Genomic DNA, 56,858 nt, shown 5'->3' with positions numbered 1-56,858 from the left:
GGCACGCGGGGAGGGCATCAAGTGATCGCCGCTCTCCTGACCCAGGCCCCGACCGGGGCCGCCGCGGGCGTTTCCGTCGGCGAGGCCATCGCGTTCTGGATCCTCGGCCCGCTCTGCCTGCTCGGCGCGCTCGGCATGATCTTCTCCCGCAACGCCGTGCACTCGGCGTTGTGGCTGGTCCTGACGATGCTGAGCCTGGGCGCGCTGTACATGATCCAGTCGGCGCCGTTCCTGGGCTTCACGCAGATCATCGTCTACACCGGCGCGATCATGATGCTGTTCCTGTTCGTGCTGATGCTGGTCGGCCGCGAAAGCTCCGACTCCGTCGTCGAGGTCCTGCGCGGCCAGCGGCTCGCCGCCACCGTGCTCGGCATCGGGATGGCGGCGCTGCTGGCCACCGGCATCTACCGGGCGATGGAGAACGTCACCCCGGCCACGCCGCTCGACTCGGCGACGCCGGCCGGCGGCGGTCCGAAGGGCCTCGGCAAGCTGATCTTCACCGACTACCTGTTCCCGTTCGAGCTGACGTCGGCGCTGCTCATCACCGCCGCCATCGGCGCGATGGTGCTGGCCTTCACCGACCGGCACGCCAAGGGCGGGAAGCGCACCCAGAAGGAACTGGTCGTCGCCCGCTTCCGCGGCGAGCACGACCGGCCCTCGCCGCTGCCCGGCCCGGGTGTCTTCGCCACCGCCAACTCGGTGGCCACGCCGGCCCTGCTGCCGGACGGCTCGGTCGCCCCGGAGTCGCTCTCGGCGATCATCGAGTCCACCTCGGCGATCGAGCTGGCGAAGGAACGCAAGCTGGTCGCGGACGACGTCGAGCACCCGGACGCGCACGCGCTGGTCGGCACCGACTCTTCGAAAACCGAGGGGGAGAAGGAATGACCCCGACGTACTACCTGCTGCTGTCGGCGCTGCTGTTCGCGCTCGGCGCGGTCGGCGTGCTGGTGCGGCGCAACGCGATCGTCGTGTTCATGTGCATCGAGCTGATGCTCAACGCGGTGAACCTGTCGCTGGTCACGTTCGCCCGGATCAACGGCGGGCTCGACGGCCAGATCATGGCGTTCTTCGTCATGGTCGTCGCGGCCGCCGAGGTCGTGGTCGGCCTGGCGATCATCATGGCCATCTTCCGCACCCGGCGCTCGGCCTCGGTCGACGACACCAACCTGCTGAAGTACTAGGAGACACCGAGTGACCGCATCATCGTGGCTGCTGGTGGCCCTCCCTGGCCTCGGCGCCCTCATCCTGCTGCTGGCGGGCAAGCGGGCGAAGGCCTGGGGGCATCTGCTCGGCTGTGCCACCGTCACCCTCGCCTTCGTCTACGGGCTGATCCTGTTCTTCACGGCCGACACGTCGTCCACTGTGGACACCAAGGTGTACTCGTGGATCCCGGTCGGCCAGCTGCAGGTGGACTTCGGGCTGCGGATCGACGCGCTGTCGCTGACGTTCGTGCTGCTCATCACCGGCGTCGGCATGCTGATCCACTACTACTCGATCGGCTACATGGCCGACGACGAGGGCCGGTACCGCTTCTTCGCCTACCTCAACCTCTTCGTCGCCTCGATGCTGGTCCTCGTGCTGGGCAACAGCTTCGTGACGCTCTACCTGGGCTGGGAGGGCGTGGGTCTCGCGTCCTACCTGCTCATCGGCTGGTACCAGGGCCGCCCGTCCGCCGCGACCGCGGCGAAGAAGGCGTTCCTGATGAACCGCGTCGGTGACGTCGGGCTGGCGCTGGCGATCTTCATCATGTTCAAGTACGCGGGCTCGACCGGCTACGCCGAGGTCTTCAAGGCGGTCGGCGACGGCAAGTTCTCCACGGGCGCGATCACCGCGATGGCGATCCTGCTCCTGCTGGGTGCCTGCGGTAAGTCCGGCCAGTTCCCGCTGCAGGCGTGGCTCCCGGACGCGATGGAGGGCCCGACCCCCGTGTCGGCCCTCATCCACGCGGCGACGATGGTGACCGCGGGCGTCTACCTGGTGGCCCGCTCGAAGGACATCTTCAACGCCACCGAAGACGGCCGCCTGATCGTCACGCTGGTCGGCACGGTCACCCTGCTGCTCGGGTGCATCATCGGCTGCGCGTACGACGACATCAAGAAGGTCCTCGCGTACTCGACGGTCAGCCAGATCGGCTACATGATGCTCGCCGTCGGCCTCGGGCCGATCGCGTACGCGCTGGGCATCATGCACCTGGTCGCGCACGGCTTCTTCAAGGCCGGGCTGTTCCTCGGGGCCGGGTCGGTCATGCACGGCATGAACGACGAGGTCGACATGCGGAAGTTCGGCGGCCTGCGCAAGAAGATGCCGATCACCTTCATCACCTTCGGCCTCGGGTACCTGGCCCTGATCGGCATCCCGCCGCTGTCGGGCTTCTTCACCAAGGACGCGATCATCGAAGCGGCGTTCGGCCAGGGCGGCTGGCGCGGCTGGGTGATGGGCGGCGCGGCGCTGCTGGGCGCCGGGCTCACCGCGTTCTACATGACCCGCCTGATGGTGATGACGTTCTTCGGCAAGGAGCGCTGGAAGGACATCAAGTCCACCGACGGCCGCGACTTCCACCCGCACGAGTCCACGGCGATCATGTGGGTCCCGATGGCGGTGCTGGCGGTCGGCTCGGTCGGCGCCGGCGCGTTCTTCGCACTCGGTGACCGCTTCGCCCACTGGCTGACCCCGTCGGTCGGCGAGCTGGAGGAAGCGCACCACTCGCCGTTGAGCGCGGGCGTGATCTCCATCGCCGCGATCGTGTTCTCCGTGCTCGGCGTGGTGCTCGCGTACCTGATCTTCCGCCGCGACATCCCGGTCGAACAGCCGCAGCGCGTCTCCTTCGTCACCCGCGCCGCGCGCAAGGACCTGTACGGCAACGCCCTCAACGAGACGCTGGTCGCCCGCCCGGGCACCTGGCTCGCGCGGGCGCTGGTGTTCGTCGACAACCGCGGCGTCGACGGCGCGGTCAACGGCCTCGCCGCCTCCCTCGGCGGCGGCTCCGGCCGGCTGAGGCGGCTCCAGACCGGGTTCGTCCGGTCCTACGCGCTGTCGATGCTGGGCGGCACGTTCCTGCTTCTGGCGGCTCTCCTGCTGGTGAGGTTCTCCTGATGACCTGGTTGCTCATCCTCATCCTGGTGCCGCTGGCCGGTTCCCTGGTGCTGGCGTTCCTCAAGGGGAACGACCGCGCCGCGGTGCTGGCCGCGCTCGGGTTCTCGATCCTCGAGTTCCTGCTGGTGATCCCGTTCTGGCTCAGCTACAACGCGTCCGGGCCTCGGCTGCAGATGACGTCGAGCTTCGACTGGATCCCCAGCTTCGGCGTGCACATCGCGTTCGGCACCGACGGCATCGCGCTGATCATGATCGCGGTCATCGCGCTGCTGGTGCCGATCGTCGTCGGCGGGCTCGGCGCGGTGGACAAGCTCCCCGCCGGGCGCAGCGCGGGCGGGTTCCTCTCGCTGATCCTGCTGCAGGAAGCGCTCACGATCGGCGTGTTCGCCGCGACCGACGTCTTCCTGTTCTACGTGCTGTTCGAGATCATGCTGATCCCGATGTACTTCCTCATCGGCGGCTACGGCGGCGCGAACCGGCAGTACGCGGCGGTGAAGTTCTTCCTCTACTCGTTCCTCGGCGGCCTGATCATGCTGGCGTCGGCGATCGGGGCGTACTCGCTGGCGTCGGACAAGCTCGGCAAGGGCACGTTCGACTGGGCCACGCTGGTCACGGTGGTGCGCGACGCGCCGCTGTCCACGCAGATCTGGCTGTTCCTCGGGTTCTTCCTGGCCTTCGCGATCAAGGCGCCGCTGGTGCCGTTCCACACCTGGCTGCCGGACGCGGCGGGGGAGGCGCCGATCGGCGTCGCCGTCCTGCTGGTCGGCGTGCTGGACAAGGTCGGCACGTTCGGGTTCCTGCGCTACTGCCTGCCGATGTTCCCGGACGCGAGCAAGACCCTGGCCCCGCTGGTGCTGGTGCTCTCGGTGGTCGGCGTCCTTTACGGCTCGATCCTGGCCGCGGGGCAGCGGGACATGAAGCGGTTCATCGCGTACGTGTCCATCGCGCACTTCGGCTTCATCTCGTTGGGCATCTTCGCGTTCAACGAGCAGGCGATGGTCGGCTCGGCGACGTACATGCTCAACCACAGCCTCGCGACCGGCATGCTGATCGTGGTGATCGGCCTGGTGATCGCGCGCGGCGGGTCGTCCCGCATTTCCGACTACGGCGGCATGGCGAAGGTGACGCCGCTGCTCGCGGGCCTGTTCCTCCTCGCCGGTCTGTCCACGTTGTCCCTGCCGGGCACCAACTCCTTCGTCTCGGAGTTCCTGGTGCTCATCGGGTCCTATGTGGACCAGCCGGTCTACACGATCCTCGCGACGGTCGGCATGGTCCTGGCCGCGGCGTACGTCCTGTGGCTCTACCAGCGGGTGTTCCAGGGCCCGGTCCGCGGTGACGCTCTCGTGGGTGTCGGCGGGGGCCCGGGCACGGCCATCGCGCCGGAGCTGGGTGCGAAGAAGGCCATCCGCGACCTGGGTGGCCGGGAGATCGCGATCCTCGCCCCGCTGGTCGTGCTGATCATCTTCCTCGGCTTCTACCCGAAGCCGGTGCTCGACACAGTCACCCCGACGGTGCAGCAGACGCTGTCCGCGGTCCAGGGAGGCAAGTAACCGTGCTCGACATCCTCCTGACCCAGGCACCGCAGCCGGTGCAGGTGCCGTCGGTCGACTACCCGGCCGTGCTGCCGGTGCTGATCGTCTTCGGCGCGGCGTGCCTGAGCGTGCTGGTCGAGGCGTTCTTCCCGAAGGGCTCGCGGTTCCGCTCGCAGGTGGTCCTGAGCCTGGTCGCGATCGTCGGCGCGGGCGTCGCGCTGATCGTGTACGCGACCGGGTCCGCCCCGGCGGGCGGCGTCACGACGTTCAGCCGCGCGATCTCGATCGACCGCCCGGCGCTGTTCCTCTGGGGCACGCTCCTGGCGCTGGCCCTCGGCGCGGTGCTGCTGATCTCGGACCGCGTGGTCGAGCCGGGCGGCGCGCTGGTCGCGCAGGCCGGCATCCGCCCGGGCACGGTCCAGGACCGCGCCCAGACGGCGACGGTGATGCAGACCGAGGTGTTCCCGCTGACGCTGTTCGCCCTCGGCGGCATGATGGCGTTCTGCGCGGCGAACGACCTGCTGACGATGTTCATCGCGCTGGAAGTGCTGTCGCTGCCGCTGTACCTGATGTGCGGCCTCGCGCGCCGCCGCCGGCTGCTGTCCCAGGAAGCGGCGGTCAAGTACTTCCTGCTGGGCGCGTTCTCCTCGGCGTTCTTCCTGTACGGCCTGGCGCTGCTGTACGGCTACGCGAACTCGGTGAAGCTGGGCGACATCGCCGCGGCGGCAGCGGGTTCGGACCGCTCGGACACGCTCCTGTTCGCGGGCATCGGCCTGCTGGTCGTCGGCCTGCTGTTCAAGGGCTCGGTCGGCCCGTTCCACACGTGGACCCCGGACGTCTACCAGGGCGCCCCGACCCCGGTCACGGCGTTCATGGCGGCGTGCACGAAGGTCGCGGCCTTCGGCGGCATCCTGCGGGTGCTGTCGGTGGCGTTCTCGCCGACGTCGTGGGAGTGGCGCGGGGTCCTGTGGGGCGTAGCGATCATCTCGATGGTGATCGGCGCGGTGCTCGGCCTCACGCAGACGGACGTCAAGCGCATGATCGCGTACTCGTCGATCGCCCACGCGGGCTTCCTGCTCATCGGCGCGATCGCGATGACCCGCGACGGCCTGTCCAGCACGCTGTTCTACCTGCTGGCGTACGGCTTCACGACGCTGGCGGCGTTCGGCGTGATCAGCCTGGTCCGCGACTCCTCGGGCGAGGCAACGCACCTCTCGGCGTGGGCCGGCCTGGCGAAGCGCTCCCCGTTGCTGGCGGCGGTGTTCACGTTCTTGCTGCTGGCCCTGGCCGGCATCCCGCTGACGTCGGGCTTCGTGGGCAAGTTCGTGGTGTTCTCGGCGGCGCTGTCCGACGGCATGGCCCCGCTGGTGGTGGTGGCCCTGGTGTTCAGCGCGGTGGCGGCGTTCTTCTACCTCCGCGTGATCGTCCTGATGTACTTCTCCGAGCCGGCCGCCGACGGCCCCTCGGTAACGGTCCCGGGCTTCGGCACGGGAACGGCGATCTTCCTGGGCACGGCGGTGACGCTGGTGCTGGGCCTGGTCCCGGCGTTCGCGCTGGGGTGGGCCGGTTCGGGCGGCTTCGCGCTCTGAGTTTCATCTGCCGAAGGCCACCACCAGAACCTCTGGTGGTGGCCTTCGTTCTGCGCCCTGGACGGGTTGTGTTCGGCCGGCTTTCCCTTACCCAAGCCGCAGGCTCGTGGTTTTGCCGAGGGATTGCGGGCCGAACGCCGGGCGTGCAAGCTCGCCATGGTCGAGGTGGCGGGCAAACTGGGGTGGTCCGAGGCAACGTTGAGCCGCATGGAAACCGGCCTGCGCAACGCTTCGAGCGAAGAAGTCGCCGCATTGCTGGCGGTCTACCAGGTGACCGGCGCCCGGCGGGCCAAACTGCTCGAGATGTCACGCGAGGCCGAGGTTCTTGCGCGGTACGAAGCCGAAGCGGTCCGGATCGTCGAGTCCGCGGTCACCTCGATCCCCGTGCTCCTGCAGACGTCGGGATACGCCGGCTCGTTGCCGGCCGTGCCGAACCTCAGGCCGGAGCGCCAGTCGGTGCTCGACCGCAAGTCCGGTCCGACGCTGCTGGCCTATGTCGACGAGGTAGCGCTCCACCGCGTGGCCGGCGGCCCCCGGCTGATGGCGCACCAACTGAGGCAGCTGGCCGCGATGACGGAGCGCGCGCAGGTCGAGGTGCGCGTCGTACCGTTCGGCGCCGGCCGCCATCCTGCGGGCTTCGAGCTGCTCGACTTCGCCGACGCCGGCCCGCTGGTGTACGTCGAGCAGCCCGGATCCGGACTGGTTCTCGACCAGGCTGCCCATGTCGAGCCCTACGTTCGTGCTGTGGCCACGCTGGACTCGGTCGCGCTCGACCCGATGCGGTCGCGGCGGCTGATCGAGCAGCTCGCCGCCCGGTACGAGTCAGTGGTCGAGGCTCGCCCGCAGGGCGGCGACTTTCCGGGCCAGCAAGCCCGGCTCGCCGGGCAGCACGGTGATGTACCGGTTGTCCGGTGAGCCCGTGAGCGTCATGGCGATGCGCCCGGAGTCGACGTCGAGGTAGCTGACCGAATCCCGGGTCATCGTCCGTGGTCCGCCCGGGCTGCGCATCGCCGCGTAGAACTGGCCGACACCGTAGTGGGGCTGACCGAAGATCTTGTCGAGCTGCCGGGCGTCGCGGCTTCGTGTCGGACCGTTGTCGTAGATGTCGTCGACTTCTTCTTCCCGCCGGAATTCTTCCTGGGTTATCGAAAACGGCGTAAAGCGGGCCGGCGCGTACTGCGGCAGGTGGGCGATCAACGCGTCGACCGGGCTGCTGTCCGGCGAAACGGTCTTGAGCCAGACACGGTCGCCCTGGCACCGCGCGGCGACCGCGGACCGCCCCTGGACGGCGACCAGGACACCGCACTGTTCGTCCATGTCACGGGCATAGGCGAAGTATTCGGTCGCCGGGCGGTCGAGCAGCTGCAGGATCTCCTCGAATTCGGACGTGAACCCGTCCCCCTGGGTGAATCCGTACTCGCTCAGCTCCTCGAACGCCGCACGATTCACCCGGCTCGCCAAGGACGGCGGAACGTACCGCAACCCACCGGCGAAAACCTGGTGCGGCTCACCGCATCCTGCTTGCCGCATCGCGGTCAGCAGGGTGTCCAGCGAAATTTCAACTTGGTTGCGCACCACGCGTTTCCTCCCCTTTGGTGTGGTGCTAGCGCGGCGAGCGCTTTTCGCCGATCACGGGTGGCATCGGCTTTTCGATGTCGCCGCCGAAGATGCCCTCCGGATCGGGATTGCGGAGATAGGCCGCGGCCTTCTTCTCCTTGTCCTCCTCTTTCTTGCCCTGCCCGCCGACGGCGCCCATGGGCATCCCATTGGCACCCCGTCCACCGGCGGCGCCGACCGCACCGGGCCGCCCACCGGCAACGCGCTCGCCGGGCACGCCCCGCCCCGAGCCGGGGCCCGCTCCCACCCCGCGTCCGCCTGGCTCGCTCACCACGCCGCTGCCGGTGCCGCGGTAACCGCCGCTGCCCGAGCCGGGACCGAACCCGCTTCCCGGCCCGAACTCACTTCCGGGCCCGTACGGACCGGACCCACCCGGTCCGAGCGAGTTGATCGGCTGCCCGGTCGGCCCGAACTGGTACCCACCGCCGGCCGCGGGCGGCATGGCGGGGTTGGGGACGTAGCTGTTCGCGTGCGTGCCGTCCGAGGCAGCCGGAGCGACGGTGCCCGGCGGGCGGGCGCCGATCTGGTCCTGGTTCTGCCCAGACTGGTTGTGCCCGGTCTGGTTGCTCCCGGTTCGGTTCTGCGCGGTCTGGTCCTGCCCGGTCTGGTTTTGCCCGGTCTGCGTGCCGGGCCGGAACTGAGTCTGGTCCGGGACAACTTGCTGACGAGTCTGCTGCCGGTCTCGCGCTCGCCACTCGGTATCGGTGGTCCTGCCCGTGGGCGGCGGCGTCCCGGTATCCATCGTGATCGGCGCGCCGGAGTCGGTCAGCTGGGCGTACTGGGCGGGCATCTGCGTGCCGTTGGCGGTGCTGGCGGAGTGGTAGACGCGGAAGACGTCGATGTTGGCCTGGCTGTCAGCCTGCCACCCCGCAACCTTGGTCTGGTACGACTTGCCATCGCCCGTGAACGTGTCGAGAACGTCCTTGGCGGTGATTTCGGGAGGCTGAGCCGAGACCGGCTTCACGGAGTTCTTCGCGGTCCCGAAAGCACCGATCTGGGCTTCGACCGCGGTTTGCGCGTTCCGAAGGTGAATGGCGTCGTCCATCGCGGCCTGCATGAGCGGCGCCGTCGCGTCCGCAGCGGCGTTTCCGGCGCCGCCTTGCCAGCCGCTCATGGTCTTGGCCCGGAGGGCGTTGATCCGCTCGGCCCGCTCGACCATCCGCCGAGTCAGCTGGCTAGCGCCGTCCTGAGCGTCGAGAAGGTATCGAGTTCCCTCGCCGCCGGTAACCTGCTCGAAGATTTGTGCGGCAGTCAGTGGTCCTTCGGTAACCATTATTTTCCGTTCCGCAAATTTTCAAGCACCTTGCCAGCCACTTCGCGTGCGGCGGCACACGGATCTTTCTTCCCGATGTTGGCTTCTGACTGTGCGATGTTGATGTCGACAGTCTGTGTATCGCTGGTTCCCATCGCCACCGTGCAGCGCCCCTTGGTGGACTGATCGCCCTCTCCGTCATAAGCAACCAGTGGGTAACCGTCGACCGGTTCCAGCGGTTTGAAAAAGGGGTAGGTTGTTCCCCGGGCGCGATAGACGCTGGTGAGACCGAGCTTGTCCACATTGGTGAAGGTCACGTGTACGCCTGCTTGGGAGATATTGGGCGTATTCCAGATGCAACTTGGACCGGCCGGACTGGTCGGCTCCGGCTTGGGGGTGATGTTCGAACCGAGCAGATCGTTGATCTGGTTGGGTGTGAGCGAGTCACAGGGCGTCTGCTGGAAGTGTGTGACATCAATCGGGGTCTCGACCTTCGGGACGCCTGGCCCAGGGACCTGGTCCGTTGAACTGGGCGGCGATGCTTGGCCGGGCGTGTTGGCCGACGCAGAGGGCGAGCCGTCGTTCTTCTGCGTGCATGCAGTGAGGACCAGCAACGATGCGCTGATCAGAAGAATTGTGCGGCGCATCAGAGGCTGCCCCCGGTTCGATGGATCTCGGAAGTGTGCTCGTCTTCGGTCTTGGCGTACTGCCCCAGGGCCGCTTCGAACTTCTTCGCCATCGACCTGCAGTACTCCTCACGTGCGGTGAGAGTTGCGAGCAGGGCTTGGCCGGAACCTCGGACCTCTTCGGCATTGCCGCCGCTGGCGTATTCAAGGCCGGGGCCTTTGGCGCGAGCGATCGCGTTTGCTTCGTCGCGGTCGGCCTTGAACTCGTTGGCCATGTCGTTCCAGTCCTTCGCGAGCTGCTCCAGCGTCGCCCGGTCGTACTTGAAGCCCGGGCCGCCCGCACCCACCCCCGCAGTCCCCCCGTACGTCCCCGCATGCGGGGTGACCGGCGTCAGCGGTGCCCGCCGCGTGTTCGGGTCGTAGACCGGTGGCTGGCCGTCAGGCATCGTCTTGCACCCCTGTCGGCTCGAACCGACCGGGTGTGACAGGGCTGAGGCGCCCCGAAGCCGTCGTCGTCACTGTTGCTCTCCCCTTGGCTGCACGGTGCTCCACCCCGGGCACCCTGCGTAGTTCGACGTGTCGGAGATTACCAGGGTTCCCGCCGGTCAGTTCCCCCTTGCAAGAAGATCCGTTCCTCCCGGAATGACGAGCGGGAACGTAGTGACATTACGTGATAATCAGTTCGGTTGAATTCGCCCGGAAGGGAAGCCGTTTGCTGGCCGACAGGGAAATCGGTGTGCACACTCTGTGTAATGAGTTCCCTGCGACAGCTCGCCACCGCCCTCGTGGCATGTCTGTTGGTTTCCTCGGGCTGTGCCGGCGAGACCTCGGAGGCGACGCGTCACGCGCCGTCCCCGGTGCCGTGGCATCCGAAGCGATCTCGGCCGGCGGATCGGGACGAAAAGGTGGTCGATGCCGCACTCGCGGCCCTGGACCTGTGCACGCTGATCGACCTCGGTGTCTACGACCGCCGGAAGGCGCCGGGTAGTGCGCCGGTCGCGCGGCAAGCCAGGGTCTTCGACGGTCGGCGCCAGTGTGAACTCGTGCGCGACGACTTCGCGTTGATCACTGTTCGTGACGAGCCTCCGGAGACCGCTTCGCTTCGAAACGATGGTGCGATCGTCGATCTGTCGGGCGTGAAGGGCTACCAGACGGAGCGTCGCGTCCAGGGGCACGTCGTCGGTTGCAGCGTGCTCGCCCCGGTCAGCTTCGTCCGCGCGGTGCGGTTCGAAATAGCCTATGGTGCGCGGGAAGACAACGCTCATTGTGAAATCGTGAGCGAATTCGCCACCGCGGGTGCCCGCTCACTCCCGAAAGACCTCGTTTACCCGCCCGGCGGTCAGGATTCCGGGCGGGTCGGGGCTTGCGCGAACGTGGTCGTCAACACCGATGGACACGATTGCGACCCCGCCGTCGACGTCGAGGTGCCGGTCGGCGGGGTGGACGCCCTGCTCGATGCGGGGGCGCGCGATCCGAACGTCGAATGCGCGGTGTTCCGGGAAGCCGTCGCGACGGCCTTCGGGAGCGCGTTCGAACCCGTGGCGACGCCCGAGGCCTGCTGGTTCGTCGAGCCGCAGCATCGTCTCCGGATCGAAGCCGGTGCGACGGCTTCGGGTGACCATCCCGCATTTTCGGTTCTGATCCGAACCTCTGGACAGACCGGCAGATCGTCACCCTTGGCAAGAAGCCGGCCGTGGTCTTCCGCAATCTGGCCGGGAACGAGTACTCCGTTTACGCGTCCCCTACGGCGACCTCGGGCGTAGGGGGCAGGTGCGGCTTCGGATCAGCGCCGAGCGGGAGCGCGGCATCGACACCGATGGTCAGCCGGTTTTGCCGGCCGAGGTCGTGCTGAAGGCAAAGGCTGTTGTCGCGTCAGTTCTGGAGCACTGGTTCGGACCGCGGCGCTGACCCAGCCGCGAGCACGACATCGAAGGTGCCACGGCCGTCCTCTCGGCTGGTCCCCGGCCGTGGCACCCCCGCCGTCAAGGTGTCGGTGAACAGGAAGTGTGTCCCAGTACCACCTGACCGCTGATTCCCGACGCCGGCAGGAAATCGATGCGCAGCATCGTCAGCCCGATGCTCCCGTCGCCCGGCAGGTTCTGGATGTTGAACACCGCGTTCGCCAAAACCGTTCCGTTCGACTTCTTGATCGGGGACACGTACCCCACCGGCACCGGGCTCGGCGGGTTCGGGATGCCCGACATGCCGCCGAACGACCAGTTCGCGCTCGTCTGGGTCTGGGTGGCCGCGCACTTCACCGTGAACGTCGACAGCTTGACCCGCGGGCCGCCCACGCTCACCAGGGCCGAGAGCTCGAAGTTCTTGCCCGTTGCCGTGGACAGGGTCGATGTCGTGTCCGTGTCCGGGTCCGTCACCGTGGTCGTGCAGGACGATGTGCCGCCGCCGAAGGTGATGCCCGTTTTGGTGACGACCTGGGCCGTTGCGGTGGTCGGGCCGTCGATCGAGCAGTGGCCCTGGGTCGGGACCTTGATCGTCGTGCCCGCTTTCGTGAACTCGGCCGAACCGATGTTGGCCACGCCCGGTTGGGGGCTGGCCTGGGCGGGTGTCGCGGTCGCCGCGAGCCCGGCCGCCAGCAGCGCTCCGGCGAGAGCGGTGGTGGTGCGCATGTCGCTGTCCTCCTTGCCGACCGGGCGAGCCGCCGGTCCTCAAGGCTGAATATCCGCTCGCCGGAGACGTCCGTTGCGCCCGAAATCGCCAACCACCCGTTCGTGGATCATGAACCACCCCCTCCGGTGACCCGGCCGGGTGTCATGTTCGTCACCGTTTCCGCTGGACAGCGGGTAAACGACCGCGCGGGGTAGCCACTACGCTCAAGGGACAACCCGACCGGTGCACGAGTAGAAGCGGAGCCGACGTGTCTGTGCCTTCCCCAGCCCCCGGGGCGGGATCCCTCCCCGCTGCGCCGGGTGGCGCCCTCGAGGACCTGCGCGCGTCGGTCGGCCTGCAGATCGACGACGAAGCCCTCCTGCGCGCGATCGCCGGCGGCCTGGCCGACGTCGAGAAGCTGCTGCGCGAGGTCGTCCGCAGCGACGTCCAGGCCGTCCACGACGCCGCGTTGCACCTGGTCGAGGCGGGGGGCAAACGCTTCCGCCCGCTGTTCACCCTGCTGTCCGCGCAGTTCGGCCCCAAGCAGGACGACCACGTCGTGATCGCCGCGGCCGCGGTCGAGCTGGTGCACCTGGCCACGCTCTACCACGACGACGTCATGGACGAAGCCGACATGCGGCGCGGCGCCGAGAGCGTCAACGCGCGCTGGGACAACACCATCGCCATCCTCACCGGCGACTTCCTCTTCGCGCACGCCTCGCGCCTGGTCGCCGACCTCGGCACGGACGCCGCGCGGATCATCGCCGAGACCTTCGGCGAGCTGGTCACCGGCCAGATGCGCGAGACCGTCGGCCCCGGACCGGGTGACGACGCCGTCGCGCACTACCTCACCGTGATCGCGCAGAAGACCGGCTCGCTGATCGCCACGTCCGGCCGGTTCGGCGGGATGATGTCCGGCGCCGCCGAGGAGCACATCGAGGCGCTGCGCCGGTTCGGCGACATCATCGGCACCGCGTTCCAGATCTCCGACGACATCATCGACATCGCGTCGCCGTCCGCCGAGCTCGGCAAGGCGCAGGGCACCGACCTGCGCGAAGGCGTCCGGACGCTGCCCATGCTGTACGCGCTGGCCGACCCGGGGACCGACCCCCGGCTGGTCGAACTCCTGTCCGGCCCGATCGCCGACGACGCCCTCGTCCAGGAGGCGCTGGAGCTGCTGCGGGCCAGTAGCGGACTCGAACGCGCACGCGTCACCCTTTCCGACTACGCTCAGCGCGCGCGAGCCGAGCTCACCGCGTTGCCCGCGTCACCCGCCCGGGACGCTTGCGAGTCGGTCGCCGACTACCTGGTCGCGCGCACGCACTGAACTAGGGGCAGAGGAAGATGTCCATTTTCGGACAGGTTTGGCTGTGGAGCCTGGCGGCGTTCTTCGTCGGGGTGCTCCTGACCTGGCTGGTGCTCGTGCTGCCGCTCCGCAAGAGCGTCCGCAAGCTCGAGAGCGCGCTGGCCCAGGCCCACGCCGACGCCGCGCGGACGCCCGCGAACGCCGGCGCGGCGGGCACCCAGGTGTTCTCGCGGCCCGAGCCGCGGCCCGAACCGGAGCCGTCGCGCCAGGAGACGTCCTACCCGGGCACCCTGCTCGCGACGCCGCCGATCCACCGGGACGACGTCCACGACGACATCGACCAGGACTTCGCCGAGCTCGACTCCCAGGTCCCGGCGCGGACGCCGCCGGAGCCGGAGCGCGAGGCGGCCCACGAGCCGGAGCCCGCGGACGACGACGACCCGTACCGGGCCGCGGCGACGCAGTTCCTGACGCCGGTCCCCGAGACCGAGCCGGAGCCCTACCGGTCCGCCGCGACCGAGTACCTCGTCCCGGACGACGAGCCCGAGCCCGCCTCCCCGGCGCTCTCGCGCCTCGAGCAGCAGCTCGACCCGGACTCGACGGCGGGCTCGCTGTTCCAGTCGCCGCCGGCGGAGCACCACTCGCCGGACCCGGACTGGTTCGACCACGAGCCGCCCGCCGAGCGGTCGGCGTTCGAGGAGCCGGTCGAGCGCACGCGATACCTCAGCGTGCCCGCGGGTTCCGCGTCGGAGGACGAGCCGGCGGAGACCGAGCCACCGCAGTACGCGTTCGGCGGCGACGAGTCGACCGGCGGCGAGCTCGACGTGCCGCCGGAGACGCCGGCCGAGGCGACCCAGGTGCTGCCGAAGCGGCAGCCGCGCGAGGCGACGGTCCGGGGCGGCTTCGACGCGCCCCAGCCGATCCAGCCGTCGATGCGCACGGTCGAACGGCGCGATCCCGACCTGTCCGGCGGGCACAGCGGCTCGCTGTTCGAGCCGTCGGTGCAGCCGAACCAAGCGGCGGTGTCCGCGCCCGAGCCGCCGCCCGCGCGGCAGGCGGCGGACGACGCGGTCCCGCCCGGCCCGTTCGGCCCCGGCTCCGCGATGCCGCGCCCCGGCGGCGGGGCGCCCAGCGACAGCTTCGCGGTGAAGGCGAGCGTCACGGCCTTGCGGTACTGCACCGAAGAATCCGCGCAGTTCCCGAAGATGGTCGCCGAGGTCTGGTTCCGGACCGCCGAAGACGCCGAGCGCGTCGGGTTCCGCCCGCTCACCTGAGCGCTCAAAAGCCGTGAAGGCCTCCTTACCGGGCAAAAAAGCCGGTAAGGAGGCCTTCACGGCTTTTGCCTAAGCGACGGTCCAGGTGTCCTTGCCGCGCAGGAGGCCCTGCAGGTCCGGCGTGCGGGCCGCGCGGGCCTGCTCGACCTGGGCGCGCGCGCCGTCGTCGTACGTCGGGCGCTCGACCTGGCGGAGGATGCCCGTCGGGACGTGGTTGAGGCTCTGGTCGCCGAGGCGGGACAGCGCGAACGCGTACGACGTGTCGGCGATCGACGGGTCGTGCACGACGATGTTGTCCTCGCCGATGTCCGCGACCTTCGCCACGTCCAGCCCGCCCCAGTCGCCGCGCTTCACGCCGAACTCCTGGTTCGGCCCGAAGCGGATCGGCTCGCCCGCGCGCAGCGGGATCAGGCGGGTGGCGGCCTCGTCGGCGTCCTTGAGGACGTCGAACGCGCCGTCGTTGAAGATCGGGCAGTTCTGGTAGATCTCGACCAGCGCCGACCCGCGGTGCTCCGCCGCGGCCTGCAGGACCTCGGTGAGGCCCTTGCGGTCGGAGTCCAGCGCGCGGCCCACGAACGACGCCTCCGCGCCGATCGCCAGCGAGAGCGGGTTGAACGGCGTGTCCACCGAGCCCATCGGCGTCGACTTCGTGACCATGCCCTGGCCCGACGTCGGCGAGTACTGGCCCTTGGTGAGGCCGTAGATCCGGTTGTTGAACAGCAGGATCTTGATGTTCACGTTGCGGCGCAGCGCGTGGATCAGGTGGTTGCCGCCGATGGACAGCGCGTCGCCGTCACCGGTGACGACCCACACCGACAGGTCCGGCCGCGTGGTGGCCAGCCCGGTCGCGATCGACGGCGCGCGGCCGTGGATCGAGTGCATGCCGTAGGTGTTGAGGTAGTACGGGAAGCGCGACGAGCAGCCGATGCCCGAGATGAACACGATGTTCTCGCGCTTGAGGCCGAGCGTCGGCAGGAACGACTGGACCGCGTTGAGCACGACGTAGTCGCCGCAGCCGGGGCACCAGCGGACTTCCTGGTCGGACTTGTAGTCCTTGGCCTTCTGCGGCTCGTCGGTGGTGGGCACGAGGTCCAGGCCGCCGAGGTTGGGTATCCCCAGATCGATCGCGGTCATTTCGCCGCCTCCGTCGTGACGCTGGTGATGATCTCCGAGAACAGGTTCTGCAGTTCCTCCGCCTTGAACGGCAGCCCGGCGACCTTGGTGTGCGAGTGGACGTCCACGAGGTACTTCGCGCGCAGCAGCAGCGCGAGCTGGCCCAGGTTCATCTCCGGCACCACGACCTTGTCGTAGCTGCGCAGGATGTCGCCGAGGTTGGCGGGCAACGGGTTGAGGTGCCGCAGGTGCGCCTGCGCGATCGGCATCCCGAGCTTGCGCACGCGCCGGCAGGCCGCGCCGATCGGGCCGAACGACGAACCCCAGCCGAGCGCGAGCACGCGGGCCTTGCCGCCGCTCGGGTCGTCGACGACGAGGTCGGGGACGTCGATGCCGTCGACCTTCGCCTGCCGCAGCCGGACCATCTTGTCGTGGTTGTCCGGGTCGTAGGAGATGTGGCCGGTCTTGTCGGCCTTCTCCAGCCCGCCGATGCGGTGCTGCAGACCCGGCGTGCCCGGGATCGCCCACGCGCGGGCGAGGGTCTCGGGATCGCGGACGTACGGCCAGAACTCGCCGGAGTCGTTGTCCGCGTTGGGCTCGGACGCGAATTCGACGCGCAGGTCGGGCAGCGTCTCGACGTCCGGGATCAGCCACGGCTCGGAGCCGTTCGCGATCGCGCCGTCGGAGAGCAGCAGCACCGGCGTGCGGTACTTCAGCGCGATCCGGGTGGCCTCGACGGCCGCGTCGAAGCAGTCCGCGGGGGACAGCGGCGCCACGATCGGGACCGGCGACTCGCCGTTGCGGCCGAACATCGCCTGCAGCAGGTCGGCCTGCTCGGTCTTGGTCGGCAGGCCGGTCGACGGGCCACCGCGCTGGACGTCGATGACCACCAGCGGCAGCTCGACCATCACGCCGAGGCCGACGGCTTCGGACTTCAGCGCGACACCCGGGCCGGACGTCGAGGTGACGCCGAGCGCGCCGCCGTAGGACGCCCCGAGCGCGGCGCCGATGCCGGCGATCTCGTCCTCGGCCTGGAAGGTGATGATGCCGAAGTTCTTGTGCTTGGACAGCTCGTGGAGGATGTCCGAGGCCGGCGTGATCGGGTACGTCCCGAGCAGGATCTGCAGGCCCGAGCGCTGCCCGGCGGCGACGATCCCGTAGGCCAGCGCGGTGTTGCCGGTGATCTGCCGGTAGGTGCCCCGCGCCAGCTTCGCGGGGGCGACCTCGAACGTCGTCGCGAACGACTCGGTCGTCTCGCCGTAGTTCCAGCCCGCGCGGAAGGCCAGGATGTTCGCCTCGGCGATGTCCGGCTTCTTCGCGAACTTCTCGCGCAGGAACCGCTCGGTGCCCTCGGTGGGCCGGTGGTACATCCAGGACAGCAGGCCGAGCGCGAACATGTTCTTGCAGCGCTCGGCGTCCTTCTTGCCGAGGCCGGTGTCCGCGAGCGCGCCCTGGGTCAGTGTCGACATGGCGACCCGGTGCACCTGGTAGCCCTCGAGCGTGTCGTCGTCGAGCGGGTCGGTCGCGTAGCCGACCTTGACCAGGTTGCGCTTGATGAAGTCGTCGGTGTTCAGGATGATCGTCCCGCCCTGCGGGACGTCGCCGAGGTTCGCCTTCAGCGCGGCCGGGTTCATCGCCACGAGCACGTCCGGCCGGTCGCCGGGCGTGAGGATGTCGTAGTCGGCGAAGTGCACCTGGAACGAAGAGACGCCGGGGATGGTGCCCTGCGGGGCGCGGATCTCGGCGGGGAAGTTCGGCATCGTCGACAGGTCGTTGCCGAAGGCGGCGGCTTCGGAGGTGAAGCGGTCACCGGTCAGCTGCATACCGTCACCGGAGTCGCCCGCGAACCGGATGACCACCCGGTCGAGCTTGCTGACCTCGGTCGTCCTGGTCGCGGCGAGCGAGCCGTGACCAGCGCCGTTGCCGTTCGCACTCGTGCTCATGAGTCAGGGAATCCCTCTCTCCCGACGTTGCGGCCGTCGATCGCCTGCCCGGTGTCGCGACAGGCGGATCACCAGGCACTACCACGAGGTTAGCTCGCGCCCGGCGCCCATGTTTCCGCGCGTCCGGGGTCGTTGGCGACCTCTGTTATGCCCTGTCGGTCCTCTGTGCTGGTCCGACAAATACCTGTAACCGATGGTAACGGTTAACTTAGGGGGTCCGTTGTGATGCGCGTCTCGCGGCCCGATGTCCACCTGGTGGGATTCACGAGCGGGACCGGATCCGCGCCCGCATCGCCTCGACCCGCTCGGCGAATTCCGGGGACGCCAGCGACGCCAGCTGCGGCTCGATCTCGACATCGACGGCGTCCGCGTGGGCGCCGAGCGACCCGGTCGTGCGGAGGCTGCGCTTGGTGGCGAGGAGGGCTTCGCGCGGAGCGGCGACCGCGGGGGCGGCGAGCTCGCGGGCGGCGGCGACGAGGTCGCCCTCGACGACCCGCAGCGCCAGCCCGGCGCGCACGGCGGCCTCGGCGTCGAGCGGCTGCCCGAACAACGTCATCGCGGCGGCCTGCTGCGGCCCGGCGATGCGCTGCGTCATCCACGTCATGCCGCCACCCGGGTGCAGCCCGAGCTCGAGGAACCGGGCGACGAACTTCGCCCGCGGCCCGGCGAGCCGCACATCGGCGGCGAGCGCGAGGTTCAGCCCGGCCCCGACGGCCGCCCCACCCACGGCGGCGATGGTCGGCAACGAGCAGCGCGCGACGGCGAGGAAGCCTTCGTAGATGGCCCGCAACCCGGCTTCGTCGGCGTGGCTGAGCGCGGAGAGATCGGCCCCGGCGCAGAAGGCGGGCGGCGTCCCGGTGACGACGACGGCGTGCACGGATTCGTCCCGTTCGGCGGCCTCGACGGCGGCGGCGAGCTGGGCGGACAGGTCGAGGGTCAGCGCGTTGCGGCTGCCGGGCGCGTCGATGGTGAGGAGCGCGACGCCGCCCGCGTGCTCGCTGACGATGCTGTCGGTCATCGGGCCAGGGTATTGGTGGTGCATGGGGGAATTGCTGGTGGTGCTGGTCGGCAACCTGCTGACGATGATCGACATGACGGAGCTGTTCGGCGCCCGCCGCCGACGGGCCAGGGCCGCGGCGTTCGCGCGCGGGGAGCGGGTGTCGGTGCCGTGCGTGCTGCGGTCCGAGGACCTGACGGAGGGCCGGGAGCGCCGCGGCTGGATCGCGGTCGGAGAGGGCGCGGCGACGTGGCGTACGCCGGGCGGGGAGCCGGTGCCGTTCGACCCGGGTGAGCTGACGATGCAGGCGGTCGACCGCCAGGCGGTGACGTTCCACTCGGCGGGAGGGCGGACGGAGCTGCGGCTGCACCCGGACGAGGCTTCGCTGGTGCTGCGGGCGCTGGCGGGCTGAGCGCGGCAAAACTGTCGGCCCCCGCCGATAAGCTTGAAGACGGGGGCCGGAGGCGTCACTCCTCCGGCGTCGGCGGCCGCTCCAGCAGCCGCGAAAGCACCACGGTCGACACCGTCCGGTCCACGATCTCCAACCCCCGCAGCCGCTCCAGCGCCGTCTCCAGGTGGTGGATGTCCGCCGCCCGCAGGTGGACGATCGCGTCCGCCGCGCCCGACACCGTGTACGCCGCCACCACCTCCGGCAGCGGCTCCAGCCGCGCCCGGATGCGCGCCGGGGTGATGTTGCCCTGGCACGTGACCTCGACGAACGCCTCCGTTCCCCAGCCCAGCGCCTCCGGGTCGACCACCGCCGTGAAGCCCCGGAGGATGCCCGTTTCCAGGAGCCGGTCGACCCGCCGCTTCACCGCCGGCGCCGACAGGCCGACCACCTTGCCGATCTCCGCGTAGCTGGAGCGCGCGTTCGCCACGAGACACGAAACGATTCGCTGGTCGATGGTGTTCACACGCAACACTTAGCACAGATGTGCGCAGCGAACAGCGATTGATTGCGGAATTAGGCGCGCCTTACCCTGCAACCATGCAGGAGATGCGTGTACCGACCACCCGTCGATACCTCATGTGCCCGCCGCGCTACTTCGCGGTGGACTACGTGATCAACCCCTGGATGGACCCGACCCAGCCGGTCAGCGCCGACGTCGCCGTCGCGCAGTGGACCGAGCTGCGCGACACCTACCGCCGCCTCGGCCACACCGTCGAGGAGATCGACGCCCAGCCCGGGCTGCCGGACATGGTCTTCGCCGCCAACTCCGGCACCGTCGTCGACGGCCGCGTGCTCGGCTCGCGGTTCCGCGCGCCGCAGCGGGCCGCCGAGGCCGAGCACTTCCGCCGCTGGTTCGTCGAGCACGGCTACCGCGACATCACCATGCCCGAGAAGATCAACGAGGCCGAGGGCGACTTCGCCTGGACCGGTTCCCTGCTGCTCGCCGGCACCGGCTTCCGCACCGACCCGGCCGCGCACGCCGAGGCGCAGGAGGTCCTCGGGGTCCCGGTCGTCTCGCTGCAGCTGGTCGACCCGCGCTACTACCACCTCGACACGGCGCTGTTCGTGCTCGCGGAAGCGACCGACACGACGCGGGCGCAGATCGTCTACTACCCGGAGGCCTTCTCGGCCGGCTCGCGCCGCGTGCTCCAGCGGCTGTTCCCGGACGCCGTGCACGCGACGAAGGAAGACGCCGAATGCTTCGGCCTCAACGGCGTCTCCGACGGCCGCAATGTCGTCCTCCCCGTGGAGGCCACTCGATTGGGTGGCTTGCTTGCGGAGCGTGGTTACGAGCCGGTTTACGTCGACATCTCCGAGCTGCGGAAAGCCGGTGGCGGCCCGAAGTGCTGCACCTTGGAGATTCGCAAGGGGTGAATCCGTCCGGAACCTGTAACTCACCCGTTTGCCACGGCGATTAATCGAAGTAACAAATCGACTACTCGCGGTGGCAGGCGGTGGGAATGGTGGCGGTGGTCCTCGCCGTGCACGGGATAGGCCGGCCGGCTCGCCAGCTCGACCCGGGCGAAGACGAGCGCTGGCTGACCGTCGAGCAGTTCGACGATGTGCTCGACGTCGCCGAGCGGGAGGACGTCCACCTGACCTTCGACGACGGCAACGAGTCCGACGTCGAGATCGCGCTGCCGAGGCTGCTCGACCGCGGGCTCACGGCGGAGTTCTTCCCGCTGGCCGGCCGCCTCGGGCAGCGCGGCTACCTCGACCGCGACGGCCTGCGCGAGCTCGTGCGCGCCGGCATGGAGATCGGGTCGCACGGCTGGGAGCCGCGCGACTGGCGGCGGCTCGACGACCGCCACGCCCGCCGCGAGCTGACCGACGCGCCGAAGCTCCTCGGCGACCTGTGCGGCAAGCCGGTGCGGCGGTACTCGCTGCCGTTCGGCGCCTACGACAAGCGGGTGCTGGAGCGGCTGCGCCAGGCTGGCGCGACGCGGGTCTACTCGAGCGACGGCGGAGCGGTCAGCCGCGACGGCTGGCTGCAGGCCCGCACGGAGCTGCGCCACGACCTCGACGGCGAGTGGCTCGAGGGTGTGCTCGACGGCGGCCACAGGCGGCCGCACTGGGTGACGCGGCTGTTCCGCCGCGGCTGACGCCGGTTTTGTCCGGTCGGCGGACCAGCCGCTTTGCCGATGACCGGAACACGGTCCAGACCACTTTTCCGCAGCTGCGCCCGATGAGCAGCCTTTTCGTCAAATCCGGCCGCATGATGGGAAATTCCCGCACCCGGAGGTCTTGAACCCGGCGCCGCCCGCGGTGCATCCTGGTGCCCCGCCGCCGTAAGGAAAGTTTCCTAACTAAAGGGAGCACCGGAAATGCGGAAACTGATCCTGCTCGCGACCCTGGCGCTGGCCTCGGCCATGATGCCCGCCACGCTCGCCACCGCCGCGCCGGCCGCGCCGGCCACCGTCGAAGCCGGGCCGACGGCGGCCCAGCTGCTGGCCAAGACGACCAGCTGCCACCAGATTTCGAACGGCAAGTACAAGACCGACGAAGACGTCTCGAGCAAGACGGTCGCCGTCTGCGACGCCAACGGCGCCGTGTTCTGGAAAGCCGACATGGACATCGACTGCGACGGCCAGCGCACCACGCAGTGCAACGAAAACACCGACTGCTGCTTCCAGGACGACACCGCGTTCCACCAGTCCGACGGTAAGGCGCTCAACGCCGCGAAGCTGCCCTACATCGTCGTGCCGAGCTCCAGCGGCATCTGGAAGTACACGTCGTCGAAGCTGAAGGGCGGCGGTTCCTGCGCGGTGATCTACAACGGCAAGGTCGAGTACGCCGTCATCGGCGACACCGGCCCGTCGCAGATCATCGGCGAAGCGTCCTACGCGACGGCCAAGGACCTCGGCATCAACCCCGACCCCTCCAACGGCGGCACCGACTCCGGCGTGACGTACATCTGCTTCAAGAACTCGTCCGTTTCGCCGATCGAGAACCACGCCAACGCGATCAGCAAGGGCGAGAGCCTGGCAACGACTTTCGTGAACAGCAACTGAACTCGTGGCGCGCTAACCGTTGCACCTCACGGCAGTCTCACGCTTTACCCCGTTCGCCACCCTCGCGGTAACGATCCAGGGGTGCCCGCCGACCAAGGGATGGGTCGCGCGGGAAAAGCGGAGGTTGTGGCGTGAAGATCAGTGTCTTCGGGCTCGGTTACGTCGGCTGTGTCTCCGCCGCGTGCCTGGCGGGGCAGGGGCACCGGGTGGTCGGCGTGGACGTCAACCCGGTCAAGATCGACCTCATCACGGCAGGCAAGGCGCCGGTGGTCGAGGAGCGGATCGGCGAGCTGACCGCCGAAGTCGTCGCGAGCGGCGCGCTGAGAGCCACGACCGACGTCGCGGAAGCCGTCGCGGACAGCGAAATTTCGCTGGTCTGCGTCGGCACGCCGTCGGCGCCGAACGGCAGCCTCTCGACGGTCTACCTCGAGCGCGTCGCCGAGGAGATCGGCGAGGCGCTCGCGAAGAAGAGCGAGCGGCACACCGTCGTCTTCCGCAGCACGATGCTGCCGGGCACCTGCCTGGACCTGCTGATCCCGATCCTGGAGAAGGCGTCGGGCCGCACCGCGGGTGTCGACTTCGGCGTCGCGGTGAACCCCGAGTTCCTGCGCGAGGGCACCAGCGTCAAGGACTTCTTCGACCCGCCGAAGACGGTCATCGGCGAGATCGACGAAGCCAGCGGCGACGCCGTCGCGGCGCTGTACGAGGGCCTGCCGGGGCCGGTCTTCCGCGTGCCGATCCCGGTCGCGGAAATGACGAAGTACGCCGACAACTCCTTCCACGGCCTGAAGATCGGCTTCGCGAACGAGCTCGGCTCGATCTGCCGGGCGCTGGGCCTCGACTCGCACCAGGTGATCGACGTCTTCCTCGCCGACACCAAGCTCAACGTCAGCCCGGCCTACCTCAAGCCCGGGTTCGCCTTCGGCGGCTCGTGCCTGCCCAAGGACCTGCGCGGGCTGGTCTACGCCGCGCACCGCGCCGACGTCAGCGTGCCGATCCTGTCGCACGTGCTCGCGTCCAACGACGAGCACCTGCAGCGCGCGTTCGACCTGGTCGCGCGCACCGGCAAGCGCAAGGTCGGGCTGTTCGGGCTGTCGTTCAAGCCGGGCACCGACGACCTGCGCGAGTCCCCGCTGGTCGAGCTGGCCGAGAAGCTGCTCGGCAAGGGCTACGACCTCAAGATCTACGACGCGAACGTCAGCCTCTCGCGGCTGATGGGCGCGAACCGCGAATACATCGAGGGCCGGTTGCCGCACCTCGGCCAGCTGCTCGCCGGGTCCGTCGAAGAAGTCGTGGACCACGCCGACGTCCTCGTCGTCGGCTGCAAGGACCCGGACGTGCTGGCGGCCCTGCCGCACGGCGGCGACCGGGTGCTCGTCGACCTCGTCCGCCTGCCCGACGCGGCGACGCGTCGCCTTGAAGAGGGATATGCCGGCCTTGCCTGGTAAAGCGCTCATCCTCGTCGAAAACCTGTCCGTTCCCTTCGACCGGCGGGTCTGGCAGGAGTCCACGACCCTGCGCGACGCCGGGTGGGAAGTCCACGTGATCTGCCCGCAGGGCACGAAACGCGACACCGAGCCCGAAGCCGTCGTCGACGGCGTCCACATCCACCGGTACCCGCTCAAGGCGGCGACCGGCGGGCCCGCGGGCTACCTGCAGGAGTACGGCAGCGCGCTGTGGCACACGCTGCGGCTGGCCCGCAAGGTCGGCCCGGTCGACGTCGTGCACGCCTGCAACCCGCCGGACCTGCTGTACCTGGTCGCGAAGGTGCTGAAGCGCCAAGGCGCGAAGTTCATCTTCGACCAGCACGACCTGTGCCCCGAGCTGTACCTCTCGCGCTTCGACCGCGGCCAGGACCTGCTCTACCGCGGTGTCTGCGCACTCGAACGCGCCACCTACCGCGCCGCCGACGTCGTCATCTCGACGAACGAGAGCTACAAGCAGGTCGCCCGGATCCGCGGCGGCAAGCGGCCCGAGGACGTCTTCGTGGTGCGCAGCGCCCCGGTCGTCGAGCGGTTCAAGGAGGTCCCGGCGGAGCCCGAGCTGAAGCAGGGCAAGCCGTTCATGCTGGCCTACCTCGGCGTGATGGGCCCGCAGGACGGCGTCGACTACGCGTTGCGCGCGCTCGCGAAGCTGCGGGACGAGGTCGGGCGCACCGACTGGCACGCGGTGTTCGTCGGTTCGGGCGACGCCTTCGACGACATGGTCGCGCTCTCGGCGAAGCTCGGGCTGGCCAACCAGGTCGAGTTCACCGGCCGGATCCCCGACGAGGACCTGGTCCGCTACCTCTCGACCGCCGATGTCTGCCTGTCGCCGGACCCGCTGAACCCGCTCAACGACGTCTCCACGATGAACAAGGTCATGGAGTACATGGCGATGAGCAAGCCGATCGTCTCGTTCGAGCTGCGCGAGGCGCGCGTCTCGGCCGGCGACGCGGCGGTGTACGCCCCGGCCAACGACGAGTCGGCGTTCGCGAAGCTCGTCTCCCAGCTGCTCGACGACCCCGAGGAGCGCGTCCGGATGGGCAAGCTGGGGCAGGCGCGGGTCGCGGGCGCGCTCTCGTGGGAGAACTCGGCGAAGAACCTCATCGCCGCGTATGAGCACGCTGTGAAGTCCTGATCGCCGTTCGGTCAAGAACTCACCGGACGTGTAACCAATGCTCCCGGTCCGACGACGGTTCGGGTAACCGGCCGATTCACCGACCCCGTTCGGCGTACCCGTCTCAGGAATGGAGATACCGCCGTTGACTGAAGACACGGTGCGCCTGGCCCTGATCGGGCAGGTCGTCCGACGGCGATGGCGGCTGCTGACCGCCCTCGCCGTCCTGGGCGCCGCGGTCGGTGCCGCGGCGTCGTTCCTGCTCTCGCCGGGTTACCAGACGTCGTCGAGCGTGCTGCTTCAGGGACCGCGGCAGGCCGACGAGCTGCTCACCCAGGCCGAGGTCGCGACCAGCTCGGTCGTCCTCGACCGCGCCGCCGCGCAGCTGGCCTGGCACCCCACCGGCGCCGACCTGAAGAAGCAGGTCAAGACGTCGGTGGCGAACGGCAACGTCGTGACGATCACCGTCTCGGCCGACACCGCCGAGCACGCCCAGCAGCTCGCCGACCAGGTCGCGCAGCAGTTCGTCAAGTACTCCGGGCAGCTGGCCAGCAACTCCGCGGACGCGTCGGTGCAGCTGGCCCAGGAGCAGCGCGAGACGCTGCGCAACCAGGTCAAGCTGACCACCGAGAAGATCAGCGACATCGCCAAGGGCGTCGGTGGTGACCTGACCGTCGAGAGCGTCCAGGTCCGCACCCAGCTCGAAGGGCTGCGGACGTCGCTGGAGCAGGCGATCAACGACCTGAACCAGGCCGACCTCGCCACCGGCATCGGCAACACCGTCGTGATGGGCAGCGCCGAACGCCCGGACGGGGCGGCCGCGCCGACGCTGACGCAGCTCGCCGTCGGCGGCGCGGTGCTGTTCTTCCTCGCCGGCGTCTTCGGCCACCTGTTCAGCGCCCGCGCCGACCGGCGGCTGCGCGGCGAACCGCAGATCGCGTCCGCGCTCGGCGCGCCGATCCTCGCCGGCGTCGACGTCACGACGCCGCAGGGCGACCAGCTCCCGGCGACCGGCTTCGCCGGCAAGGTGCGGCGGCTGCTCGGCGGCGACCGGCCGTGGGTGCTGCCGCCGGTGGCGACCTCGGCCGACGAGGTCAACCGCGACATCCGCTACCGGCGGGTGCTGGCCCGGCTGTCCACCGGCCCCGCCGACGTCCTGCTCCTGGTCGGCGACGACGACGAGACCGGCCGCCTGGCCGCGCAGCAGCTCGCCCGGCTGGCCGACCGGCTGTCCGTGCCGCTGCGCGTCTTCGAGTTCTCGCCCGCGCGGCCGACCGTGCCGGACGCCGGTCCCGACTCCGGCGTCCTGGTCGTCCTCGGCGCCGGCACCCGCACCGCGTGGGAGCTGGTCCGGCTCGCCGAGGCCTGCGCCGACGCCGGCCAGGAGATCGTCGGCGCCGTCCTGACCCACCCCGTCCGGCCGGCTGAGCCGGCGAAGAAGCCCGAACCCGTGGCGGAAGCCCCCGAGAAAGCCCTGGCAGGTTCGGCGTGACGACTACCTCCGAGACCCCGGCCGCGCCGCTGGTCGACCTCCAGCGCCTCTTCGTCGCGATCCGCCGCCGCAAGCGCGTCTGGCTCGCCACCGCGCTGCTCGGGCTGATCGCCGGCGCGGCGGTCGCGATCGTGCTGCCGGCCCCGCCGACCGCGGTGACCAAGGTGATCGTCGTCCACCAGGACGACTCGCCGACCGACAGCGGCACGCTCATGCGCACCGACGTCGCCGTGCTGCAGACCACGCAGATCGCCCAAGGCGCGCTGAAGAAGCTGGGCAGCACCGAAGCGCCCGAAGAGTTCATGAAGAACTACGCGGGACTGGGCCTGACGAACAACGTCCTGCAGATCACCGTCAAGGCCAAGAGCGGCGAAGAGGCCGTGGCGCAGGCGCAGGCGCTGGCCGACACGTTCATCGCCGACCACGTCCAGCGCAGCCAGGCCGCGGCGGCCGCGCAGTCCAAGGCCATCCTCGACCAGCGCAAGAACGCCCAGGACGAGCTGGCCAAGGTCGACCAGCAGATCGCCGACGAGACCGGCAAGGGCCGCAACGCCAACGCCAGCACCCTCGAAGGCCTCTACGGCCGCCGGGCGGCGCTCGCGTCGCAGATCTCCGACTTCGACTCCCGCGCCCAGCAGGCCGGCATCGGCAGCCCGCAGGTCGCCGCGGGCACCCAGATCGTCGACGCGCCCCGCGTGCTGCCGAAGGCGTTCCTCAAGACCACCGCGACCAACGCCGGCATCGGGTTCGCGCTCGGCCTGGCACTCGGGCTCGCGCTCGTCGCGGTCGGCGCGGTGTCGCGCGACCGGCCGGTGCTGCGCCGGGAGATCTCGGCGCACCTCGGCGCGTCCGTGCTCGCCCAGCTGCCGTCGAAGCGACGCGGCCTGGCGAGGGTGTGGCAGCGCTCGCGGGTGGTGTCCGAACGCGAGCGCGTCGCCACGACGCTGGCGCGCGTGGTCAAGAAGGACCCGCGCGGGGTGTCGGTGCTCGAGCTCGGCGCGCCGAAGGTCGCCGCCGCGCTCGCCCTCGACATCGCCGGGCAGCTGGCGGACGGCGGCCGCGCGAGCGTCGTCGACGACCTGCCCGGCGAGGACGTCCGCAAGCTGGCGGCGGAGGCCAAGAGCGACGTCCCGGTGCTCGGCGCCGGTGACGCCGCCGCCGAGCCGGGCGAGCGCCGCATCGGCGTCGGCACGGTCGCGCCCGGCACGGCGTGGACCGACCTGGAACACCTCGGCAAGGAGACCGTGCTGGTCGTCAAGGCCGGGCACGCCAACACGCTCTGGCTGCACACCGTCGCGCGGCAGCTCGCCGACCAGCGCATCCCGATCATCGGCGTGGTGCTGGTCGACCCGGACCCGCGGGACAAGTCCGACGGCACGCTGTGGGACGGCCTGCACACGGCGTTGCGCGGCCGCGCCGGGCACGCGCCCGCCGCGCCCGCCGTCCCGGTCGAGCAGGAAGACCGCCTGGACGAGCTGGCCGCCCGGATCGCCGAGCGCGTCGCCAGGACCGAGCCGCCGACCCGCCGGTTCACCCCGGTCCGGCCGGTGCTCCCGCCGGCGCTCGCCACCCCCCAACCGCCGGCGGCGCCGCTGCCGGCCCCCGGCTCCGTCAGCGTCCCGGACCACCTGGACGCCCCGACGAAGAAGTTCGCCCCGGTCAAGCCCCCGAAGCGGCCGACGCCGTTCAAGCGCGACCACGGCGAACCCGCCCACACGGGCGAGCTGAACGCCGAACTCGAGCCAGAAAAGAGCGCGGAGGTCTCCTGACCCGCGCCGCGACACAAGGGGAGCCCACTCGAGATGTGCGGCATCGCAGGCACCTACCTCTGGCCGGACGGCGGGCCGCTGACCGACCGGCTGACCAAGACACTGGCCCACCGCGGGCCGGACGGCTCCGGCCGGTACGACCACGCCGCCGGCGCCGGCTCCGTCCACTTGGGACACCGCAGGCTGTCGATCATCGACCTGTCGGAAACCGGCGCGCAGCCGATGGTCCTCGACGGCCTGGCGCTGAGCTACAACGGCGAGCTGTACAACGCGCCGGAGCTGCGGGCCGAGCTGGAAGCCGCCGGCGTGCGCTTCCGCGGCACGTCCGACACCGAGGTGCTGTTGCAGGCGTGGCGGCGCTGGGGCACCGACTGCCTGCCGAAGCTGCGCGGGATGTTCGCCTTCGCCATGTTCGAAGAGGGCACCGGCGAGTTGTTCCTGGTGCGCGACCAGCTGGGCATCAAGCCGCTGTTCTTCGTGCGGCGGGGCGGCGGCGTCGCGTTCGCCTCGGAGCTGAAAGCCCTCGCGGGTGAGCTGGGCGGGTCGCTGCAGGTCGACAGCGGGGCGCTGATCGCGTCGCTGCTCTACTACTGGGTGCCGGACAGCCGGTGCGCCTACCAGGGCGCGGAGAAGCTGCAGCCGGGCACGTGGCTGCGTTGCCGCCCGGACGGCCAGGTCGACCGCGGCCGGTTCTGGTCGCTGCGGGAGGTCGCCGAGGAGGGCGCCGCCTTCGACGGCGAGGTCGACCTGCACGAGGTCATCGCGGAGTCGACGGCCAAGCACCTGCTCTCGGACGTCCCGGTGGCGACGTTCCTCTCCGGCGGGCTGGACTCCAGCTACCTGACGGCGCTGGCCGCGCGCTCGCAGCCGGGCATTTCGGCCTACACCATCGGTTTCCGCGCCGAAGACGCCAAGTTCGAGGCCATGCCGGACGACCTGCGCTATGCGCGGATCGTGGCGGAGAAGTTCGGCGTCGACCTGCACGAGATCGAGATCGCGCCGCAGGTGCTCGACCTGCTGCCGAAGATGACCTACCACCTCGACGAGCCGATCGGCGACCCGGCGGCGATCAACTCGTTCCTGATCTGCTCGGCCGCGCGCGAGGCCGGCGTCAAGGTGATGCTGTCCGGGATGGGCGCCGACGAGCTGTTCGCCGGCTACCGCAAGCACCTCGCGAACCTGATCGCGCTGCGCTACCACAAGGTGCCGGGCGCGGTGCGCAAGCCGGTCGAGTCCCTGGTGGACCGGCTGCCGGTGGCGTCGGCCAAGCGCGGGTACCGGTCGGTGCGGTTCGCGAAGCGGTTCCTGTCCTTCGCGGGCCTGCCCGAGGAGACGGCGTTCCGGCGCAGCTACACGATGTACGACCGCGCGGAGCTGCTCGACCTGGTCAACCCGGACCTGGCGGCCGACGTCGACGCGGTTTTGACCGAGCACGCGGACACCTACCACGACCAGGCGCTGGACGACTTCGTCAACCGCATGTGCCTGGCCGACTCGCGGCTGTTCCTGCCCGGGCTGAACCTGACCTACACCGACCGCTCGACGATGGCGGCGTCCACCGAGGTGCGCACGCCGTTCGTCGACGTCGAGGTCGTGCGGGCGGCGTTCAAGATCCCCGGGAACAAGAAGATCGTCGGCCGCGCGGGCAAGGTCGCGCTGAAGAACGCCGCGCTGAACATCCTGCCCAGCGAGATCGTGCACCGGCCGAAGGGCCTGTTCAGCGCGCCGCTGCGGGCGTGGATGAGCCGCGACCTGGCGCCGCTGGTGCGCGAAGTCGTCAACGAGGGCGTGCTCGTTTCGTCGGGTTTCCTGCAGCGCGAGGCGTTGCAGCGCATGGTCGCCGAGGACGCCGCCGGCCAGGAAGACCGCGGCAAGCACCTCTGGCACGTCTTGACCCTCGAGTACTGGTACCGGAACGCGATGTCTGGAGCGGGAGCGAAGTGAAGCAGGTAGTCCAGAACTACAAGAGCGGGGAACTGGCGCTCCTCGAGGTCCCCGAGCCCGCCTGCAAGCCGGGTGGCGTGCTGGTGCGGACGGTGTACTCGCTGATCTCGACCGGCACCGAGATGATGAAGGTGTCCGAGGCCAGCATGTCGCTCGTGGGCAAGGCGAAGGCCCGGCCCGACCAGGTCGCGAAGGTGATGCAGAGCGTCGCCACCAACGGGCTTTCCGCGACCTACCGCAAGGTGACGTCCAAACTGGACTCCTACACCCCGCTCGGCTACTCGCTGTGCGGCATCGTCGAGCAGGTCGGCGCCGGCATCACCGACGTGAAGGTCGGCGACCTCGTCGCCTGCGCGGGCAACGAGCACGCCCTGCACGCCGAGCTGAACTGGGTGCCCAAGAACCTCTACTCGCCGGTGCCCACCGGCGTCGACCCGCGCCACGCGGCGTTCGGCACCGTCGGGTCCATCGCGATGCAGGGTGTCCGCCGCGGCGAACCGCAGATCGGCGACGTCGCGCTGGTGATCGGGCTCGGCCTGATCGGCCAGCTGGTCGTGCAGCTGCTGACGTCGTCCGGCGTGCGCGTGGTCGGCGTCGACCCCGACCCGGAGCGCTGCAAGCTCGCCGAGAGCCTCGGCGCGCTGACCTGCGCGCACCCGGCGTCCGGCATCGTCGACAACGCCGTGGCCGAGCTGACCCACGGCGCGGGCGTCGACCAGACGTACCTGGCGGCCGGCGGCAACACGAACGACCCGGTCGAGCTGGCCGCGAAGCTGTCGCGCGACCGCGGCCGCGTGATCGACATCGGCAAGTGCAAGCTCGACCTGCCGTGGAACGCCTACTACGAGAAGGAACTGGACGTCCGGTTCTCACGGTCGTACGGGCCGGGCCGCTACGACCCGTCGTACGAGCTGGAGGGGCGGGACTACCCGATCGGCCAGGTCCGCTGGACCGAGCGCCGCAACCTCGAGTGCGTCCTCGACCTGATCGCACGCGACCGCCTGGACGTCGAGCCGCTGATCACGCACGTCTCGGACTTCTCCGACGCGGTCTCGACGTACCAGTCGCTGAACGACGGGTCGCTCAAGGCGGTCGCGGTGCTGTTCCGCTACCAGGACGCGGTCGCCAGGACGGAGCCGGTCGTGACGTCCGCGCGGGTCGGCGTGGCTTCGTCGCCCGCGGCCGCGTTGCCGGCCGGGCAGCCCGTCCGGCTGGGCTTCATCGGGGCGGGCAACTACGCGTCGTCGATGCTGCTGCCGCACCTGGTCGAGCGCACCGACGTCCAGCTCAAGCACGTCGCGACGACGTCGGCGCTGTCCGGCGCCAACGCCCGCCGCAAGTTCGGCTTCGCCGAGGCGTCCACCGACATCGACAACGTTCTCGGCGACTCCTCGATCGACGCGGTCTTCGTGGTGACGCGGCACAGCTCGCACGCCGAGCTGACGCGCCAGGCGCTGCTGGCGGGCAAGACGGTGTTCGTCGAGAAGCCGCTGGCGCTGTCCGAGCAGGAGCTGCAGAAGGTCCTCGACGCGATCGAGGAGTCCGGCAACGACCGCCTCCAGGTCGGCTTCAACCGCCGCTTCGCGCCGTTGCTGCACGAAGCCAGGGCCCAGTTCGGCCCCCGCGTCGGCCCGGCGACGGTCCGCTACCTGGTCAACGCGGGCCGCCTCGACCACGGCAGCTGGTACAACCAGACGGACTCGGAAGGCTCCCGTTTCGTGGGCGAGGGCGGCCACTTCATCGACACGGTGAGCTGGCTCCTCGACGCCGACCCGGTATCGGTGTACGCGACCGGAGACCTCCAGGTGACCCTGGGCTACGCGGACGGCTCGACGGCGGTGATCACCTACGCCGAGACGGGCTCCTCGGGCTTCCCGAAAGAAACCCTGGACCTGACGGCCGACGGCAAGGTCCTGAAGTTCGACGACTTCGTCCGCGCCTCGGTGTACTCGCGCAAGAAGTGGGCGAGCTCCCGCATCCCGAAGGGCCGCGACAAGGGCCAGGCCGCCGAGGTCGACGCCTTCCTGACCGCGGTCCGCACGGGTGCGCCGATGCCGATCTCGGTCGAGTCCTTGGCCGCGACGACCCTGGCGACGCTGGCCGCGCAGTCGAGCGCCGCGAACGCGGCACCGGTGCGGATCGAGCTGCCGCGGAAGACGGGCGCCCCGGCATGACGCCCTCGCCGGAAGCGGACCGCGCCTCCGCGAGCGACCACCTCGCCGAAGCGGCGGCTCACGTGCCCGAGCGTGATCGGCGGCAGGGCGGGCGAGGTGCCGCCGTCGTGGCCTCCGGCTGCCACTCACCGGGATCGGCCAGCCTCCGGACTGCCGTGCGGAAGCTGCCGGGCGTGGCGGCGGGACAGCTGCGGATCGCGGTGGGCGTGGCGTCGGAGTGGCTGCGGACGGCGGTGGGCGTGGCGTCGGAACGGCCGCGGATCGCGGCGGGCGTGGCGTCGGCGCGGTTGTCGACGGCAGTCGTGCGGGAGCTGCCGGGCGCGGCGCCGGCGGCAGCCGTGCGAGGGCCGGCGGGCGTGGCGTCGGAGCGGCTGCGGACCGCGGGGGTCCGGCCGTGATGGGCCCCGGCTGGTACCTGCGCCGGCTGTCCCGGATGGGGCCGGCGGAGGTCATCGGCCGCGCGCGGCACGCCGTCGTCCAGCGGCAATGGCGGTCTGCCTTGCCGGCGGCGCCCGACTGGCCGTCGCACCCGCGGTTCACCGCGACGCTGCCGCCGGGCGTGCTGGGCAAGGTGTCCGCCGAGGCGGTGTCGCGGCTCCTGGCCACCGCCGACGAGCTGATGGCGGGCCGCGCCGAGTACTTCGGCGTGGTGCGCACGGACATGGTGTCGCCGGACTGGTTCCTCGACCCGAAGACCGGCCGCCGCGCGCCTTCGGACCGGTACGCGTTCGACGTCCCGTACCGGTCGGAGGACGAGGTCGGCGACATCAAGCAGATCTGGGAGCCGTCGCGCCACCAGCACCTGACCGTGCTGGCCGCGGCGTACGCCTTGACCGGCACCCCGGCGTACGCCACGCGCGTGGCCGCGCACCTGCGTTCGTGGTGGGCGGAGAACCCGCCGTTGCAGGGCCCGCACTGGGTGAGCGGCATCGAGCTCGGCATCCGGCTGCTGTCGTGGGTTTGGACGCGCCGCCTGCTCGACGGCTGGGCGGGCGCGCCGGAGCTGTTCGAGGACAACCCGGACTTCCAGCTCCAGCTGTGGCACCACCAGAACTGGCTCGCGACCCTGCGCAGCCACGGCTCGTCGGCCAACAACCACGTGATCGCCGAGGACGCCGGCCTGCTGGCCGCGGCGTGCGCGTTCGGCTGGTTCCCGGAGTCGGCGGCCTGGCGGGCTTCGGCGACGCGTTCGCTGGACGTCCAGCTCGGCCGCAACACGTTCCCGTCCGGGTTGAACGCCGAACTGGCCTCGGAGTACCACGGCCTGGTCCTGGAGCTGGGCCTCGCGGCCGCGCTCGAGGCCGACACGGCGGGCGCGCCGGTGCCGGATTCGACGTGGGACGTCCTGCTCCGGATGACCGACGCTCTGGCGTCCATTGTGGACAACAGGGTGCACCCCCCGCGCCAGGGCGACGCCGACGACGGCTTCGGCCTGATCGTCGACGGCGAGGGAACGAACCGCTGGGCCTCGCTCCTGGCGTCCGGCGAGGTTCTGTTCGGCCGCCTGGACTGGTGGCCGGCGGCCCCGGGCGACGACGTCCGCACGCCGCTGCTGGCGTCGCTCGCCACGCGCACCCCGCGGGCGTCCGGCGTCCGCTCCGGTCGCCGTCCGGCGCACCTGCGCGACGCGGGGATGACGATCTTGCGGTCGGGCCGCGTGTGGGCCCGCTGCGACGGCGGCCCCCACGGCTTCCTGTCGATCGCGGCCCACGCCCACGCGGACGCCCTGTCGGTGGAGGTCCGCCACGACGGCGTGGAGATCCTGGCCGACCCGGGCACGTTCTGCTACCACGGCGAGCCCCAGTGGCGGTCGTACTTCCGCTCGACGCTCGGCCACAACACCCTGGAACTCAACGCCCGCGACCAGTCCGTCTCGGGCGGCCCGTTCCTGTGGACCCGGCACGCGGTGACGAAGGTCCTCGACGTCCGCACCCCGCCCGGCGGCCCGTCGCACTGGTCGGCCGCCCACGACGGCTACGCGCCGGCGGTCCACCGCCGCACGGTCGAGCTGGACGGCGAAGTGCTGACGATCGTCGACGAAGTCCTGGGCGAAGCGGGTTCGGCGGGCCGGTTGGCGTTCCACCTGGGCCCCGAGGTGACGGTCGTGCTCGACGGGACGGCGGCGCACCTCCGCTGGCCCGCCCCCGACGCGCTGACCACGGCGGCGGAAGGTCGGTCCGGTGCCGCGTCCGCCTCCTCCGGCGACGAACTCGAACCGGTCGCCGGCCGGGTGTCCGGGTCCCTCGCCGGTGGCGGAGTGCGGACCGCTGTGCTCGAGTTGCCACCCGAGCTGTCCTGGAGCGCCCACCGCGGTGAGGTCGAGCCGCCGCTCGGCTGGTACTCCGCGGGCTTCGGCCGGAAGGAACCCTCGACCACCCTCGTCGGCTCCGGGACGCCCGGACACCTCACCACCCTGCTCCGCTTCAGTTAGGACCCGCCCGTGACAGCCCGCCGCCTCCGACTCCGCCGTGCCGCCCCGCTGCTCGGTGTCCTGCTCACGGTCGCGGCGTGCTCGGGCGGCCCGGACACCGAAGGGGGACCGGCCCAGGCCACCCCGGCACCCAGCGGTTCGGTCGCGGCCGTGTGCGACAAGGAACCCGCCGGCCCGACGACCGCACCCGCGGGAGCGGTCGTCGTCGACCCGGCGGTGCCGGGCGACCTCGCGGCGAAGACGCGCTCGGCAGGCCCGGGCACGACGTTCTGGCTCAAGCCGGGCAAGCACATCCTCGGCGACGACAAGTACGACCAGGTCACCCCCAAGGACGGCGACGTCTACATCGGCGCCCCGGGCGCGATCGTCGACGGCCGCAAGATCAACCAGTACGCGTTCACCGGGCACGCGGTGAACGTCAAGATCACCTACGTGACCGTGCAGGGCTTCGCCGCGCCGCACGACGAAGGCGTCGTCAACCACGACTCCGGGGACGGCTGGCTGATCGAGCACTCGACCATCCAGGACAACGACGGCGCCGGCCTGATGGCGGGCGCGCGCCAACAGGTGCGCGGCAACTGCCTGCGCCGCAACGGCCAGTACGGGATCAACGCCTACTCCGGCGCCACCCCGCTCACCGCGCTCGTCGTGGAGGGCAACGAGATCGCCGGCAACAACACCGGCGACTGGGAGACGAAGATCGACGGCTGCGGCTGCAGCGGCGGGATCAAGTTCTGGGACGTCAACGGCGCCGACGTGCGCGGCAACTGGGTGCACGACAACCACGGCACCGGGCTCTGGGCCGACACGAACAACAACGACTTCCTCATCGAAGGCAACCTCATCGAGAACAACGACGGTGCCGCCCTGATCTACGAGATCAGCTACAACGCCGTCATCCGGGACAACACGATCCGCAAGAACAACTGGGTCGACGGCCGCCGGTACGCCGACCGCGGCGACAACTTCCCGACGCCGACGATCTACATCTCCGAGTCCGGCGGCGAGCCGAGGATCAAGGCACGCACCGCGAAGATCGAGATCTCCCGCAACTACCTGGAGAACAACTGGTCCGGGATCACGTTGTGGGAGAACGCCGACCGCTTCTGCAACAGCCCCGCCAACACCTCCTCCGGCGACTGCACCCGGCTCGTACCGAACGTGAAGCAGTGCGCGGCCCCGGCCATCACGACCGGCCCGTTGCTGGCCGACTGCCGCTGGAAGACCCAGCACGTCGACATCCACGACAACAAGTTCGTCCTCGACCCGGCGATCGTCGGCTGCCAGGCCGCGTGCGGCCGGATGGGCCTGCTGTCGAACTTCGGCACCTACCCGGACTGGTCGCCGTACAAGGGCGAGGCGGTCCAGGAAGCGATCACGTTCAAGCAGGACAACCGCTGGCACGACAACAGCTACACCGGCCCGTGGACGTTCATCGTCTACACGACCGACCGCGTCCTCGAGGTCGGCGAGTGGGAAGGCACGCCGTACTCGCAGGACACCGGGAGCACGTACAGCGCACAGGGCGGGGGCTGACATGACGGCGCACACCGCATCGGTGGCGGGCATCCGCGGCGAGGCCGCGGCCGAACCGCCGTCCGCGACGCCGAAGTGGGCAGGGCTCGCCTGGGCGCTGCTCATCCTCAACACGCTCGGCTCGACGGGCGCGAAGACGGTCATCCCGCTGCCGCGTTCGGTCAGCCAGCTGGTCACGATGGGCGCGCTGATGACGGCCTTCGTGATCGCGCTGGTGCTGAACAAGCACCTGCGGATCCGCCCGAGCGCCTACCTGCTGCTGCTGACGCTGTTGCTGGTGACCAGCATCCTCTCCAGCGCCGACCTGCAGGAAGGCGCCGGCGCGCTGTTCCGGTGCTTCCGGCTGACGGTGTTCGTGTCCACGCTCTGGCTGCTGACCCGCTGGTGGGACGGCGGCTTCACCTTCGTCCGCTACCACATCCGCACCTACGCCATCGTGCTCGCGTCCGTGGCGATCGGCCTGGTGATCTCCCCGGGCAACGCGATGCCGGACATCTACGGCGGCCGGCTTTCGGGGGCGATCTGGCCGCTCACCCCGCCGCAGATCGGCCAGTACGCGGCGGTCATCGCCGGGCTCACGCTCCTCCTCTGGTTCGGGCGCCGCACGACGTGGCGCAGCGCGGTGTTCATCGTGGTGCCGGTGCTGGGCCTGCTGATGCTCACGCACACCCGCACCGCGACACTCGGCCTCGTCGCCGGGCTCGCGGTGGCCTTCCTGTCGATGCTGCTGACCAGCCCCCGCGCGCGGAAGGTGTTCGCGTGGACGGTCGGCGTCGGCGGGGTCGCCGGCCTGGTGCTCGCGGGCGCGCTCCAGACGTGGTTCCTCCGCGGGCAGAGTGCGGACAACTTCTCCAGCCTCACCGGCCGGGCGAAGGTGTGGGACGCCCTGCTGGAAGCCCCCCGAACGACGGCCGAGTACATCTTCGGCGTCGGCCTGACCGACAAGTCCTACGACGGCCTCCCGATCGACAACAGCTGGCTCGCGGTCTACCACGAGCAGGGCTTCGTCGGGATCGCCCTGGTCGCCGCGTTCCTGCTGACGCTGATCGTCGTCGCGGTCCTGCGGCCACCTTCGCTGGCGAGGGCGTGCGCGATCTTCCTGATCACCTACTGCGTATCGGCCTCCTACACCGAAGCTGGTCTCGGCGACGCGTCGCCGTATCTGCTGCACCTGGCCGTGGCCGCGTCACTGCTGGTCCGCGGGGTGCCGCAGTCCGACGAACAAGCATTCATCCCGGCGAAGGGGGCAAGCGCGTGAGGGTGCTCGTGGTGCACAACCGGTACCGGTCCGAGCAGCCGAGCGGCGAGAACAACGTCGTCGACGCCGAAGTCTCGCTGCTGGCCGAGGGCGGTCACGAGGTGTCGCTGTTCGAACGCCGCAGCGACGACATCGCGGCGATGCCGCTGCCCCGCAAGGCCGCGGTGCCGCTGATGGTGCCGTGGAACCCGGCGGTGCGGAAGGAGCTCGCCGCCCGGCTGCGCGCGAAGCGCCCGGACGTCGTGCACATCCACAACACGTTCCCGCTGCTGTCGCCGTCGGTGGTCGCCGCCTGCGCGGACGCGGGGGTGCCCGCGGTCGCGACGCTGCACAACTACACGATGGTCTGCCCGCCCGGCACGCTCCACCGCGACGGCCACATCTGCACCGAGTGCGTCGGCGGCTCGCCGTTGCCGGCGGTGAAGCACGGCTGCTACCGCGGTTCGACCGCGGCCACGCTCCCGATGGCGGCGAGCATGGTCGCGAACCGCCGCCGGTGGTGGACGGGCGTTTCGCGGTTCTTCTGCATTTCGGCGGCGCAACGCGACCTCCTGGTGTCGGCCGGGATGCCCGGCGAGCGGATGGCGGTGAAGCACAACTTCGTCACCGACCCCGGCGTCCGCCGCACCGGCGACGGCAAGCACGTGCTGTTCCTCGGCCGGATCACCGCGGAGAAGGGGGTCGGCCTGCTGATGCGGGCCTGGGACCGCCTCGGCGGTGCCCTCGGCGTTCCGCTGGTCATCGCCGGCACGGGCCCGATGCAGGACGAGGTCGCGGCCTGGGCGGGTGGACGCTCCGACGTCTCGTACGTGGGCCTCCAGAACAAGGCCGAGTGCCGTGCGCTCACGGCCGAAGCGGTGGCGGTGGTCGCGCCGTCGACGTGGCTGGAGGCGTTCGGCCTCGTGGTGGTGGAGGCGATGGCGGCGGGCGTGCCCACGGTCGCGGCCGCCCACGGGGCGTTCCCGGAGCTCGTCGAGGACGGCATCACCGGGCTCCTCCACCAGCCGGACGACGAGGTGTCGCTCGCGGAACGGCTGCGCGAGATCGTCGGCGACCGCAACCACGAGATGGGCGACGCGGCCCGCGTCCGGTACGAGAAGGACTTCACCCCGGCGGTCGGCCTGGACCGGCTGATCGCCGGGTACAAGGCGGCGATCGAGGCGTGAAGCAGCTGGTCCGGACGGCACCCGCGGTCCTGCCGGCCGCGCTGCGCACGCCGCTCGCGATGTCGGGGGCGCTGGCGACGGCGGTACTCGTCGCGCTCGCCATCCTCCACTTCCACGACTCCGGGCTGACGGGCGTCGACGCCGCGGTCCTGCCGTCGCTCGACGGGGTCGAGCCACCGTGGCGGTACGTCGCGCTCGTCATCGACTTCGGCGGCGAACCGGTGGGGTCGGTCGTGCTGGTCGCCCTGATTGCGGGGGTGTGCATTCTGGCCCGTCGCGCGCGGACGGCCGTGCTGACGGTGCTGGGCGTCCTGGTGACGGTGGCGGTGACGACACTCCTGAAGCCGATCGTCGGGCGCACCATCCACGGTGAGTTCCTGTCGTACCCGAGCGGGCACACGGCGCTGGCGACGGCGCTCGCGCTGATCATCGGCCTGCTGCTGGCCGACCGGCTGGGGCTCGGGCGGGCGAGCGCGGTGCCGCTGGTCCTCGGCCTGGCGCTGATCGCCGGGATCGCGATGGGCTGGGCCGAGGTGGCCTTGGGGGCGCATTACCCGACGGACGCGGTCGGCGGGTTCTGCGCCGCGCTGGCCGCGGTCCCGGCGACCGGGTGGGTGGTGGACCGCGTCGCCGACCGGCTCTGAGGACTTGCTGCGGGGTTGGCGAGCCGGGGGCGGCTGGGGGAGCGAGTGGCCAGCGGGTTTGGGAGCCTGGCGGGTGGTGGCTTGGTGGGCGGGTGTCGGCTGGGGGAGCGAGTCGCCGGTGGGCTCGGGGGCCCGGCGGGTAGCGGCTTGCTGAGCTGGTGCCGGCTGGAGGAGGACGTGTTCGGTGGGCTCGGCCGGGCCGTCGGCGGTCTGGGGGCGGCCGATCCCTTCCGCCGGTCGGCTGGTGGCCGGCCGCGGCTGAGGGAGCGCGTTGCCGATCGGTGCGCCGGGGCTGTCGGTCCGGGCGAGGGTCGTTCGTCGGTGGGGTGTCCGACTCGTGAAGGAGACCCCCATGATCCAAGACCTGATCGCGGCCGAGCGGCGGGAGCTGGCCGCCGTGCTGGACGGGCTTTCGCCGGCTGACTGGGTGGCGCCGACCTTGTGCGCCGGCTGGCGGGTGCCCGAGGTCGTCGCGCACGTGACCATGCCGTTCCGGTTCTCGGCCGGGCGGTTCGTGCGGGAGATGCTGAAGTCCGGCGGGCGGTTCAACGCCATGGCCGACCGCGTGGCCCGCCGCGACGCGGCCGAGCTGTCCCGCGAAGAACTGGTCGCCTCGCTGCGGGACAACGCCGACCACCCGTGGCGGCCGCCGGGCGGCGGGGCGGAAGGTGCCTTGAGCCACGACGTGATCCACGGGCTGGACATCACGACCGCTCTCGGTCTCGAACGCCGGGTTCCGCTGGAACGCCTCGAGGTGATCTTCGCGACGATGAAGCCCAAGCAGGTCAAGTACTTCGGAGCCGACCTGGACGGCGTCGCCTTGCGTGCCGACGACCTCGACTGGTCGTACGGCTCCGGCGCCCCGCTCACCGGGGCGGCCCAGGACCTGTTGCTCGTGCTGTGCGATCGGCGGTTGCCCGCCGGGCGTCTTCGAGGGGAGGCGAGTGCGCGCTTCACCACGGTCTGAGTTCCTTCCGCAATTGGTCCATTGTGGATAGACGAGGGGTGCCGAACCGCAACGCCTGGAAACCGGCGTCGCGGGCGGCGCTGACGTTTTCTTCGCGGTCGTCGATGAGCAGCACGCGGTCGGGTACCACGTCGAGCCGGCGGCACAGCGTGGCGAACGCTTCCGGATCGGGCTTGCGCACGCCGATGTCCCCGCTGACGAACCAGTCGGTGATGTACTCGCCGAGCCCGAACCGCTCGCGCAGCAGTTTCGACCACTCGCTCACGTCGTTGCTCAGGCAGGCGAGCCGCACGCTGGTGGCTTCGAGTTCGGCGAGCAGGGCGACCGCGCCTTCGGTGAGGCGGTGGTTCAGGCAGTACGCCTCGTCCGACGTCCCGGTTGTGCCCGCTGCCGCCCAGAAGTCCGCGGAGGACATCTTGCCCAGGCTGCATTCCCGGTACAGCTGGGCGATTTCCGCGCCGTCCAGCACGCAGCCGTGGCTGCGGAGGTACGGCACCAGCAGGTCCGCGACGTCGTCGGCGCACGAGTAGAGCACGCCCATGGCGTCGAAGACCACGACGTCGATCGCGTCGCGGTCGCGGGCTGGGGGAGTGGAGGTCGATGGGGCCATGTCTTCGACGGTACCGAACACTTGTGCGAGCGCCATCGCTGAAAAGGGTGAAGTGTGTGCGTCCGAAATTCTCCGTTCGCGACTTTTCCCTTGTGCGACAAGGGAAATCTCGGCAATCGGAGCGGACGCCGGTGGAAACTGTCGGACCCGGTCGGCAAGCTCGTGATCAGCAGCCGGCGGGCCCACCGTCGAACGAAGAGCACTCGTCCTGCGAGTAGGGCTCGGCCCGCCAGCCCGCAGTGTCGACCGTCCTGGAGGTGTCATGAACGACGAAGGCCCACGGCCCGGTGTAGGAGTTGGCGTGCCACCGGTCGTCCTGGTGGAACGTGATGGCCTCCTCGACCGCGGTTCCCTTGTAGGGGGACCAGTCCGGGAAGGTCCCGTAGTTCGAAAGCAGCGCCATCCGGCCGCACAGGCTCGTGCAGCCGACCCGGCCGGGGTCGAACCGGAAGGTGTTCCCGTGGATCTCGACCAGCTGCGTCTTCCAGCGGCAGTCGTCGTACGCCGGCGGCTTCTCGATCGTGCCCGCGGCGCACGAAGACTTCTGCGCGACCTTGGTGCAGTAGCCCGAAGACGTGTTCGCCGGGCTGTTGCAGAAGCGGTCGGCGTTCTCCCACAACGTGATCCCGGCCCAGTTGTCCTCGAAGGTGTTCCCGCTGATGTCGACGGTCGAGGTCCGCGCCGGCACGCGGGGTTCGCCGCCGGACTCCGACAGGTACACCGTCGCCACCGGGAAGTTGTCGCCGCGGGCGGCGAACGCGCGGCCCTGCACCAGGGTGTTGCCGCGGAACGTGTTGCCGCGCAGCACGAGGTTGTAGCTGGTCTCGTAGAACAGCGCCTCGGCCGCGTTCGCCTCGAACAGGTTGTCCTCGACGAGGAAGTCGTTGTTGTTCGTGTCGGCCCACAGGCCCGCGCCGTGGTTGCCGTGGACCCAGTTGCCGCGGACGTCGGCCCCGTTCACGGCCCAGAACTTGGCGCCGCCGCTGCACCCGCAGCCCGGCACCTTGGTCTCCCAGTCGCCGGTGTTGTTGCCGGTGATCTCGTTGCCCTCCAGCACGAGCCCGGTGATGCCGTCGCCGGCCTGGTAGGCGTTGAGCCCGTACTGGCCGTTGTCGCGCAGGCAGGTGTGCCGGACGACCTGGTGCGCCCCGGCCATCAGGCCGGCGCCGGCGTTGTCTTCGATGGTGGTGTTCTCGATGAGCCAGCCGTCGCCGGAGTCGTGGTTGACCACGCCCTGGTCCTGGAGGGCGGCGAAGCCGCGGATGGTGAGCCCGCGGATCTCGACGTCACGCGCCCGCTGGGTGAAGGCCGCGCGGTTGACGCCGCGGCCGTCGACGACGGCGCCCGGTGCGCCGAGGTAGACGTCGCCGTCCTTCGGGGCGACCTGGCCGAACTCGTCCGTGCCGAGGGTGTGGGTGCCGGGGCGGAGCCAGAACGTCGTGCCGGGCGGGTGCGCCGCCGTCTGGGCGGAGAGGTCCCCGTCGACGCCCGGATCGACGGAGACGGCTCCGGAAGGCGGTTCCTCGTGTTCCGCGGGCTGGTGGTCGCACACCGGCCCGGGACCGTCGGCCGCCTGCGCGATCGCCGGGCAGGCCGCGGCGATCAGGAGCGAGCAAGCGGCGACGAGGAGCGCACGGGATCTGCCCATGGCAGGAAGCTACGCACGAACGGGCCGGAAAACAGTCCCCCTCCGGCGTCCTCATCGGACCCACGGGGTGAATCCGGCCCGTCGGCGAGGGGCCGCGCGGGGTCAGGCGTACTTGCGGAACACGGGCTGCACCGGGCGCCCGCCCATCCAGGGCGCCGGGTCCTGGGCGTCGAGCGCCTTCCGGTACACCGTGCAGGCCTGGGAGACCACGTCGATCGTCTTGTCGATGTCGGCTTCGGTGAGCGCGGCACTGACCACGAAGGACGGTCCGAGCACGCCGCCGCCGATCAGCTCGCGCAGGAACAGCGTCCGGTAGGGCTGCGACGGCTTGCCCTGCTCGTCGAGCGTGCCGAAGACGAGGTTGCTGGCCCGGCCGCGGACGACGACGTGGTCCTCGACGCCCATCCCGGCCGCCACCTCGCGGACGCCGGTGGCGAGCCGGTCGCCGAGTGCGTGGAGCCTGCCGACGACGTCCTCGTCGCGGTAGACGTCCATCACCGCCATCGCGGCGGCGAGCGAGTGGGTCTCGGCGCCGTGGGTGGTGGACAGCAGGAAAACGCGTTCGCGGTCGCTGCGCAGGCCGCCGAGCTCCATCAGCTCCCGCTTGCCGGCCAGCGCCGAGACGGCGAAGCCGTTGCCGAGCGCCTTGCCGAACGTCGAGAGGTCGGGCGTGACGCCGTAGAGGCCCTGCGCGCCGTGGGCGGACCACCGGAAGCCGGTGATCATCTCGTCGAAGACCAGCACCACGCCGTACCGGGTGGCCAGCTCGCGCAGGCCCTGCAGGTACCCCGGCGGCGGCTCCACCGCCGCGGCCGCCTCCAGGATCAGGCACGCGATCTCGCCGTCGTGGCGCTGCAGCAGCTCCTCCGTGGCCTGCAGGTCGCCGTACGGGAAGGACACCGTCGACTCGGTCGCCTCGGCCGGGATGCCGGCGTTCATCGGCGTGGTGCCGATGAACCAGTCGTCGGTGGAGAAGAAGGCGTGGTCGGCGCACTTGGCGACCAGCTTGCGGCCGGTGGCGGCGCGGGCCAGCTTGACGGCGGCGGTCGTGGCGTCGGAGCCGTTCTTGGTGAACTTCACCATGTCGGCGGTCGGGACGTTCTCGAGGAACCGCTCGGCCGCCTCGGCCTCGATGATCGACGGGCGGATGAAGTTGCTGCCCTTTTCGAGCTCGCCGCGGACCGCTTCGAGCACCCGCGGGTGGGCGTGGCCGAGGATGACCGCCCGGAGTCCGGAGCCGTACTCGATGTACTCGTTGCCGTCGACGTCCCAGACGTGGCCGCCGCGGCCGTGGGAGATGACCGGGGCCATCCCTTCGGGATACTGGTCCGAGCCCTTGGCGTAGGTGTGGGCACCGCCCGGGATGACCCGGTGCAGGCGGGCGTTCGCCTCCGTGGAGCGGGGCAAGTTCGTTCCCATGGGGGTCACCTCGTTGGTTTCAACGCCTCTAGGAGAGACGGCGCGCGCTCATCCCGGTCACTGACCATTGTGACCGACAGTGGCCACGAAATGTCCAATTCTGGGTCTTTGTACGAAATTGTGATGTCTTCCGACGGGTCGTGCGGCCGGTCGATACGGTACGACACGTCCGAGACTTCGGTGAGTGACTGGAATCCGTGCGCGCAGCCGGCCGGGATGTACACGGAAACCTGCGTCTCACCGGAAAGTTCGAACGTTTTGACATTGCGGAACGTGGGCGAATCCGGTCGGAGATCCACCACGACGTCGAAGATCGCGCCGTACGAGCACCGCACCAGCTTCGCCTCGCCGGCCCCGCCGCGCAGGTGCATGCCGCGGACGACTCCCTTGCGGGAGCGGGAAAGGCTGTCCTGGGCGAAGCCGTCCGGGTCGATGCCCACCGACGCGACGACATCGCGGTCGAACGTCCGGCTGAAGAAGCCGCGCTGGTCGGCGTGCGGGGTCGGCTCGAACAGGTACACGCCCTCGATCTCGGGCACCGGAATGGCCTTCATCGCGCACCCCCGAAGAGGGCCGCCGAAAGGGCGGCGAACTGGTCCTTGAGTCGTTGCACGTTGTTCTCGTTCCGTTCCGCCAGGATCTGGCGCAGCTCCGGCGAACGGCTTTCGAGTTCGGTGAACTGCTCGACGAGCCGGTCGAAGTCGACGGTCTTCGCCCGCTGGGTGAAGCCGTCGAGGCCCATCTCCGCCATGAGCACGTCGTTCTTCCGCGCGTACCCGATCGCGACGGTCGGTTTCGCGACCTTCAGAGCGCAGAGCACGTTGTGGTAGCGCGTGGCCACCACGCTGTCCACCGCCGCCATCTCGTGCATCAGCTCGTCCAAGGTCTCCGCCGAGGCCGCCGTGACCAGCGGGGAAGCGGTCTTCTCGAGGATCTCGTCGACGACCTGCCGGTCGATCTGGTCGCCGATGAACAACCGGACCGGTCTGCCCTGGTCAACGAGCCAGGCGACGAAACGGTTCATCGTGTCCACGTAGTGGCGGTAGATGCGGTCGCCGTCGGCGCGGTCGTCGTTGCCGCCGTAGTAGGCCATCACGCCGACTCCGACGGTGCCCGGCGGGCCGTCGGCGGCCGGGGTGGGGAGGGAGAACGCGAGGTCGGGGTAGACCTCGTCGCGGCTGGTGTCGACACCCATGGCGCGCATGGCGTCACGGGAGATGTCGTCCCGGTAGGAGCGGTAGGCGGCCAGGCGGCCGGCCCAGCGGACGAGCGTCCGGGTCGCCCGCGCGCTGATGTGGTTCGCGCCGACGCTGACCAGCGCGATCTTGGTGCCGAAGAGCCGCCCGGTGGCGGAAAGGAGGAAGAGCGAATACGGAAAACCCCACGGACGCAGCGGAAGCGTCGCTTCGAGGACGCCCATGCCGGGCACGATGACGACGTCCTGCTCGCGGACCCAGGCGGCCGTGCGGCCGATGTCGACCAGCTTGCCGAATCCCTTGAGGACGATCGACCGCAGGCCGGACGCCGTCTCGTACTCGGCCTGGTTCCAGTGCAGGGGCGTGGTGTCGACGCCGTACCGCTCGCGGACGATGTCCGGGCCGCCCACCAGGCCGGTCAGGACGGCGTCCGGGTGTTCGGCGCGCAGGTAGCCGAGCACGGCTTCGAGGGAACCGTCGTTGCCGAGGTTCCCCGAGCCGAGCAGGCCGAAGACGCCGACGCGCGGGGCACGCTTCACGCGAGCCTGCCTTCCCGGCCGGCCACGATCTCGTTGACCGTGGTCACGTCGGAGGCGGTCGGCGCGCGGTCCTCGACGCGTTCGCCGTGGCCGGAGCGCGCCCGGTTCGTCAGCCAGGCGCCGAGGTGGCCGAAGCACTCGCGCTTGTCGGCGGCCGAGATCGGCGCGCGCCGGATGAGGTCCGCGAACCCGTAGACGTACTCGCCGAGCAGGCGGACGGTGGGATTCCGGAGCCGGTTCGCGCGCCGCGGGTCCAGATTCGCGCACCGGCTCCGGATGGTCGGGTTGGCCCGTTCCGCGCGGCCCGGGTGGTCGCGGCGGAAGTAGAGCAGCTCGGGTACCTGGTAGAAGGGGCCGTGCAGGGCCATCTCGGCCGAGTACGTCCGGTCCGCGTGGTGGTAGCTGTCGAGCGGCTTGACGCGGCGGAGGACGTCGGCGCGGATGACGCCGTAGAAGTCGTCGCCGCCGGGCTCGAACAGGATGCTGCGGAAGCGGTCCGGCGCGTGCCGGGAGCCGGTGTCCAACGTGTACTGCAGCGGCTGGACGATGCGGCCGTCGCCGTCGATGATGGCCTGGTCGCAGTGGGCGAGGATGATGTCCGGGCGCTCGTCGAGGGCGTCGACGCACCGCTTGAGCAGGTCGCGGGCGTAGAGGTCGTCGTGGGAGACCCACTTGAAGAGCTCGGTGCGGGAGACGTCGAACACGAAGTTGTGGTTCGGCGTCGCGCCGATGTTCTTCGGCTGGCGGACGTAGCGGATGCGGGAGTCCTTCTCCGCGTAGCGGCGGCAGATCTCGTCCGTGCCGTCCGTGGAGGCGTTGTCCGAGATGACCAGCTCGAAGTCTTCGTAGGTCTGGCCGAGCAGGGCTTCCAGTGACTCGGCGAGGTACTCCTCGCCGTTGTACACCGGGAGGCCGAGGCTCAGCCGCGGGACGGTGGTCATGGAGTCCTCATTCCTTGATGGGCTCTTTGATCGGCTCGAAGACGACGGTGGGCTCGTCGGCGGACGGCGGGACGTAGTCGCGCAGCCCGAGGCGCAACTGCAGCCACCAGACGACGGAGCCGGTGAGCGTCGCGGTCGCGACGCCCCACGCGGATCCGGCCGCGCCGCCGAGGAAGGCGCCGGCGATGCCGAACGTGACGTAGAACAGGGAGGCGATCAGCTGGGAACGCAGGCTCCGCTTGGCCGCGCCCAGCGCGCGGAGCCCGGCGGCCGCGCCGGTGGCGAAGCTCGCGCCGACCACGGCCAGGGTGACGGGGAGGATCAGCGGGGACGAGGAGTCCCACACCGAGCCCATCACCCAGCGGCCGGCGCTGTCGGGCACCAGGAGCAGCAGGCCGAGGCCCCAGCACAGGGCGGCGGCGGCCTGCCCGCCGCCGAGGATCACGCAGAAGTGCTTCAGCCGGTGCGGCGCCCGCTGAAGCACCCGCGCGCCCTCGGCGACGGTGACCAGGGAAAGCCCCATGAGCAGGGCCAGGAAGGGGCCGAGGAGCTGTTCGGCGCCGCGGACCGCGCCGACGGCGGTGATGCCGGCGATGGCGCCGAGGCCGTAGGCGCGCAGCTGGGACGCGCCGCTGTTGCTGACGTTCTCGACCAGGTACCGGACGCTGAGGTCGCGCTGGTTGCGGAGCCAGCCGGCCAGCTCCCGCGGGTGCGGGAGGATGCCGGTCTGGAACCAGCCGTAGACCGCGGCGAGCGCGGCCGCGATGCCCCAGGCGAGCACGAACGCGACGACCGTCCCGACCCGGCCGGCGATGAACAGCGCCGGGATCAGGGCGACGCCGCACACGACGTCGTTGAGGAACGCCTTCTTGCCCTGCCCGCGGGCGAAGAACGCGAACCGCCAGGCGTCCTGCAGCAGCAGGCCCGGCAGGACGACGGCGAGCGCGACGAAGGCGTTGCCGAGCGGGCCGCCCGCGGCCAGCCCGGCGACCAGGCTGATCAGGCCGGTCACGCAGCCGACGCCGATGGCGGTGCCCGACGCGCTGGCGACCCCCAGGCGCCAGCGGTCCTCGGGCACCGCGCTGAACCGCACCATCAGCGGGTCGGTGGCCAGGCCGCGGGACACGTTCAGCACCACGCCGTAGGTGACCCAGGCGAGGCTGAAGATGCCGAACGCGAACGTGCCGAGCTCGCGGGCCACGTACAGCCCGACGGCGAAGTTCGTCAGGCTGGACACCGCCTGGTCGCCGAGGCCCCAGCTCAACCGTCCGGCCATCGCGCGCACCGCGCCCGACCGGAAGATCGAGCGCGGGGCACGGCGGTGGTTGGCCACGTCGCTCACTCCTTGACCAGGCCGGCGTCGTGGAGGGCGCGGGCGGCGACGTCGACGATGTCGAAGGGCAGCCCGGCCCGCTCGGCGATGTCGAGGAGGCTGTGCGAACCGTCGGAGAGGTTGAGCACCCACAGCATCGCCATCTGGGCCTGCTTGGCGTCGCTGCGGCCGCCGAGCGAGTCGTACAGCCCGCGCTTGCCGAGCTGCGGCTCGCCGTACGGGCTGAGGTTGACGTACCGGCGGTTGCGGTCCAGGACGCCGATGGCATCCCGCAACGCGCTGAGCGTGTCCTCCATGGCCGCGGGCGAGACGAAACCCGGGTTGTCGGCCGACGTGTGGTACTCGGGGTAGCCCGCGTACGGCGTCCGCGTCAGGGAGCCGACGCCGAGGTTGAAGCCCGGCGAGCAGAACTGGCGCTCGTCGTAGCCGTACGGCGAGAAGTCGACGACGCGGTGTTCGCGCGAGCGCAGCACGTGCTGCATGACGCGGTCGATCTCGGCGTCGTCGCGGCGGGACTTCTTGTACGTCAACGGCCCCGGGTCGCCCGCGCAGGCCAGCACCAGGCCGTGACGAACCTTCTCGATCCGGGAAGCGTTGCGCGCCAGCCAGGTGATCGAGCCGATCGTCCCCGGCATGAACAGGAAGCGGTACGTGTAATGGGGATCAACCAGCTGCTGCGCCAGCGAGATCGCCACCGCGATGCCGGCCAGGTTGTCGTTCGCCAGCGACGGGTGGCAGACGTGGCAGGACACGATGACCTCGTCGGTGACGCGGCCCGGGACGACGTGCTCGCCGTAGGTCAGCGAGCCGTCGGCGAGGGTCGAGTCGATGACGACGTCGTACTCGCCGTCGGGCAGCGCGTCGAGCTTCTCCTGCGCGAGGCAGAAACCCCAGGCCGGGGCGTAGTAGCTGGTCCGGTAGGGCACCCACGACGGCTGGTCCGGCAGCGTGTGCAGGTGCTCCCGCAGCTCACTCAGCGGCATCCGCCGCCGCACCGGGACGCTGTAGCCGACGACGTGCAGGTTCAGCTCCTGGAAGTCGATCACGCGCTCACCCGAAGGCGAAGCGACGTACGCGTCCCAGATGTTCCACTCCTGCGGGATCGTCCAGTCCAGCACCGCGGTGCCCGTCGGGACTTCATGGCGTTCCAAGGGGATGTGCTCGCCGATGATGTCCAGGGTCTGCCGCACGCCGTCGCCGGTGATGCTGCGGCAGATCGGGTACAGCCGTTCGACCAGGGCGTGCAGCTCCGCGCCCGTCCGCAGCTGCGGGCCCGTCACCTAACGCCGCCGCATGGTGTCGTCGATGCGGCCGGCTTCGCCTTCGCTCTTCAGCCAGGCGAGCCGGGTGAACAGCTGCTGGAACGACTCCCGGGTCAGCCCGTACTTGCGGTACGCCTCGATCAGTTCGACGGCGCCGTCCTTGACCGACCATTCGCACGCGAAGCCCGGGATGGCCTCGCGGAAGCGCGAGAAGTCGACGCGGTACGAGCGCGGGTCGGCGCCGGCCTCGCCGGTGATGTTCAGCGTCGAGCCCGGCACGGCCTCGACGACCTCCTGGGCGATCTCGGCGACGGTGACGTTGTTGTCCTCGGTGCCGATGTTGAACGCCTTGTTGTGCACGGCCTCCTTCGGCGCGGTCAGGGCCGCGGTGAAGGCGCGCGCGATGTCCTGGGCGTGCACCAGCGGCCGCCACGGCGTGCCGTCCGAGAGCACCAGCACCTCGCCGGACAGGTGCGCGTGCGCGGTCAGGTTGTTCAGCACGATGTCGCCGCGCAGCCGCGGCGAGTAGCCGAACGCGGTCGCGTTGCGCATGTAGACCGGGGTGAAGTCGTCGTCGGCGAGCTCGTGGACGTCGGCCTCGACGCGCACCTTCGACTCGGCGTACGGCGTCACCGGCTTCAGCGGCGCGTCCTCGTCGACCAGGTTGTCGCCGCCGGCGCCGTACACCGAGCAGGTCGACGCGTAGATGTACCGCTGGACGCCGGCGTCCTTCGCCAGCTTCGCGAGCTTCACCGACGCGTGGTGGTTGATGTCGTAGGTCAGCTCGGGCGCGAGCGAGCCCAGCGGGTCGTTCGACAGCGCGGCCAGGTGGATCACGGCGTCGAAGCCCTCGACGTGCGAAACGGTGACGTCGCGCAGGTCGACGGCCACCCCGGCCGGGTCGGCCGGGGCCGGGCCGAGCAGGCAGGACTCGAAGAGCCCGGAGTCGAGGCCGACGACCTCGTGGCCGGCGGCGGCGAGCACCGGGGCCATCACCGTCCCCAGGTAGCCCTTGTGCCCCGTCAGCAACACCCGCATCGGATTCAGCCCTTCAGGTCGAGAGTGAGTTTCTTGACGAAAAACGCTTCGGCGTACTTCGCGGCGGCTTCGATGCCGCGGATCCGGGCCAGCCCGAGGAACGCTTCGCGGTCGTACCAGCCGCGGTGCCGCTGCGACGCGTAGTGCTCCTGCAGTAGCCGGACCTTCGATTCGGCGACGTCGTCGTCGAGCGGCTGGTACACCGAGGGGCTGCCGAGGTCGCCGTCCCACTTGACGATCTCGTACCCCAGCGCCAGGTGGTCGCGGAACGCCGTCGGCACCAGCTTGGCGAGGCCGCGGTGGTCCTGGTGCGCGTCGTCGGTGCGAGGCGCCAGGATGAGGTCCGGGTCGGTCCGCCGCCGCAGCTCTTCGAGCGCGTTCTTGGCCTCTTCCCAATGCGCCGGGAACCGGCCGTCGGGCAGCTTGAGCACCGTGACGTCGACGTCCGCGCCCGGGCAGAACGCGGCCAGCGCGGCCCGCTCCTCGTCCTCGCGGGGCGTGCCGCCGCCGGAGAGGACCAGCGCGTCGACGCGCAGGCCCGGCCGGGACGCGCACAGCGTCAGCAGCGTGCCGCCGGCGCCGATCGCGATGTCGTCGCAGTGCGCGCCGAGCGCGACCACGCTGCCGAGCCGTCCCGGCCGCAGCCCGATCACGCCGTGCTCGCGACGGGGCGCTCCCAGAGCGCCCACGGCCGGTCGCCGTGGGTGTAGGCGTCGTCGAGCGCCGCGCGCTCCTTGACCGTGTCGGTCGGCTTCCAGAACCCGCGGTACGGGTAGGCCAGCAGCCGCCCGCGCTTGGCCAGCTCGCCGCAGCCGTCGGCGACCAGGTCGCCGTTCTCCGGGATGTGGTCGAACACTTCCTGCCGCAGCACGAAGTAGCCGCCGTTCTCCCACAGCGGCATTTCGCTGACCGCGGTGATCGAGCCGACCATGCCGCCCTCGTCCATTTCGACGCAGTGGAACGACGACTGCGGCGGCACGACCATCATCGACGCTCCCGCGTCGGTGTTGCGGAAGCGCTCGATCATGTCGGGCAGCGGGACGTCGGACAGGACGTCGGCGTAGTTCGCGAGGAACATCTCGTCGCCGTCGAGGTAGTCGCGGACGCGGCGCAGGCGCTCGCCGATCGGCGACTCGATGCCGGTCTGCACGAAGGTGATCGTCCAGTCGGCGATGTCGGTCGAGAGCAGTTCCGCCTGCCCGTTGCGCAGGATGAAGTCGTTGGAAATGGTTTCCTGGTAGTTCAGGAAGAAGTTCTTGATGTGCGCCGCGCCGTAACCGAGGCACAGGATGAATTCGGTGTGGCCGAAATGCGCGTAGTAACGCATCACGTGCCAGATGAGCGGTCTCGGACCGACCATCGCCATCGGCTTCGGGACGTCGTCGGCCGCGCCGTTGCGCATCCGCATCCCGTAGCCACCGCAGAAGAGAACGACCTTCACGTCACTGCACCTCGACGATTTCCAGGTGGGGGATCGGGAACACGAGCTTTCCGCCCCACGCCCCGATGTAGGAGAGTTGTCCGGTCAGTTCCTCCCGGAGGTTCCACGGGAGGACGAGCACGTAGTCGGGCCGGTCGGCTTCGATGCGCTCCGGGGGCAGCACCGGGATCCGGGTGCCCGGGGTGAACCGGCCGTGCTTGTACGGGTTGCGATCGACCGTGTACGGCAGCAGGTCCGTCCGGATGCCGCAGTGGTTGAGCAGGGTGTTGCCCTTGCCCGGGGCGCCGTAGCCGACGACGGTCTTCCCGTCGTTGCGCGCCTCGATGAGGAACTTCAGCAGGTCCAGCCGCACGCGGGTGACGCGCTCGGCGAACTCGGTGTACCCGGACAGCTCGTGCAGCCCGGCGGCCTTCTCGCGCTCCAGCACGTCGGTCATCCGCTCGCTCGGCTCACCGGCGACGCCGTCGGGACGCGCCCACAGCCGGATGGACCCACCGTGCGTCGGCAGCAGTTCGACGTCGACCACGGTCAGGCCGCCGGTCGCGAGGGCCCGGCGCGCGGATTCGACCGTGTAGTACTGGAAGTGCTCGTGGTAGATCGTGTCGTACTGGTTCTTCTCGATCAGCGTGAGCAGGTGCTGGACCTCGATGGAGACCCAGCCGTCGTCCGCCACCAGCGCCCGCAGGCCCTTGGTGAAGCCGAGGACGTCGGGGATGTGCGCGTACACGTTGTTCGCGGCGACGAGGTCGGCCGGGCCGTGCTCCTCGCGCACCTGGCGGCCGGTTTCCTCGGAGAGGAACGCGGTCAGGGTGGGCACGCCGGCGTCGCGCGCGGCTTGCCCGACGTTCACCGAGGGTTCCACGCCCAGACACCGGATGCCGTGCCCGACGACGTGCTTGAGCAGGTAGCCGTCGTTGCTCGCGACCTCGACGACGAAGGACTTCTCGCCGAGCCCGAGCCGCTCGACCGCGCCGTCGACGAACCGCTTCGCGTGCTCGACCCACGACGTCGAAAAGGACGAGAAGTAGGCGTACTCGGTGAAGGTGTCGTCGGGGTCGATCAGCGGGGGGATCTGGGCGAGCCAGCAGTCGGTGCACACCTTGAGGTGGAGCGGGAAGGTGGCCTCCGGCTCGTCGAGCTGTTCGGCGGTCAGGAATCGCTCACACGGGGGAGTCGCGCCGAGGTCGACGACGCCGGCCGTGTTTGTCGAACCGCAGAGTCGACATGTGGTCATCTACCAGGCTCCTTGGCTCGCGGTCGCGATGTGCGCTTAACACGTCGAGCAGGGGTGGATCGCCGTTACAGCGACGCGGGAGCCGGTCGTGGACCGATTCGGAACCGCAACCTGAATGGCCTAATAGTGGCGGAGATCACGCATCGTACCGGATCGTACCCGTAACGTCCACAGTGGACCGGTCATAGGCTGGCCGGATGACTTCGGAGCCGACACCCCGCCTGGGCGGGTTCGCGGGCGTGGTGCTCACGATCCGCTTCCTCACCGAGCTGGCCCTGCTGGGCGGCCTCGCCCTGGCGGGCACCCAGCTCGGCACCGGGGTGGCGCTGGCGATCGTCGACGCGGTCCTGTTGCCGCTGGTCGCCGCCGCGCTCTGGGGCCTGTTCATCGCCCCGCGCGCCCGCCGCCGCCTCCCGGAACCGGCCCGCTTCCTGGTGGAGTTCGCCCTGTTCGCGGGCGCCGGCGTGGTGCTCGTGCTGGTGGGGTGGCCGGTGAGCGGGATCGTACTGGCGGTGGCCGGCATCGGCGTCGCGGCGCTGACCCGCGTCGTCGCCAAAGACGGCTGAAGCCCTCCGCGCCGCAATGGCGCAGAGGGCTCAGGCAAATTGCCGAACGAAAATCGCTCAGCCGATCTTTTCCGCGGCCGGGATCACGTCGGTGCCGAACTTCTCCAGCACCGCCGGGTTGTGGACGTGCGGGACCATTCCGAGCGCCACGTCGATACCCAGCCCGTGCAGCCGCTCCAGTTCCTTCAGCAGCTCGCCGGACTTCGAGCCGTCCTCGCCGATGTCGAGGATGTGGTAGACGGTCTTGGTGATCGAGTCGTAGTCGCGGCCCTCGTTCTCGCAGTGCTGCTTGAGGACGTCGAGCTTGTGCTCCAGCTCCGGGCTGTTGAACAGGTTGCACTGGTCGGCGTACTTCGCGACCAGCCGCAGCGTCTTCTTCTCGCCCCCGCCGCCGATCATGATCGGGGGACGCGGGTCCGACAGGGCCTGTGGGACGTTCAGCAGCCGCGCCGCGTCGAAGTGCTTGCTCTTGAACGGCTCGTCGCCGTCCGCCCACATCTGCAGCACGTACTGGAGGTTCTCCTCCAGCAGCTCGAAGCGCTCGGCGACCGGCGGGAAGGGGAAGCCGAGGCCGCGGGACTCGTCCTCGTTCCAGCCCGCGCCGATGCCGAGGATCGCGCGGCCGCCCGAGAGGACGTCCAGGGTCGTGATCGCCTTGGCCAGCAGGCCCGGGTGGCGGTAGAGGACGCCGGTGACGACCGTGAGGAGCTTCGCCCGCGAAGTGTGCGCCGCGATGAAACCGAGGGTCGTGTACGCCTCGAGCATGTCGTTTTCTATCGCGCCGACCCCGCCGATCTGGAAGAAGTGGTCCATCACTGCGATGGAGTCGAAGCCCGCGCTGTCGGCGGTGCGGACGACGGCGGCCAGGTCGGCGCCCAGCGCGGACGCCCCGTTCGGCCAGGTGAAGTCGGGGATCTGCAGTCCGAGTTTCATGCTTCCCGACCGTATACCTGGAGTTGCCCCAGCCGCGGGCTCAGAAATCGCCGACGACGGAAACCCGGCCGTTCAGGGGATCGGTGACCCACACCGCGCGCGTGCGCTGGTCGACCGCGACGTCGCCGGGGTTCACGCCCAGCGACAGCTCGCCGGTCAGCGTGCCGGTCGCGCCGTCGACCCGGCTGAGGCCGTTCTGGCCGCCGTTGGTGTACACCGTGTTCGTGCCCTGGTGCACGGCCAGCGCCGAGGATTCACTGCGCAGCAACACGGTCTTGCGCTCGGCGTGGGTGGCCGCGTCCACAATGGACATGTGGTGGATGCCGGAGTTCGCGACGTACACCGTGCCGCTCGCCGCGTGCACCGCGACCGCCGTGGGCCGCGCCCCGACCTTCACGCTGGTCACAAACTTACCGCTGTCGATCGAAAAGACCTCGACCGAATCGGTCGCCGTGCTGGCGCAGTAGGCCAGCTTGCGGCCGGGGTCGACGGCGATCCCGGCGAGGCTCGGCTTCGGCCCCGGCACGAGGGCCGCCAGCGTGCAGCTGACGCCGTCGAGCACGGCGAGCGTGCCGGTGGCGGCGCTCGCCGCGTAGACGCGGTTGGCCTGCTCGTCCACGGCGAGCGTGGCCGCTCCCGTCCCGGCGCCGATCACGCTCACCAGGTCGTGCGTGCGGCCGTCGAGGACCACGACGGTGCCCGCCGGCGGGTTCGCGACGTAGATCCGGCCGGCCTTCGGGTCGACGGCGACGTCGCCCGGCTCGCCGCCGACGTGGACCAGCGCGACCACCGCGGCGCTGCGCGGGTCGACGACGGACACCGCACCCGCCTCGGGATCGGCGACGTACGCGAGCCCCGTGACCGGGTTCACCGCCACCCCGGTCGGCGTGCCGCCGACGTCGATCGAGCGGACCTCTTCCGCGCGCGCCGCCCCCGGCAGGACCAGAGCCCCGGCGCCGGCCGTGACCAGGGCGAACAGGGCCCTCCGGCCGATCGGGCGACCTCGCATCGGCGCCTCCGCTCGTGATCAACTCGCCTTCCGAGCGTAACCCGCGCGATGCTCACGTGAAGGAACTTCGCGTCGCCCGATCGCGTTGTTTCCGATGGGTAACCCCACTTCCAGAGCGGACGGAGGCGAGCGCGCGTGCACGGGCACCAGAACGGACTCAAGACGGCGTTGCTGCTCGGCCTGCTGTCGGCGATCATCATCGCGATCAGCGGGCTCTTCGGCCGCGGTGCCCTGGTCATCGGCCTGCTCATCGCGCTCGGGATGAACGCCTACGCGTACTTCAACTCGGACAAGCTGGCGCTGCGCGCGATGCGGGCGCGGCCGGTGTCCGAGGTCGAGCAGCCCGCGATGTACCGGATCGTGCGCGAGCTGGCGCAGGTCGCCCGCCAGCCGATGCCGCAGCTCTACCTGAGCCCGACGGTCGCGCCGAACGCGTTCGCCACCGGCCGCAGCCCGCGGCACGCGGCCGTGTGCTGCACCACCGGCATCCTCGACCTGCTCGACGAGCGCGAGCTGCGGGCCGTGCTCGGGCACGAGCTGTCCCACGTCTACAACCGCGACATCCTGATCTCGTGCGTGGCCGGCGCGCTGGCCAGCGTGATCAGCGTGCTCGCGAACATCGCGCTGTTCTTCGGGGGCAACAACCGCGACGGCAGTCCCCTGGTCAGCCTCATGTTGATCTTCGTAGGGCCGATCGCGGCCGCCGTGATCCGGATGGGTGTGAGCCGGTCGCGGGAGTACCAGGCCGACGCGTCCGGCGCCGAGCTCACCGGCGACCCGCTGGGCCTGGCCTCGGCGCTGCGGAAGCTCGACGCGGGCACGCGGGCGCGGCCGCTGGTGGCCGAGCCGCAGCTGGTGTCGCAGTCGCACCTGATGATCGCGAACCCGTTCCGCCCCGGCGAGGGCCTGAGCAAGCTCTTCTCCACGCACCCGCCGATCGCCGACCGGATCCGGCGGCTCGAGGAAATGGCCCGCCGCGGGCCGGGCGGCTTCTAGGCCGACGCTCCCGCCGCGACGGCGACCGCCTTGACGTAGTCGCCGTAGCCGGACTTCGCCAGCTTCGCGCCCAGCGCGTAGCACTCCTGGGCGTCGATGAAGCCCATCCGCAGCGCGATCTCCTCCAGGCACGCGATGCGCACGCCGGTGCGGTGCTCCAGCACCTGCACGAACTGGCCGGCTTCGAGCAGCGAGTCGTGCGTGCCGGTGTCGAGCCAGGCGAACCCGCGGCTGAGCTCGACCAGCGTGGCCCGGTCCTGCCGCAGGTAGGTCAGGTTGACGTCGGTGATCTCCAGCTCGCCG

General features: G+C 70.4%; 54 protein-coding genes (2 of these 54 running past the window's edge). 30 read left to right on the top strand and 24 right to left on the bottom strand.

The annotated features are described in order from the left end of the window. From nuoI to EIY87_RS19440, 7 genes are all read left to right on the top strand, one after another. Positions 1-25: the 3' portion of an NADH-quinone oxidoreductase subunit NuoI gene (gene nuoI / locus EIY87_RS19470; RefSeq protein WP_125310171.1), read on the top strand. 500 nt of this gene lie to the left of the window's left edge; 25 of the gene's 525 nt are visible here — the last part of the coding sequence; the start codon falls outside the window, past its left edge; its stop codon occupies positions 23-25. Next, positions 22-885, top strand: coding sequence for an NADH-quinone oxidoreductase subunit J (locus EIY87_RS19465; protein WP_125310169.1), 864 nt, complete (start codon positions 22-24; stop codon positions 883-885). Before nuoI ends, EIY87_RS19465 begins: the two co-directional genes overlap by 4 nt. Then, a complete protein-coding gene (gene nuoK / locus EIY87_RS19460) occupies positions 882-1,181 on the top strand; it encodes an NADH-quinone oxidoreductase subunit NuoK (protein WP_003081840.1) in 300 nt (99 codons plus the stop codon). The genes EIY87_RS19465 and nuoK overlap by 4 nt, the downstream gene beginning before the upstream one ends. A 10-nt stretch (positions 1,182-1,191) precedes the next feature. Next, positions 1,192-3,093: an NADH-quinone oxidoreductase subunit L gene (gene nuoL, locus EIY87_RS19455; RefSeq protein WP_125310166.1), complete on the top strand. Its 1,902-nt coding sequence runs from the start codon at positions 1,192-1,194 to the stop codon at positions 3,091-3,093. Beyond that, complete coding sequence (locus EIY87_RS19450) at positions 3,093-4,643, top strand: NADH-quinone oxidoreductase subunit M (RefSeq protein ID WP_125310164.1); 1,551 nt, start codon at positions 3,093-3,095, stop codon at positions 4,641-4,643. The genes nuoL and EIY87_RS19450 overlap by 1 nt, the downstream gene beginning before the upstream one ends. A gap of 2 nt (positions 4,644-4,645) precedes the next feature. Next, the gene (gene nuoN / locus EIY87_RS19445) at positions 4,646-6,214 is read left to right on the top strand and encodes an NADH-quinone oxidoreductase subunit NuoN (RefSeq protein WP_125310163.1); all 1,569 of its coding nucleotides are present in this window, start codon (positions 4,646-4,648) and stop codon (positions 6,212-6,214) included. A 66-nt stretch (positions 6,215-6,280) separates the two neighbouring features. Further along, positions 6,281-7,129 (top strand): helix-turn-helix domain-containing protein, encoded by an 849-nt coding sequence (locus EIY87_RS19440; RefSeq protein WP_225439943.1) that lies wholly within the window; start codon positions 6,281-6,283, stop codon positions 7,127-7,129. Here the strand turns inward: EIY87_RS19440 and EIY87_RS19435 are convergent. From EIY87_RS19435 to EIY87_RS19420, 4 genes are read right to left on the bottom strand one after another with little or no spacing between them, the layout of a single operon-like run. Next, a complete protein-coding gene (locus tag EIY87_RS19435; protein ID WP_225439942.1) occupies positions 7,037-7,789 on the bottom strand; it encodes an ESX secretion-associated protein EspG in 753 nt (250 codons plus the stop codon). The genes EIY87_RS19440 and EIY87_RS19435 overlap by 93 nt on opposite strands. A 28-nt stretch (positions 7,790-7,817) precedes the next feature. Continuing rightward, positions 7,818-9,104, bottom strand: a complete 1,287-nt coding sequence (locus EIY87_RS19430; RefSeq protein WP_125310156.1) for a PPE domain-containing protein — start codon at positions 9,102-9,104, stop codon at positions 7,818-7,820. Then, positions 9,104-9,730 (bottom strand): DUF3558 domain-containing protein, encoded by a 627-nt coding sequence (locus EIY87_RS19425; protein WP_125310153.1) that lies wholly within the window; start codon positions 9,728-9,730, stop codon positions 9,104-9,106. Before EIY87_RS19425 ends, EIY87_RS19430 begins: the two co-directional genes overlap by 1 nt. Then, positions 9,730-10,155: a hypothetical protein gene (locus EIY87_RS19420; protein ID WP_125310151.1), complete on the bottom strand. Its 426-nt coding sequence runs from the start codon at positions 10,153-10,155 to the stop codon at positions 9,730-9,732. The genes EIY87_RS19425 and EIY87_RS19420 overlap by 1 nt, the downstream gene beginning before the upstream one ends. A gap of 306 nt (positions 10,156-10,461) precedes the next feature. Here EIY87_RS19420 and EIY87_RS19415 point away from each other — a divergent pair, with 306 nt between their 5' ends. Both EIY87_RS19415 and EIY87_RS47645 read left to right on the top strand, forming a co-directional pair. Continuing rightward, positions 10,462-11,472: a hypothetical protein gene (locus EIY87_RS19415; RefSeq protein WP_125310149.1), complete on the top strand. Its 1,011-nt coding sequence runs from the start codon at positions 10,462-10,464 to the stop codon at positions 11,470-11,472. Between the two features lie 7 nt (positions 11,473-11,479). Then, complete coding sequence (locus EIY87_RS47645) at positions 11,480-11,617, top strand: hypothetical protein (protein ID WP_158641313.1); 138 nt, start codon at positions 11,480-11,482, stop codon at positions 11,615-11,617. Positions 11,618-11,691: 74 nt separating this feature from the next. Here EIY87_RS47645 and EIY87_RS48070 read toward each other — a convergent pair whose 3' ends face one another. Next, positions 11,692-12,336, bottom strand: a complete 645-nt coding sequence (locus EIY87_RS48070; protein ID WP_191984176.1) for a hypothetical protein — start codon at positions 12,334-12,336, stop codon at positions 11,692-11,694. A gap of 254 nt (positions 12,337-12,590) precedes the next feature. Between EIY87_RS48070 and EIY87_RS19405 the strand changes: the two genes are divergently transcribed. Continuing rightward, positions 12,591-13,643: a polyprenyl synthetase family protein gene (locus EIY87_RS19405; protein ID WP_125310313.1), complete on the top strand. Its 1,053-nt coding sequence runs from the start codon at positions 12,591-12,593 to the stop codon at positions 13,641-13,643. Between the two features lie 17 nt (positions 13,644-13,660). After that, positions 13,661-14,896 (top strand): sunset domain-containing protein, encoded by a 1,236-nt coding sequence (locus tag EIY87_RS19400; protein WP_125310146.1) that lies wholly within the window; start codon positions 13,661-13,663, stop codon positions 14,894-14,896. 69 nt (positions 14,897-14,965) lie between these two features. On the opposite strand, the gene EIY87_RS19395 is transcribed toward EIY87_RS19400, so the two are convergent. From EIY87_RS19395 to EIY87_RS19385, 3 genes are all read right to left on the bottom strand, one after another. Continuing rightward, positions 14,966-16,030 carry a 2-oxoacid:ferredoxin oxidoreductase subunit beta gene (locus EIY87_RS19395; RefSeq protein WP_125310143.1) on the bottom strand — a complete coding sequence of 355 codons (1,065 nt, stop codon included), beginning with the start codon at positions 16,028-16,030 and terminating at the stop codon, positions 14,966-14,968. Beyond that, a complete protein-coding gene (locus EIY87_RS19390; RefSeq protein WP_125310140.1) occupies positions 16,027-17,952 on the bottom strand; it encodes a 2-oxoacid:acceptor oxidoreductase subunit alpha in 1,926 nt (641 codons plus the stop codon). The genes EIY87_RS19395 and EIY87_RS19390 overlap by 4 nt, the downstream gene beginning before the upstream one ends. A gap of 262 nt (positions 17,953-18,214) precedes the next feature. After that, a complete protein-coding gene (locus tag EIY87_RS19385; protein WP_125310138.1) occupies positions 18,215-18,970 on the bottom strand; it encodes an enoyl-CoA hydratase in 756 nt (251 codons plus the stop codon). 22 nt (positions 18,971-18,992) lie between these two features. Between EIY87_RS19385 and EIY87_RS19380 the strand changes: the two genes are divergently transcribed. Beyond that, positions 18,993-19,361: a hypothetical protein gene (locus tag EIY87_RS19380; RefSeq protein ID WP_125310135.1), complete on the top strand. Its 369-nt coding sequence runs from the start codon at positions 18,993-18,995 to the stop codon at positions 19,359-19,361. Between the two features lie 55 nt (positions 19,362-19,416). Here EIY87_RS19380 and EIY87_RS19375 read toward each other — a convergent pair whose 3' ends face one another. Next, complete coding sequence (locus EIY87_RS19375; protein ID WP_026468878.1) at positions 19,417-19,863, bottom strand: Lrp/AsnC family transcriptional regulator; 447 nt, start codon at positions 19,861-19,863, stop codon at positions 19,417-19,419. Between the two features lie 83 nt (positions 19,864-19,946). Here EIY87_RS19375 and ddaH point away from each other — a divergent pair, with 83 nt between their 5' ends. From ddaH to EIY87_RS19295, 16 genes are all read left to right on the top strand, one after another. After that, entirely contained in the window at positions 19,947-20,774 is an 828-nt protein-coding gene (gene ddaH, locus EIY87_RS19370) for a dimethylargininase (RefSeq protein WP_404800066.1), read from the top strand. 86 nt (positions 20,775-20,860) lie between these two features. Next, on the top strand, positions 20,861-21,502 hold the full coding sequence (locus EIY87_RS19365; RefSeq protein WP_191984188.1) for a polysaccharide deacetylase family protein: 642 nt from the start codon (positions 20,861-20,863) through the stop codon (positions 21,500-21,502). Between the two features lie 222 nt (positions 21,503-21,724). Beyond that, entirely contained in the window at positions 21,725-22,411 is a 687-nt protein-coding gene (locus EIY87_RS19360; protein WP_125310131.1) for a glycoside hydrolase family 75 protein, read from the top strand. Between the two features lie 131 nt (positions 22,412-22,542). Then, the gene (locus EIY87_RS19355) at positions 22,543-23,859 is read left to right on the top strand and encodes a nucleotide sugar dehydrogenase (RefSeq protein WP_125310128.1); all 1,317 of its coding nucleotides are present in this window, start codon (positions 22,543-22,545) and stop codon (positions 23,857-23,859) included. Continuing rightward, a complete protein-coding gene (locus EIY87_RS19350; RefSeq protein WP_125310126.1) occupies positions 23,840-25,030 on the top strand; it encodes a glycosyltransferase family 4 protein in 1,191 nt (396 codons plus the stop codon). Before EIY87_RS19355 ends, EIY87_RS19350 begins: the two co-directional genes overlap by 20 nt. Before the next feature lie 109 nt (positions 25,031-25,139). Continuing rightward, positions 25,140-26,501: a GumC domain-containing protein gene (locus EIY87_RS19345; RefSeq protein ID WP_191984175.1), complete on the top strand. Its 1,362-nt coding sequence runs from the start codon at positions 25,140-25,142 to the stop codon at positions 26,499-26,501. Next, positions 26,498-28,270: a Wzz/FepE/Etk N-terminal domain-containing protein gene (locus EIY87_RS19340; RefSeq protein ID WP_125310122.1), complete on the top strand. Its 1,773-nt coding sequence runs from the start codon at positions 26,498-26,500 to the stop codon at positions 28,268-28,270. The genes EIY87_RS19345 and EIY87_RS19340 overlap by 4 nt, the downstream gene beginning before the upstream one ends. 33 nt (positions 28,271-28,303) lie before the next feature. Beyond that, positions 28,304-30,214: an asparagine synthase (glutamine-hydrolyzing) gene (asnB, locus tag EIY87_RS19335; protein ID WP_125310120.1), complete on the top strand. Its 1,911-nt coding sequence runs from the start codon at positions 28,304-28,306 to the stop codon at positions 30,212-30,214. Continuing rightward, complete coding sequence (locus tag EIY87_RS19330) at positions 30,211-32,388, top strand: bi-domain-containing oxidoreductase (protein ID WP_125310118.1); 2,178 nt, start codon at positions 30,211-30,213, stop codon at positions 32,386-32,388. Before asnB ends, EIY87_RS19330 begins: the two co-directional genes overlap by 4 nt. A gap of 155 nt (positions 32,389-32,543) precedes the next feature. After that, positions 32,544-32,786: a hypothetical protein gene (locus EIY87_RS19325; RefSeq protein ID WP_125310116.1), complete on the top strand. Its 243-nt coding sequence runs from the start codon at positions 32,544-32,546 to the stop codon at positions 32,784-32,786. Beyond that, positions 32,786-34,819, top strand: a complete 2,034-nt coding sequence (locus EIY87_RS19320) for a heparinase II/III family protein (RefSeq protein WP_191984174.1) — start codon at positions 32,786-32,788, stop codon at positions 34,817-34,819. The genes EIY87_RS19325 and EIY87_RS19320 overlap by 1 nt, the downstream gene beginning before the upstream one ends. A gap of 9 nt (positions 34,820-34,828) precedes the next feature. After that, positions 34,829-36,355, top strand: coding sequence for a right-handed parallel beta-helix repeat-containing protein (locus EIY87_RS19315; protein WP_125310111.1), 1,527 nt, complete (start codon positions 34,829-34,831; stop codon positions 36,353-36,355). A gap of 1 nt (position 36,356) precedes the next feature. Beyond that, complete coding sequence (locus EIY87_RS19310; RefSeq protein ID WP_225439941.1) at positions 36,357-37,613, top strand: O-antigen ligase domain-containing protein; 1,257 nt, start codon at positions 36,357-36,359, stop codon at positions 37,611-37,613. Next, positions 37,610-38,779: a glycosyltransferase gene (locus EIY87_RS19305; protein ID WP_125310108.1), complete on the top strand. Its 1,170-nt coding sequence runs from the start codon at positions 37,610-37,612 to the stop codon at positions 38,777-38,779. The genes EIY87_RS19310 and EIY87_RS19305 overlap by 4 nt, the downstream gene beginning before the upstream one ends. Further along, positions 38,776-39,423, top strand: a complete 648-nt coding sequence (locus tag EIY87_RS19300; RefSeq protein WP_125310106.1) for a phosphatase PAP2 family protein — start codon at positions 38,776-38,778, stop codon at positions 39,421-39,423. Before EIY87_RS19305 ends, EIY87_RS19300 begins: the two co-directional genes overlap by 4 nt. A 352-nt stretch (positions 39,424-39,775) precedes the next feature. Continuing rightward, complete coding sequence (locus tag EIY87_RS19295; protein WP_125310104.1) at positions 39,776-40,390, top strand: maleylpyruvate isomerase family mycothiol-dependent enzyme; 615 nt, start codon at positions 39,776-39,778, stop codon at positions 40,388-40,390. On the opposite strand, the gene EIY87_RS19290 is transcribed toward EIY87_RS19295, so the two are convergent. The 12 genes from EIY87_RS19290 to EIY87_RS19235 all read right to left on the bottom strand — a co-directional run bounded on the left by EIY87_RS19290 (position 40,377) and on the right by EIY87_RS19235 (position 53,051). Continuing rightward, positions 40,377-41,000, bottom strand: coding sequence for an HAD family hydrolase (locus tag EIY87_RS19290; protein WP_158641312.1), 624 nt, complete (start codon positions 40,998-41,000; stop codon positions 40,377-40,379). The two genes, EIY87_RS19295 and EIY87_RS19290, sit on opposite strands and share 14 nt — an antisense overlap. A gap of 166 nt (positions 41,001-41,166) precedes the next feature. Next, a complete protein-coding gene (locus tag EIY87_RS19285) occupies positions 41,167-42,648 on the bottom strand; it encodes a right-handed parallel beta-helix repeat-containing protein (protein ID WP_191984173.1) in 1,482 nt (493 codons plus the stop codon). A gap of 102 nt (positions 42,649-42,750) precedes the next feature. Beyond that, entirely contained in the window at positions 42,751-44,067 is a 1,317-nt protein-coding gene (locus tag EIY87_RS19280; protein ID WP_125310099.1) for a glutamate-1-semialdehyde 2,1-aminomutase, read from the bottom strand. 5 nt (positions 44,068-44,072) lie between these two features. After that, complete coding sequence (locus EIY87_RS19275; protein WP_125310097.1) at positions 44,073-44,621, bottom strand: dTDP-4-dehydrorhamnose 3,5-epimerase family protein; 549 nt, start codon at positions 44,619-44,621, stop codon at positions 44,073-44,075. Then, positions 44,618-45,802 (bottom strand): polysaccharide pyruvyl transferase family protein, encoded by a 1,185-nt coding sequence (locus EIY87_RS19270; protein WP_125310095.1) that lies wholly within the window; start codon positions 45,800-45,802, stop codon positions 44,618-44,620. Before EIY87_RS19270 ends, EIY87_RS19275 begins: the two co-directional genes overlap by 4 nt. Next, the gene (locus tag EIY87_RS19265) at positions 45,799-46,743 is read right to left on the bottom strand and encodes a glycosyltransferase family 2 protein (RefSeq protein WP_125310093.1); all 945 of its coding nucleotides are present in this window, start codon (positions 46,741-46,743) and stop codon (positions 45,799-45,801) included. Before EIY87_RS19265 ends, EIY87_RS19270 begins: the two co-directional genes overlap by 4 nt. A gap of 7 nt (positions 46,744-46,750) precedes the next feature. Then, positions 46,751-48,076 carry an MATE family efflux transporter gene (locus tag EIY87_RS19260; RefSeq protein ID WP_125310090.1) on the bottom strand — a complete coding sequence of 442 codons (1,326 nt, stop codon included), beginning with the start codon at positions 48,074-48,076 and terminating at the stop codon, positions 46,751-46,753. Positions 48,077-48,081: 5 nt separating this feature from the next. Next, positions 48,082-49,356, bottom strand: a complete 1,275-nt coding sequence (locus EIY87_RS19255; protein ID WP_125310087.1) for a DUF4910 domain-containing protein — start codon at positions 49,354-49,356, stop codon at positions 48,082-48,084. Beyond that, positions 49,357-50,376 (bottom strand): NAD-dependent epimerase/dehydratase family protein, encoded by a 1,020-nt coding sequence (locus tag EIY87_RS19250; RefSeq protein WP_125310084.1) that lies wholly within the window; start codon positions 50,374-50,376, stop codon positions 49,357-49,359. A 5-nt stretch (positions 50,377-50,381) separates the two neighbouring features. Continuing rightward, the gene (locus EIY87_RS19245) at positions 50,382-51,029 is read right to left on the bottom strand and encodes a PIG-L deacetylase family protein (protein WP_125310304.1); all 648 of its coding nucleotides are present in this window, start codon (positions 51,027-51,029) and stop codon (positions 50,382-50,384) included. Then, entirely contained in the window at positions 51,026-51,817 is a 792-nt protein-coding gene (locus EIY87_RS19240; protein ID WP_125310082.1) for a glycosyltransferase family protein, read from the bottom strand. Before EIY87_RS19240 ends, EIY87_RS19245 begins: the two co-directional genes overlap by 4 nt. 1 nt (position 51,818) lies before the next feature. Continuing rightward, positions 51,819-53,051, bottom strand: coding sequence for a class I SAM-dependent methyltransferase (locus tag EIY87_RS19235; RefSeq protein WP_125310080.1), 1,233 nt, complete (start codon positions 53,049-53,051; stop codon positions 51,819-51,821). Between the two features lie 197 nt (positions 53,052-53,248). On the opposite strand from EIY87_RS19235, the gene EIY87_RS19230 reads away from it, so the two are divergent. Beyond that, on the top strand, positions 53,249-53,617 hold the full coding sequence (locus tag EIY87_RS19230; protein ID WP_191984172.1) for a YrdB family protein: 369 nt from the start codon (positions 53,249-53,251) through the stop codon (positions 53,615-53,617). Positions 53,618-53,674: 57 nt separating this feature from the next. Here EIY87_RS19230 and EIY87_RS19225 read toward each other — a convergent pair whose 3' ends face one another. Together EIY87_RS19225 and EIY87_RS19220 are read right to left on the bottom strand one after the other, a co-directional pair. Next, positions 53,675-54,550, bottom strand: coding sequence for an LLM class F420-dependent oxidoreductase (locus EIY87_RS19225; RefSeq protein WP_125310078.1), 876 nt, complete (start codon positions 54,548-54,550; stop codon positions 53,675-53,677). A gap of 40 nt (positions 54,551-54,590) precedes the next feature. After that, positions 54,591-55,559, bottom strand: coding sequence for a YncE family protein (locus tag EIY87_RS19220; RefSeq protein ID WP_125310076.1), 969 nt, complete (start codon positions 55,557-55,559; stop codon positions 54,591-54,593). Positions 55,560-55,694: 135 nt separating this feature from the next. On the opposite strand from EIY87_RS19220, the gene htpX reads away from it, so the two are divergent. Next, positions 55,695-56,555, top strand: coding sequence for a zinc metalloprotease HtpX (gene htpX, locus EIY87_RS19215; RefSeq protein ID WP_125310074.1), 861 nt, complete (start codon positions 55,695-55,697; stop codon positions 56,553-56,555). Here htpX and rfbA read toward each other — a convergent pair. After that, on the bottom strand, positions 56,552-56,858 hold the 3' end of the coding sequence (gene rfbA, locus EIY87_RS19210) for a glucose-1-phosphate thymidylyltransferase RfbA (protein ID WP_125310072.1). The gene runs 575 nt beyond the window's last position; the window shows 307 of its 882 coding nt (coding positions 576-882); its start codon lies beyond the right edge, outside the window; it ends in the stop codon at positions 56,552-56,554. The two genes, htpX and rfbA, sit on opposite strands and share 4 nt — an antisense overlap.

This window comes from Amycolatopsis eburnea (assembly GCF_003937945.1).
Classification (GTDB): domain Bacteria; phylum Actinomycetota; class Actinomycetes; order Mycobacteriales; family Pseudonocardiaceae; genus Amycolatopsis; species Amycolatopsis eburnea.
Note: the sequence above shows the minus strand (reverse complement) of the source record. Positions and strands in the feature narration are given on the sequence as shown.

Bases quoted from the DNA above. Each gene is read 5' to 3' on its own strand.
- EIY87_RS48070 (WP_191984176.1), bottom strand. From the start codon at position 12,336: ATGCGCACCACCACCGCTCTCGCCGGAGCGCTGCTGGCGGCCGGGCTC.
- EIY87_RS19420 (WP_125310151.1), bottom strand. From the start codon at position 10,155: ATGCCTGACGGCCAGCCACCGGTCTACGACCCGAACACGCGGCGGGCA.
- nuoK (WP_003081840.1), top strand. From the start codon at position 882: ATGACCCCGACGTACTACCTGCTGCTGTCGGCGCTGCTGTTCGCGCTC.
- EIY87_RS19400 (WP_125310146.1), top strand. From the start codon at position 13,661: ATGTCCATTTTCGGACAGGTTTGGCTGTGGAGCCTGGCGGCGTTCTTC.
- EIY87_RS19285 (WP_191984173.1), bottom strand. From the start codon at position 42,648: ATGGGCAGATCCCGTGCGCTCCTCGTCGCCGCTTGCTCGCTCCTGATC.
- EIY87_RS19390 (WP_125310140.1), bottom strand. From the start codon at position 17,952: ATGAGCACGAGTGCGAACGGCAACGGCGCTGGTCACGGCTCGCTCGCC.
- EIY87_RS19385 (WP_125310138.1), bottom strand. From the start codon at position 18,970: ATGACCGACAGCATCGTCAGCGAGCACGCGGGCGGCGTCGCGCTCCTC.
- EIY87_RS19220 (WP_125310076.1), bottom strand. From the start codon at position 55,559: ATGCGAGGTCGCCCGATCGGCCGGAGGGCCCTGTTCGCCCTGGTCACG.
- EIY87_RS19430 (WP_125310156.1), bottom strand. From the start codon at position 9,104: ATGGTTACCGAAGGACCACTGACTGCCGCACAAATCTTCGAGCAGGTT.
- EIY87_RS19275 (WP_125310097.1), bottom strand. From the start codon at position 44,621: ATGAAGGCCATTCCGGTGCCCGAGATCGAGGGCGTGTACCTGTTCGAG.
- EIY87_RS19395 (WP_125310143.1), bottom strand. From the start codon at position 16,030: ATGACCGCGATCGATCTGGGGATACCCAACCTCGGCGGCCTGGACCTC.
- EIY87_RS19310 (WP_225439941.1), top strand. From the start codon at position 36,357: ATGACGGCGCACACCGCATCGGTGGCGGGCATCCGCGGCGAGGCCGCG.
- EIY87_RS19250 (WP_125310084.1), bottom strand. From the start codon at position 50,376: ATGCGGGTGTTGCTGACGGGGCACAAGGGCTACCTGGGGACGGTGATG.
- EIY87_RS19350 (WP_125310126.1), top strand. From the start codon at position 23,840: ATGCCGGCCTTGCCTGGTAAAGCGCTCATCCTCGTCGAAAACCTGTCC.
- EIY87_RS19230 (WP_191984172.1), top strand. From the start codon at position 53,249: ATGACTTCGGAGCCGACACCCCGCCTGGGCGGGTTCGCGGGCGTGGTG.
- EIY87_RS19265 (WP_125310093.1), bottom strand. From the start codon at position 46,743: ATGACCACCGTCCCGCGGCTGAGCCTCGGCCTCCCGGTGTACAACGGC.
- EIY87_RS19320 (WP_191984174.1), top strand. From the start codon at position 32,786: ATGGGCCCCGGCTGGTACCTGCGCCGGCTGTCCCGGATGGGGCCGGCG.
- EIY87_RS19290 (WP_158641312.1), bottom strand. From the start codon at position 41,000: ATGGCCCCATCGACCTCCACTCCCCCAGCCCGCGACCGCGACGCGATC.
- EIY87_RS19415 (WP_125310149.1), top strand. From the start codon at position 10,462: ATGAGTTCCCTGCGACAGCTCGCCACCGCCCTCGTGGCATGTCTGTTG.
- EIY87_RS19425 (WP_125310153.1), bottom strand. From the start codon at position 9,730: ATGCGCCGCACAATTCTTCTGATCAGCGCATCGTTGCTGGTCCTCACT.
- EIY87_RS19295 (WP_125310104.1), top strand. From the start codon at position 39,776: ATGATCCAAGACCTGATCGCGGCCGAGCGGCGGGAGCTGGCCGCCGTG.
- asnB (WP_125310120.1), top strand. From the start codon at position 28,304: ATGTGCGGCATCGCAGGCACCTACCTCTGGCCGGACGGCGGGCCGCTG.
- ddaH (WP_404800066.1), top strand. From the start codon at position 19,947: ATGCGTGTACCGACCACCCGTCGATACCTCATGTGCCCGCCGCGCTAC.
- EIY87_RS19280 (WP_125310099.1), bottom strand. From the start codon at position 44,067: ATGGGAACGAACTTGCCCCGCTCCACGGAGGCGAACGCCCGCCTGCAC.
- EIY87_RS19380 (WP_125310135.1), top strand. From the start codon at position 18,993: ATGGGGGAATTGCTGGTGGTGCTGGTCGGCAACCTGCTGACGATGATC.
- EIY87_RS19365 (WP_191984188.1), top strand. From the start codon at position 20,861: ATGGTGGCGGTGGTCCTCGCCGTGCACGGGATAGGCCGGCCGGCTCGC.
- EIY87_RS19450 (WP_125310164.1), top strand. From the start codon at position 3,093: ATGACCTGGTTGCTCATCCTCATCCTGGTGCCGCTGGCCGGTTCCCTG.
- EIY87_RS19360 (WP_125310131.1), top strand. From the start codon at position 21,725: ATGCGGAAACTGATCCTGCTCGCGACCCTGGCGCTGGCCTCGGCCATG.
- EIY87_RS19345 (WP_191984175.1), top strand. From the start codon at position 25,140: ATGGAGATACCGCCGTTGACTGAAGACACGGTGCGCCTGGCCCTGATC.
- EIY87_RS19225 (WP_125310078.1), bottom strand. From the start codon at position 54,550: ATGAAACTCGGACTGCAGATCCCCGACTTCACCTGGCCGAACGGGGCG.
- EIY87_RS19235 (WP_125310080.1), bottom strand. From the start codon at position 53,051: ATGACCACATGTCGACTCTGCGGTTCGACAAACACGGCCGGCGTCGTC.